Raw genomic sequence first — 56881 nt, forward strand, 5'->3', positions numbered from 1 at the left:
CCCCCCCCCCCCCCCCCCCCCCCCCCCCCCCCCCCCCCCCCCCCCCGCGGCGGGCCCCCCCCCCCCCCCCCCCCCCCGCCCCAGCACCCCCCCCCCCCCCCCCCCCCCGCGGCGTGGTGGACACCTGAAGACCGTCGGATCGGTGAGAATTACACCGATGTAACGGCGTGTCGAGTGGAAATTACACTGTTGTAGTTACTCAGAAACTCTTCCGTGACTGGTGTGACTGGTGTGAACTTCTGCCTTGTGTGACCTTCCCCCACACAGGAACAGGGTTTTCTCCATGCGACCTCTCCAGGCCCGTCTCGTCACCCTCTGCCAGCAGGTGCTGGCTCTCGGTGTCGTGCTCGTCGTCCTCACGCCCGCCTCCGGCGTGGTCTCCCTCGACATCGTCGGCGAGCACCCCGCCCAGCCGTCCGGTGTCGCCAACGCGCCCGCCTCGCTGATGTCGGCCACCGTGCCGACGCGCGTGGTGACGCCGACCGTCACGGAGGTCCCGCTCACCAACGAAGGCGGCGGCACGTTCCTTCTCCAGGGCCGTACGGTCGCCGGCGGCGCCACCGACGCGCGCGTCGTGAGCAGGCCGCAGGAGGTGACCGGCTTCGCCGCCATCGGCGTCACCTGGAAGCACGGCGAGGACCTCGAGGAGGACCAGATCGCCCTCCAGGTGCGCACCCGCAGCGGTGACAGCTGGAGCGACTGGGAGGACCTGGAGTACCACGACGAGCACGGTCCGGACCCCGACAGCGCGGAGGCCGCGGCCGCCCGCCCGGGCACCGAGCCGATGTTCGTCGGCGAGGTCGACGACGTGCAGGTCCGCGCCACCACCGAGGGCACCACCCTCCCCGACGACCTGTCGCTGGCCCTGGTCGACCCGGGCTCGGCGAAGACGAGCGAGACCGAGGCCCCGGCCGAGCAGCCCGACGCCGGCACTTCGACGTACGAGCAGGACTACGAGGACATGGGGTCCCTGGGGTCCGGCGCGACGTCTCAGGAGGGCGGCATCACGCTCCAGGCCAACGTGCAGGCGAAGAAGACGGTCGCGCAGCCGACCATCTACTCGCGGGCGCAGTGGGGCGCCGACGAGAGCATCCGCAACGCCAAGTCGCTGAGCTACGGCACCATCAGCGGCGGGTTTGTCCACCACACGGTCAACGCCAACGACTACACCGAGGCCCAGGTGCCGGCGATCATCCGCAGCATCTACGCCTACCACGTGAAGTCCCGCGGCTGGAGCGACATCGGCTACAACTTCCTCGTCGACCGGTTCGGTCGCATCTGGGAGGGCCGCTACGGCGGCATCGACAAGCCGGTCGTCGGTGCCCACACGCTCAACTACAACCAGTACTCCTTCGCCATGTCGGCCATTGGCAACTTCGAGACCGCCCAGCCGACCGACGTGATGCTGCGGGCCTACGGCCAGCTGTTCGCCTGGAAGCTCTCGCTGCACGGCGTGAACCCGGCCTCGACGGCGCAGAAGATCGGCAGCAAGACGTTCGCCGCGATCAACGGCCACCGCGACGCCGGCTCCACCGCGTGCCCGGGCAAGTACCTCTACGCCCAGATCCCGCTCATCCGGCAGTACGCCGGCTCCGCCACGCCGACGACCCCGGTCGTGACGCCGATCGCGGTGTCGGAGCCCAACCCGCAGAACAACCTCGACGCGTCGCCGTACCCCGACCTCGTGGTCCGGCGGGCGGCCGACGGCCGCGGCCTGGTCATCCCGACCGGCGGCCTGACGTCGTTCCAGCAGCGCATCGTGGTCGGCAAGTCCGGCTGGGACAAGCGCGCCGACGTGCTGGTCTCGCCCGACCTCACCCGCGACGGCAAGGCCGACCTGGTCACCGTGGACACGTCCGGCGTCGTCCGGATCCGCGCCGGCAAGGGCAACGGCAAGTTCGGCAGCACCGCGAAGAAGCTCGACCTGCGCGGCTACTCGCTCATCACCGCTGTCGGCGACATCAACGGCGACGGCCGCAACGACCTCGTGGCCCGCTACAAGGGTCGTCTCGTCACCCTCCTGGGAACCGGCAAGGGCGGCTTCGCCCGGAAGGTCACCCGCAAGGGCTACGGCGACTACAAGCAGCTCATCGGGGCCGGTGACGTCAACGGCGACGGCCGCGCCGACCTGCTGGTGCGCACGAAGAACCGCCTCTACCTCCAGACCGGCTACGGCACCGGCAGGTTCGCGCCGCCGGCTCGCGTGGCCGGGTCGTGGAGCAAGTTCAACCGGGTCGTCGCCGGCGACTTCAACCGCGACGGCGTCCCCGACCTGGTGGCGCGTGCCAGCAACGGCAAGGTGCTGATGATGCCGGGTCGTGGCAACGGGACGTGGGGCGCCGCGCTCGGCCCCGCGACCAACCTCAAGACCATGCGCTGGATCACCGGCACGAACCTGGTGGGCGGCTCAGGTGCGGACCTGATCGGCGTCTCGGGCAAGCAGCTCGTCGTCGTCGCCAACCGCGACACCTACGAGCTCGGCGCTCCGGTCGACACGGGTGTGTCGTTCGCCGGCATGGACGTGCTGCTCAACGCCGGCGACGTCAACCGCGACGGCCACGGCGACGTGGTCGCCCGCGACACCTCCGGCGGGCTGTGGCTCTTCACCGGCAACGGCACCGGCGCGCTGGCGCCCGGCAGGCAGATCGGCTCCGGCTGGGGTGGGGTCACGGGTCTCTCGGCTGTCGGCGACGTGACGGGCGACGGGATCCCCGACCTGATCGGCACCTACAACGGCGCCCTCTCGGTCTGGCGGGGTGACGGGTCGGCCTTCTCGGTGCCCGTGCCGGTCAAGGGCGGCGTGCCCGCACGAGCCGGCCTGCCGAGCGACCTCTCTGGCTTCGACTGGGTGCTCGAGGTGCAGCCGATGACCCTCAAGGGCCACGGTGACTTCATCGTGCGGGACCGGACCAACGGCCTGGCCTACGTCTACGGCGGTCGCAAGAAGGGCGTCTCGACGCCGCGGGTGCTGGGCGAGGGAATGGGGGCCTACGACCTGGCGGGGTGACCCGCGCAGAGGGCCGTGATCACGCTCGGGCCGTCGCCCGTTCGGCGTCGTAGACGTCGTCCAGGCGGGCCGGGTCGGGATTGCGGACAAGGACCAGCGAGCCGCCTGGGCCGTGGGGCTGGGGGATGGGGGCCGTTCCGGGGGGGGAAGCCGGGACGGCCCCCGACCGAAGCCGGCCGCCGTCGGTGAGAGAGCTCCCGACGGCGGCCGTCAGGTCGTTCGGGCGGTCCCACAGCTGGGCCTGGGTCAGGTCGTCCGTGGCGGGGTCGTCGTCGGTCGGCGGGTCCCACGCCGCGAAGCCGTCGGGCTGCGACCAGATCTCCACGCCGACGTCGAGCACCCCGGCCGGCAGCGGGTCCGCGAAACGTACGCCGAGGGGACGCAGGCTGCAGGCGAGCACCGGGATCGCGACCGCGCGGGGCGCCCAGGTGTCGAGCCCCTCGGGTCCGCACACCACGGCGTCGGGCTCGTCGGACGTGGTGACCCGCAGCCCCACCGCCCAGGCCGCGCCCAGGAAGACCGGTGAGAGCCAGTGCGGCGGCAGGTCGATCCGCAGCGACATCCCACGCTCGAGGTCGGCGACGTCGGTCAGCAGGCCGGACGCCTTGGCCACCCAGTTGGCGTACGTCGTCACCGAGAGCTCGACGCGCTCGTCGGTGGCGTGGTCGTAGAAGGTGAGGAGCGGTCGGCCGGGGTCCCGCCGCAGCTGGGCGGCGAGGACCTCGGCGAAGGTGCTCATCGGGCGAGAGGCCTGGGGAGGGTCAGACGACCGTGGGCTCCGGGGAGTCCATGTAGGGGTAGTCCTCCATGAACGTGTCCAGCGCGGCGCCGCTCAGGTCCGAGCAGTACTGCCAGACGCCGACCTGCTTGGAGGCGTCGGTCTCGCCGACACCGCCGACCGACCAGTGGGTGAAGGCGACGTGCTGGCCCTTCGGGAAGGCCTTGCCGTCCTCGGAGGTCCACGGCACGGCCTTGAACTTGTCGCGCAGGTTGGTCGTGCCCTGGAGCTTGGAGGCGATGCCCCGCAGCTCGTCCATCGCGGAGGAGCTGTCGGCGATGGTCTCGTCGTACCAGAGGATCGTGTAGCCGTGCTCGAGGTTGTGCACCAGCTCGCCGAGCTCGGGACGGTCGGAGGTGGTGTAGAGCTTGCGGTCCATCGTGTCCCACATGTTCCAGTGGGAGCCGAAGGCCGGCGGGGCGTCGGGGTAGGTCATCGGCGTGCCGACCTCGACGTGCTCCTGGTTGCCCTCGGCCTTCTTGGTGGTGACCTCCTGGCAGACCGAGGCCTTGGCGCCGATGTCGCTGAGCGAGTCGGAGGCGTAGGCGCGCAGGTCCCACCAGTCCTTGAGCGGCTTGAACGCCGCCGCGCCCACGATCAGCACGGCGACGAGGACGCAGACGCCCACGATGGCCATGCCGCGCCGGTTCTCGGCCTTGGACTGCTGGGAGCGGATGGAGTCGATGACCGCCTGACGGTCGGTCTTTGCCTGCTTGGCCACGGTGCTCGGTGTCTCTCGGTCGGTTGCTGGAGGGCGCCCTGCGGGGCTGCGCTGGCAGAGTCTACGTACTGAGGGGTGACAGGTCGCACACGACGCCTGCCACCGACTCCTCCCAGCGGCGGATCCGCCACCCGTGGGCGAAGCACACTGCCGCCACGGCCGTGCGGTCCGAGCCCTCGGGCAGGCGCAGCTCGTTGCGGGCGGGCTCGCCGTCGAAGGTGAGCGACAGGGTGGAGGACATCGCTCGCCCGCGCCCCACCACGCGGCTGACGGCGGACTGCAGCTCCGCCAGGGGGACGGGGTCGCCGAACGGGCGACGGTCGGCGTCGTCGCCGGCCAGGGCGCGTACGACGGCCTCCCGCGCGCCGTAGCCGAACAGGTCGCCGCCCTCGGGGCGCACGAGCGCCGTGGCGCCCGGTCCGTCGTCGCCCGGCGGCAGCACCAGGTCCGCGCGACCTCGTACGACGGCGAGCGGGCGCCCGGCCAGCTTGCCCTGCGCGAGCTCCGCGGCGCCGGCGAGCTCGTCGGCGACCGCGGGCAGGGTGACCGCCAGCGGGTTGCCGTAGCCGTCGGTGCGGCCGGCGAAGTCCTCGGCCACGACGATCCCGGCCGCCCCGATGGCGATGTCGGTCTGGCCTTCGCGCCACGCACGGCCCGCCGTGTCGGTGACGACCACGCCGACGTTGGTGCCGGTGCGCTCGCGGACCTCGTGGCGCAGGTCGCGGGCGCTGCGGTCGGGGTCGAGGGGCAGCAGCGCGATCGAGCCGGCGGCGACGTTGGAGGCGTCCACGCCGGCGGCGGCCATGGTCAGGCCGAGCCGGTGGCGCACGATCCGGGTCGGGCCCCGCCGGGCGACGACCCGCGTGGTCTCCTCCTCGATCGCCGCCTCGCGGCCCCCGGCGCGGGTGCGACCCTCGGCCTTGCTGACGACCTTGCTCGTCAGGCAGAGCACGTCGCCGTCGGCGAGGTCCGCACCCACCGCCGCCAGCACGAGCCCGGCGAGGTCGTCGCCGGCGGCGACCTCGGGCAGCCCGTCGGGCGCCCAGACCTCGAGCCGGCCGCCCGGTCGAGCGTTCACCGCAGGCCGGCCGTGACCAGGCTGACCGCGGCCGCCGCCATCCGCGCCGTGGCGTCGTCGTCGGTCATCATCAGCGGCACCGCCTGCGCCCGGAGGCCGGCCTCCTCGAGGCGGGGGAGCTGGTCGGCGTCCCGCTCGTCGACCAGCCAGCCGTCGAGGACGCCTCCGGTGGAGCGGGAGCCGTAGTGGGCACCGACCGCGGCGGCGCTGACCTCGACGCCGATGCTGGTGAGCACCTGCGCGGCCATGCCCCGCACGTGGGTGCCACCGACGATGGGGGAGAGGCCCACCACGGGTGCGGACGTCGTACGCACCGCGTCGCGGATCCCGGGGACGCCGAGGATCGTGCCGACCGAGACCACGGGGTTGGAGGGTGGCAGCACGACCAGGTCGGTGTCGGTGATCGCCTCGAGCACACCGGGTGCGGGCGTGGCGGACTCCTGCCCGACGACCAGGACCGACTCGGCGGGGACCTCGGCCCGCAGCCGCACCCAGTACTCCTGGAAGTGGACCACCCGCCGCCCGCTCGGGCTCTCGGGGTCGGCGATGGCGATGTGCGTCTCGACCCGGTCGTCGCTCATCGGGAGCAGGCGCACGCCCGGCTGCCACCGGCGGCACAGCGCCTCGGTCACCTGGGAGAGCGGGAAGCCGGCCTCCAGCATCTGGGTGCGGACGAGGTGGGTCGCGATGTCACGGTCGCCCAGGCCGAACCAGGTCGGCTCCACGCCGTAGGCCTCGAGCTCGGTCTTCGCGCTCCACGTCTCCTCACGGCGACCCCATCCGCGCTCGTGGTCGATGCCGTCGCCGAGGGTGTACATGACGGTGTCGAGATCGGGGCACACCTTGAGCCCGTGGATCCACCAGTCGTCGGCCGTGTTGGCGATGACGGTGACCACGGTGTCCGCCGAGCCACCGGGCACCAGCCCGGACCTCAGGCCGTGGAGGAGGCCCTGGAGGAAGCGGGCTCCGCCCACACCGCCGGAGAGGACCGTGATGCGACGCAGGAGCGGGGGGTCGGTTGCCGGAAGGGGCGCGCTGTGGGGGGACATCGCCGCGGATGATGACATAGGAACAGCCTGCCCGAAGCAGAATGGCGATATCGCATCCCATAGCAGATCCGGGCTTGACTTCAGGGTACGACAGGCATGTAATTCCCACAGTGTCGTTCAGTTCTGAAACAGTGGGGTCGCAGCACTGGACCCAGGGTCGAAAAGGGGCGTAGAGCCATGAGAGCAGAACTGTTTCTCCTCGAGCCCGAGGGCGAGGAGTTCGGTTGGCAGGAGCGCGCGCTGTGCGCGCAGACGGACCCCGAGGCGTTCTTCCCCGAGAAGGGTGGATCGACCAGGGAGGCCAAGAAGGTCTGCCTGACGTGCGAGGTCCGCGACGACTGCCTCGAGTACGCGTTGATGAATGACGAGCGCTTCGGCATCTGGGGCGGTCTGTCCGAGCGCGAGCGCCGCAAGCTGAAGAAGCGCGCCGTCTGACAACAGCCCGCCGGACCGCGTTTTTTCGCGGTTTTTGGCGGCATGGAGCGCCTCGCTAAGGTGCTCCGGTGACTGTCACCGCGCTACTCGTCAGCCATGACGGGGCGCGTTGGCTCCCAGCAGTTCTCGCTGGTCTGACCGGGCAGACCCTCCCGGTGGACCGCGTCGTGGCCGTCGACACCACGAGCCGCGACGACAGCGTCGCGCTCGTGCGCGCGGCCCTCGGTGAGCCGTCCGACCGCGTGGTCGTCGACGTGGTCCCGGGCGCGACCAGCTACCCCGCCGCCGTCCGCCACGGCCTCGGCCTGGCGCCCGCCGTCGGCGACGACGAGTGGATCTGGCTGCTCCACGACGACAGCAACCCCGAGCCGACCGCGCTGGCCGAGCTGCTCGCTGCCGCGCGGGAGCATCCCGAGGCCGCGATCCTCGGCCCGAAGCTGCGCGAGTGGCCTTCGCTGCGCCGCCTCCTCGAGGTCGGGCTCACCATCTCCGGCACCGGTCACCGCGAGACCGGTCTGGAGCGGGGCGAGTACGACCAGGGCCAGCACGACACCGTGCGCGAGGTGCTGGCGGTCAACACCGCGGGCATGCTCGTCCGCCGCCGGGTGCTGGAGTCCCTCGGTGGTCTGGACGAGGAGCTGCCGATCTTCGGCAACGACATCGACTTCGGCTGGCGGGCCGCGCTCGCGGGCCACCGGACGCTCGTGGTGCCGCAGGCCGTGGTCTTCCACGCCGAGGCCGCGCACCGCGGGGTGCGTCGGACGCCGATCACGGGCCGGCACACCCACTACCAGGAGCGGCGCGCGGCGATCTTCACCTCGCTGGCCAACGTCTCGTCGCGCGCGCTGCCCTGGCAGTACGTCCGCCTCTTCCTCGGCTCCCTGCTGCGCGTGCTGGGCTACCTCGGCGTGCGCTCCGTGGGCGAGGCCCTCGACGAGCTGGCGGCGGTGCTGTCGGTCCACGGCCGCCCGGGCCAGGTGCGCGCGGCCCGCAGGGAGCGGGCGCGGCGCCGCGACGGCGAGCCCGCCGACGTACGTCACCTGCTGGCGCCGGCGTGGCTGCCCTACCGGCACGGCCTCGACTTCGTCACCGACCTCGCGTCCGCCGCGACCAGCCAGGCGGCCGACGTCGCGGAGCGCCGCCGCCTCGCCCGGACGCCCGACGCCGTTCCCGTGCAGGAGCAGCGGCGCGGAGCCGCGGAGGACGACGAGGAGGCCTACCTCACCGACACCGGCCTCGTCGCCCGCTTCTTCACCAACCCCGTCGCCGTGGTGCTCGTGTTGTTCGGCGTGCTCGCGCTCGTCGCGGCCCGCGAGGCGTTCGGGTCGATCACCGGCGGCGCGCTCTCGCCCGTGCCCGCCGCGGCGGGGGACTGGTGGCGCCTGCACGTGTCGTCGTGGCACCCCCTCGGCACGGGCACCGACGTGCCGGCGCCGGCGTACGTCCTGCCCTTCGCGGTCGCGGCCTCCGCCCTGCTGGGCCAGACCGGCGCCGTGGTGTCGGGCCTGATGCTGCTCGCCGTGCCGATCGCCGCGTGGGGCGCGTGGCGGCTGCTCAAGGTCGTCGGCCACCTCGTCGACCCGCTCGGGCTGCCGCGCTGGCTGGTCGTGTGGGGCGCGCTGACCTACGCCCTGGTCCCGGCGACGTCGGGTGCGTGGGGCGAGGGGCGCTTCGGCACGGTGGCCGTCGCCTCGCTGCTGCCGTGGGCCGCCCACGCCGCGCTCGGCTTCGTCGACCCCGACCGCGACCGGCGGTGGCGGGCCGCCTGGCGCACGGCCGTGCTGGTGGCGCTCGGTGCGGCCTTCGTCCCGGGCTTCTGGCTCTTCGCGCTGCTCGCCACCGCCGTGGTGCTCGGCGGCGCGGCGATCATCTCGCCGCGCCTGCTCAAGGAGCGCGACAGCTGGGGCCCGCCGGTCGTCGCGGTGGCCGCGACCCCGGTGCTGCTGGCGCCGTGGCTGCTGCCCCTGCTGACCACCGGGTCCGCCTCGGGCCTGCTGCTCGAGGCCGGTCGGCTGACCGTCGACCAGGTGACCTTCGGCGGGCTGCTGACCGGACGGCTCAACGAGCTCGGCGCCCCGCAGTGGCTCGGCGTGGTGCTCGGGCTGCTCGCCTTCGCCGCGCTGATCCCGCGCCGCACCCGCGTCGCGGTCGCGATCTGCTGGCTCGTCGCGCTCGCCGCGGCCCTCGTCTCCGGCGTGCTCTCGCACGTCACCCTCGACCTGCCCGCGGTCACGACGCGGCCCAGCCTGGGACTGTTCGTGGTGATCCTGCAGGGCACCTCCATCGTCGCGGTGGTCCTGGGCGCCGACGCCTACCTCCGACGACTCGACGTGCACCACCCGTGGTGGCAGCGCGGGCTCGCGACCGCGCTCGCCGTCGTCGCGGCGGCCGTCCCGGTCGGTGGCCTCGCCTGGTGGCTCGGCACCCCCGACAACGCCATGGCGCGCGACGCCGAGCAGACCGTGCCCGTCTACATGGAGCAGAGCTCGCTGCTCGGCGCGGAGCACGGCGTCCTGGTGCTCGACGGCTCCGTCGACGACGGCATCACCTACCGGATCCGCCGCGACGACGGCACGACCCTCGGCGAGGACGAGATCCTCACCCTCACCGACGAGGACACCGAGCTGACCGCCGAGGTCAAGGCGCTGGTCTCCGCACCGACTCCCCGCGTCGTGGCTGCGCTCGGCGCCCGCGGCATCGAGTACGTCGTGCTCAGCTCGCCCGCGGACGGGCGGGTCTCCTCCCTCCTCGACGCCACGGCCGGGCTCGACCAGGCCAGCGCCGAGGACCGCAGCACACGGGCCTGGCACGTCGACCGCCCGCTCGACGCCTCCGCGCTCGACGGCGACGGCTCGTGGTGGCGGGTGCTGCTGCTCGTCGTCCAGGGCGCCGCGATCATCGTGGCGCTGGTGCTCGCAGCGCCGACCGTCCGGCAGGGGAGGAGGGGCCGCGATGAGTGAGCCCACGCCCGCACCCGGCGGGAGTCGTCGTCGCGTCGCCGAGGTCACCCGGCGCCGGCCGTCGCCGCTGACCCTCCTCGCCGTCGCCATCCCGCTGCTCACCGTCGCGGCGCTCGGCCTGGTGCGCCCGGCCGAGCCGCGCACCACCTCCCACCCGCCCACCACTGCGCCGCTCGACCGGACCACCGCGGTGTGCCCGGCGCGGCTGCCCGGCGCCGACGACCTGCGCCTGGGCACCACCGACCTGGTCTCCGGTGAGCTCGCGCTCCGCGTGGGCCGCGAGGACGACACGCAGGACCTCGACTCCGGGGTCGCCCTGCGCACCGAGCGCGCGCCCGTCGTCGTCAACGGCACTGGCGACCTGGCCCCCGGGCTGGTCGCCACCCGCTCGGGCTCGGGCTCGGCGGTGCGCTGCGACGAGCCCGCGCCCGAGCGCTGGTTCACCGGCGTCGGTGCCTCGGCCGAGCACTCCTCGACGCTGACGCTGACCAACTCCGACAAGGGGCCCGCCGTGGCCGACGTGACGGTGTGGGACGGCAGCGGCGTCGTCGACGTGCCCGCTCTCCGGGGGGTCCGGGTGCCGGGCGGACGGTCGGCGACGTTCGACCTCTCGGAGGTCACCCCCAACCGCGACGCCCTCGCCGTCCGGGTCGCGGTCTCCCGCGGCCGCCTCGCCTCCAGCATGGTCGACCTGGTCGACCCGCTCGGTCGCGCGAAGCCGGTGCGTGAGTGGCTCCCCGCGCAGGCCGCGCCCGCCACGACGTCGTACGTCGTCGGGGTGGGGACGGCGGCCGCCGACCGGACCCTCACCCTCGCCAACCCCGGCGACAGCGAGGTCCGCGTCGGGCTCAAGCTGGTCAGCGGGGAGAGCGAGTTCGCGCCCTCCGGCGTCGAGGAGGTCACCCTCGCTCCGGCGTCGGTCAGCGAGGTCGACCTGAGCGGCATCCTGCGCGGCAAGCGGGCCGCCGGTGTCCAGGCGCTGCGCCTCGAGGCGACCGGCCCGGTCACCGCGAGCCTGCGCAGCCGGACCCCGTCCGACCTCGCCTTCGCGGTGGCCGGGTCCGTGGTCGACTCGGACTCCGGGGTCGCGCTGCCGGCCGGCACCAAGCGCATCCTGCTCGCCGGGGCCAGCGCACCGGGCGTGGTCACGGTCCAGGCCTGGGACGAGGACGGCGAGACCGTGGTGCGCGAACGCCGCGTCGAGGTGGACCCGGCCACCGCCGCGCGTGTCAACCTGCCCGACGACGCCGTGCTCGCCCTCGTGCGGCTCGAGCGGACCGGGGCGGTCGTGTCGGTCGAGGCCAGCGACAGGGGCGTGTCGGTGCTGCCGCTGGAGCAGCTGGAGACGACCAGCGAGGTGCCCGACGTGCGCCCGGCCCAGCGCTAGTCCCAGCGGTGGTCCCATCGCTGGTCCCTCAGTCGGTGTAGCGCTCGTCGACCTCGCCCGGCGTGATGCCGAGGAGCTCGGCCAGCTGCTCGACGACGACGGTGTGCACCATCGCCTCGAGCTCGTCGCGGTTGGTCGCCCGGTGCTCGATCGGTCGGCGGAAGATGACCAGCCGGGTCGGCGACTGGCCCTTGCCGCGCACCAGCGAGGAGAGCGGCACGGTCTCGTCGCCCCAGTCGTCGGGCAGCATCGGCGCATCCTCGACGGCGTACTCGACGAGGCCGAGGTGGCGCTGCCACTTCTCGTCGAGAGGAGTGACCACGTCGAGGACGAGCTGGTCGAACTTCTGCCGGGTGGTGCGCAGGGCCGGTGTGCCCGGCCAGTCGGGCAGGACGCCCGGTCCGCGCATGCCGCGGCCGCGGCGGTCCCGGGTGCGGCGACGCGGCTCCTCGTCCATGGCGTTGTCCACGCCGCGAGCCTAAGCGTCGCGCGTGCGTCCGGCAGGTAGCGTCGGCGCCGTGAGCCTTGCCCGTCGTTGTTCGCGTACGGCGTGTGGCCGTCCGGCGGTCAACACGCTGACCTACGTCTACGCCGACCAGACCGCCGTCCTCGGTCCGCTGGCGACGTACGCCGAGCCGCACGCCTACGACCTCTGCGAGCTGCACAGCGAGCGCCTATCCGCCCCGCGCGGGTGGGAGGTGCTGCGGCTGGCTCCGGACCCGAAGGCGCAGGGGCCGAGCAGCGACGACCTGCTCGCACTCGCCGACGCGGTGCGCGAGGCCGCCCGGCCGGCGCCGGCGCCGGTCCCTTTGCACTCGACCGACGACCCGACCCGCGGCGCCAAGCGCGGCCACCTGCGCGTCCTCACGCCCACCGACTGACCCGGGCCCGTCTGTCCTAGGATTCGGGTCGTGAACATCGACGCGCAGCTCCTGAGCATCATCGTCTGCCCGGCCTGCCACGGCGCTCTCGCCGAGCAGGCCGACGAGCTCGTCTGCCAGGGGTGCGGCAACGCCTACCCGGTGCGCGACGACATCCCGGTGCTGCTGGTCGACGAAGCCCGCAAGCCCGCCTGAGACCGGCAGAGGAGCGCGGCGTGGCGACGTGGTTCGACGAGGCCCGGCTCGACGACGCGGGGGTCCTGCAGACCGTCGACCTGCGGCTGCGCACGCTCGCCGAGAGCGGCGCGCGGGTCCGGCGTGAGGCGCACGAGGCCGCGGCACCGATCGCCGAGCTGATCGCGCGCGGTCGCGACGAGGCCCGTCCTCGGGCGGTGATCGCGGCGGGTCCGGACTCCCGGCTGCTGCGCGCGGTGCTCGAGCCGTGGTGCCCGGTGCCGTTCGTCGCCTGGCCCAACCCCGGCCTGCCCGGCTGGGCGGGATCGCTCGACCTGGTCGTGATGCTGGCCCCCGAGGGCAACGACCACGGGTCCGCCTCGGCCGTCGCCGAGGCCGTACGCCGTGGGGCGCAGGTCGTCGTGGCCTGTCCCGCGCGGTCGCTGGTCGCCGAGCACGCCGCCGGCCGGCACGTCACCGTGCTGCCGACCGTGACGGGTGACCAGCTCGCCACCGCAGTCGTGGTCCTCGACTACCTCGCCCATGTGCACCTCGGGCCGCACGCGGACGCCGAGTCGGTCGCCGCGTCGCTGGACGAGGTCGCGACGAACTGCTCGCCGCACCGCGACCTGGCGGTGAACCCGGCCAAGATGCTGGCGATCGCGATGGCCGACACCAACCCGCTGGTGTGGGGTGGCTCGGTGCTCGCCGCGCGGGCGGCCCGCCGGCTCGCGGAGTCGCTGCGGCGCACGTCCGGCCGCTCCGCCATCGCCGGCGACGCCGAGCACCTGCTGCCGGTCATCGAGGCGGCCAAGCAGCACGACGTCTTCGCCGACCCGTTCGCCGACGAGGGCGGCGACCTCCGGCCGCTGCTGCTGATCCTCGACGACCGCTCCGACGACCCGGTGGTCCGCGAGCAGACCGGCGACCTCAAGGCCGCGGCCGCGCGCCACGGCGTACGCGTCGAGACGGTGGAGACCGACGCCGACGCGGAGGTGGCGCGCTACGCCTCGTTGCTGCTGACCGGCACCTACGCCGCGGAGTACCTCCGCGTCGGGCTCGTCGAGGACTGACCCGCGGTGCCGCGCACCGTGACGCGGGACTGGGTCGTACGCCGTCGGCTCGCGACGCAGCTCCTGTCCTCGGTGCCCGCGGCCAGTGCGGGCGAGGCCGTCAGGCGGCTGGCCGGCGTGCAGGCCCAGGACGCACCTCTCGCCGCCCACTCGCTGGCCATGCGCTCGCGCACCACGACGTACGCAGGGGTGCTCGCGGAGCAGGCGTCCGGCTCGTGGGTGCGCACGCACGCGCTGCGACCCACGTGGCACCTCCTCGCCACCGAGGACCTGCGGTGGATCCAGGCGTTGACCGGCACCAGGGTGGAGAGGTCGGTGGCATCGGTCGCCCGGCGCCTCGGGCTCACCGAGGAGACGAAGGTGCAGGCGATCGACCTCCTCCGTGAGCTGCTGGCCGGCCCGGCCCCGATGACCCGCAAGGAGATCGGTGCGGAGCTCGTCGCGCGGTCGCTGTCGGCCTCGGGTGAGGCGACGGGGCAGCTGATGATGGCGGCCGAGCTGCGGTCCGTCGTCTGCTCCGGGCCGCCGCGAGGCGTCGAGCACACCTACGCCCTCGTCGACGACGTGGTGCCTCCTGCCGAGTCGGACCGGTGGTCGACGGAGCGGTCGGTGGTCGAGCTGGCCCGGAGGTTCTACGCCGGTCACGGCCCTGCCTCCGAGCGTGACCTCCACCGCTGGAGCGGACTGACCCTCACCCAGGTCCGCGCGGCCACCGCGGAGCTCGGCGACCGCCTCGAGCACGTCGAGTGCGACGGGGAGGTGCTCCTGCACGATGCGACCGCGCCGGCGCGGACCTCGCGGCGGGACGTGGCGTACCTGTTGTCGACCTTCGACGAGGTCGCGCTGACCTATCCGCGGACCGGCTTTCCACGGCGCGCCCCCGGCACCGACCGGGCGGGGCTCCTGGGCGAGGCCGGTGGCGGGATCGTCGTGGTCGACGGCCACGACGTCGGCACCTTCGGCAGGACGGTCGGCCCGAAGCGGGTGACCGTCACGGTCCGACCCGAGTCGCGGCTCACGGCGGTCGAGCGCGGGGCGGTGGCCGAGGCGGCCGCCTTCCTGGCCGCCTTCCACGAGCTGCCGCTCGACCTCGTCGTCGGATGAGTCAGTCGGGCCTCGTGCCCGCCGGTGCCTCCTGGTCGACGTCCGTCCAGACCTCCGTCAGCTCCACGAGCAGGTCGTCGCGCACGGTCGCGAAGCTGGCGACGACGAACTCGAGCTCCTCACCGTCCGCGCCCGTGCCGGTGACGCGCGCGCGGAGCACGCCCCGGTCGCCTTCGGCGACGAGATCCTCGGCGTGCATCCGCTGGAAGCCGGGGTAGTCGGCATTGAGTCGCACCCACTGGTCGCGGTCGAACACCTCGCCGGTGTGCACGAACCGGCAGGTGAAGTCCTCGTGCAGCAGCGCCGGAAGCCCGGCCCAGTCGTGCGCGTCGATGACCTGGGCGAGGCGGGTGAGGAGGGAGGCTGCGTCCATGCCGTGCAGTCTGGCGTCGCCCACCGACAGCCGGGGTCAGCCCCGCTCCGCCCCGGAGTGCACGTGGACGTGGAGGTGCTTGGAGTCCTGGTAGCGGCCGAGGTTGGTGAGCACCGCGGCCGCACCGTGGTCGACCTCGACCTGCCTCGCGATGCGCTGCACGACAGCCAGGAGCGCCCGCACGTCGCGCTCGTCCTCCGCGGCGACGGTCGTGAACGAGGCGATGTGCCGCTTCGGCACCACCACGACGTGCACCTCCCAGAACGGCCGGGTGTGGTGGTACGCCAGCACCAGCTCGTCCTCGTGCACGACCTCCAGCTCGATCCGCCGCGGGATCGCGATGTCGCAGTAGAAGTCGTCGCCGCGGTACTTCTCGCTCATGCAGGTCATCCTCGCAGTGGACGCGCCTGCGGCTCGGCAGTCCCGCGCTCGGGACGTCATACGGAAGGAGCCACCCCTTGCCCCATCCGTATGACGTTGCACGAGAGTGGTTTCGAGGCTCGCTCCGCTCGCACCTCAACGACCGGAGAGGGGGGCTAGGTGCCTTCCGTGATCAGCTCGAGGACCTCGGCCGTCGGTCGCACGTCTCCGTACGAGCGGTAGACGACATGGAGCGTGGCGTTGTGGTCCTGGTCGCGCGTGGCGGCGCAGGCGTCGGCGACCAGGATCACCCGGAGGCCCGCGGCGCTGGCGTCGCGGACGGTGTGCTCCACGCACACGTTGGTGACCGTGCCGGTGACGACCAACGTGTCGATCTCCCGCTCCGCGAGGCGGGCGGGCAGGTCCGAGGAGCCGGGGGACCAGGCGCTCCGCGCCGTCTTCTCCACGAACAAGTCGCCGTCGTCGACCGCCAGGTCCTCGGACAGCCGCGCGGAGACCAGGCCGTCGCCGCCGGACCGGGCATAGCGCTCGGCCACCTCCTCGCCGAAGAACTCGCGGTCCTTGGCTGTCGGGGTGGCGTATCCCGGCACCACCCAGGCGACGACGCCGCCCGCGGACCGAACGGCAGCGGCGAGGGTGTTCACGCGCGGCACGATCCCGCGCACGTACGCCGACTCGCGCACGAAGAACGGCACCAGGTCGACGACGACCAGTGCGGTGCGCCGCGGGTCGACCTGCTCGTAGGCATGGCGCCGGCCCCGTCGTGCCTCGTGCCGCTCGTACTCCCGTTCGTCGATGGACCACGCGTGGTCGGCTCGGTCGGTCGGCATGGAGGGCACCTGGCGAGGCTAGTGTCGCGACGTGCTCACCGAAGGCCCGGCGCTCCGCGAGATGCGGACGTCCGACATCGATGGCGTGATGGCGATCCAGGAGCCCACGTCGATCGCCGGCCTGTCCGAGGTCTTCCCGCAGGACACCCACCCGTTCCCCCGGGACGTGCTCGCCCAGCGGTGGCTGGACGAGATCGACGACGACGACGTCGACTGCTTCGTGATCCTGCGGGAGGGCGAGGTCGCCGGGTTCGCAGCCGCGCGGGGTGCCGAGGTGATGCACTTCGGCGTCGCCCTGGAGGAGTGGGGCAGCGGACTGGCCCGGGCGGCGCACGACGCGCTGGTCGACCGGCTGCGAGCTGCCGGCCACGACCGGCTGTGGCTCCGCGTCTATGCCGCCAACCCCCGCGGCCGGGCGTTCTGGGAGAAGCTCGGGTGGACCGACACCGGCGAGCGGGCTCGCGGTCCGATGCCGCCGCACGCCGAGCTGATGACGTACGAGCTCCGGCCCGAAAACGTCCGCAACGCCCCCTAGCGTGAAGGCATGACCTACGAGACCAGGCTGCTCACCCCGGAGACGTGGGACGACTTCGCCGCGCTCGTCGAGGCGAACAACGGGGTCTGGGGCGGGTGCTGGTGCATGGGGTTCCACCCCGAGGGCCTGGGCGGCACCGCGGCGGAGCACCGGGCGGCGAAGGAGAAGCACACGCGCGAGGGCACCGTCCACCAGGTGCTGGTGTACGACGGCGCTGACGCGGTCGGGTGGTGCCAGTTCGGCACCCCGGCGGAGCTGCCCAACATCAAGAACCAGAAGGTCTACGAGACGGACCTGGTCGAGCTGCCCACGTGGCGGATCGGCTGCATCTTCACCGGCAGCAGGCACCGCGGCAAGGGGGTCGCCCGGGCCGCGGTGACGGCCGTCCTCGAGGAGGTCAGGAAGGCCGGCGGGGGAGTGGTCGAGGCCTATCCCGAGCAGGTCGTGGACCGGAAGCCCCAGCGCGGGGCGTACCTCCACACCGGTCCCGAGACGCTCTACGAGGACCTCGGCTTCGTGCGCGACCGGCAGATCGCCAAGTGGCGCTGGGTGATGCGGCTCGAGGTCGCCGGCTAGGGACGGGCGGGCGCCTCGAGGAGGGGCAGCCCGGACTTCCTGAACGTCAGGCCCGTCCGCTCGAGGTAGAGGTCGCTCGCCGCCGCCCCGAAGGGCTGGCCCAGGCCGCAGCCCTCCCTCGCGTCCGCGAAGTCGCGCAGGGCCTCCGGGTCCGCGATGACGGCGTCGTACGCCGCCTGACCGTGCGCCATGGTCCAGCTGCGGTAGTCGGTGCTCAGGTCGTCGCCCAGGCCGAGTCCGGGGGCGCAGAGGTCGTCGGAGACGTCGGTCGAGGTCCGCAGCGCGTGGTTGAGCTCGACGAAGGTCCGGTGGAACTCCGCGACCTCGTCGTCGGTCCGCTCCTCCAGCACCTGCCGGAGGGCCTCGGCCTGCAGCTCGTCGCCGTCCTGCGTGATCTCGCACGTCTCGTGGACGACCGCCCAGAAGTCGTCGTCGCCCGAGTCCGTGGCGGTGCAGAACGCCGGTCCGCCGGCGTCCGCCGGATCCGTGTCGTCCGACCCGCACCCCGTCAACGCCACCGCGCCGAGCACTGCCGCGACGATCACCCGCGCCCGCACCCCCGTCATGGGCAGGGAGTGTGGCATGTCCCGCGCCGATAGGCTGGGAGACCCGACCCACGAACTGAAGGATCAACCCATGGCCGGCGGACTGTTCGCCCTCCTCGACGACGTCGCCGCACTCGCCCGGATCGCCGCCGCGAGCGTGGACGACGTCGGCGCTGCCGCCGGGCGCGCCAGCGCCAAGGCCGCGGGCGTGGTCGTCGACGACACCGCGGTGACCCCGCAGTACCTCCACGGCTCCGCGGCCGAGCGCGAGCTGCCGATCATCAAGCAGATCGCGATCGGGTCGCTGCGCAACAAGCTGCTCTTCATCCTGCCGGCGGCCGTGCTGCTGGGTCAGTTCCTGCCGTGGCTGCTGCCGGTGATCCTGATCTTCGGTGGCGCGTTCCTCGCCTACGAGGGCGCCCACAAGGTCCACGAGCGGCTCACCGGCCACGCGACCGAGGCCGAGGAGGACGTCTCCGCCCAGGGGGAGTTCACCCCCGAGCACGAAAAGCGCACCATCGCCAACGCCGTGCGCACCGACTTCATCCTCAGCGCCGAGATCATGGTCATCGCGCTCAAGGAGGTCGTCAGCTCCGACCCCGACGCCAGCATCTGGATGCGCGCGATCGTGCTGGCGGTCGTCGCCGTCCTGATCACCGTGCTCGTCTACGGCGTGGTCGCCCTGATCGTGAAGATGGACGACGTCGGCCTGCACCTCGCCGAGAAGCCGTCGAAGGGCTCCCAGCGGGTCGGGCTGGCGCTCGTCAGCGCCATGCCGCGGCTGCTGGCGGCCATCTCGTTGATCGGCACGCTCGCCATGCTCTGGGTCGGCGGCCACATCTTCCTCGTCAGCCTGTACGAGATCGGCGGGCACGACGGCCTGCTCGAGGGCACCGCCCTGGGCGACGCCCTGCACGCGCCGTACGACCTGCTCCACCACTGGGAGGAGGACGTGCACCACGCCATCGGCGGAGCCCTCGGCGCCGTGGTGGGGTGGCTGCTCAACACCGTCGTCTCGGCGCTCGTCGGCCTGGTCGTCGGGTTCGTCATCGTCTACGCGCTGCGGGCCTTCGGCATCGGGGCACACCATGGCGGGGACCACGCCGACGAGCACGCCGACGAGCACGGTGGGGACCACGCGGATGACCGCGCGGCGGCGCCCGCCGAGCAGCCGGGAGACGGCGGCGTCGAGGATTCCCCGAATCGCTGAGGACGGTCCTACTCTCTTCTGGTCCGCGCGGGAGATCCCGACGATGCACAGATGTGCGGCGCAGACGGCTTCCACCGATTCCGGGAGACACACTGATGGACTTCAACGTCGCTGACCTCAGCCTCGCCGCCTACGGCCGCAAGGAGATCGAGCTCGCCGAGCACGAGATGCCGGGCCTGATGGCCATGCGCGAGCGCTACGGCAAGGACCAGCCCCTCGCCGGCGCCCGCATCGCCGGCTCGCTGCACATGACGATCCAGACCGCCGTGCTCATCGAGACCCTCGCGGCTCTCGGCGCGGACATCCGCTGGGCCACCTGCAACATCTTCTCCACCCAGGACCACGCGGCCGCTGCGGTCGTCGTCGGCCCGAACGGCACCCCCGAGGACCCGCAGGGCGTCCCGGTCTTCGCCTGGAAGGGCGAGACCCTCGCCGAGTACTGGGACGAGGCGGAGAAGGTCTTCGACTTCGCCGAGGGCGGCCCCAACATGCTGCTCGACGACGGCGGCGACATCACCATGCTGCTGCACCTCGGTGTCGAGTACGAGAAGGCCGGCGCCGTGCCGTCGCAGGACTCCACCGACAACGAGGAGTTCAAGGAGGTGCTGCGCGTCCTGGCCCGCTCGCTCGAGTCCGACCCGCAGCGCTGGACCAAGCGCGCCCCGCTCGTCAAGGGTGTCTCCGAGGAGACCACCACCGGCGTCCTGCGCCTCTACGAGCGCTTCAAGGAGGGCACGCTCCTCTTCCCGGCGATCAACGTCAACGACTCGGTCACCAAGTCGAAGTTCGACAACAAGTACGGCTGCCGCCACTCGCTCGTCGACGGCATCAACCGCGCCACCGACGTCATGATCGGCGGCAAGGTCGCGGTCGTGTGCGGCTACGGCGACGTCGGCAAGGGCTCCGCGGAGTCCCTGCGCGGCCAGGGCGCCCGCGTCATCGTCACCGAGATCGACCCCATCTGCGCGCTGCAGGCCGCGATGGACGGCTACGAGGTCCGACGCCTCGAGTCCGTCGTCGAGACCGCCGACATCTTCATCACCACGACCGGCAACTTCGACATCATCACGGTCGAGCACTTCCACAAGATGAAGCACCAGGCGATCGTCGGCAACATCGGCCACTTCGACAACGAGATCAACATGGCCGGCCTGGCCAAGATCCCGGGCATCGTCAAGGACGAGATCAAGCCGCAGGTCCACCAGTGGATCTTCGAGGACGGCAAGAAGATCATCGTGCTGTCCGAGGGCCGCCTGCTCAACCTGGGCAACGCCACCGGCCACCCGTCGTTCGTGATGTCGAACTCCTTCACCAACCAGGTGCTGGCGCAGGTCGAGCTCTACTCCAAGGCCGACGACTACGAGCTGGGCGTCCACGTGCTGCCCAAGCACCTCGACGAGGAGGTCGCCCGGCTGCACCTCGACGCCCTCGGTGTCGAGCTGACCGAGCTCACCAAGGAGCAGGCCGCCTACCTCGGCGTCCCGGTCGAGGGCCCGTACAAGGCCGACCACTACCGCTACTGATTCACCCGGATCGGTCGGGTGCCGCACCTAGACTGGCGCCATGACTGATCTTGTCGAGCCCGCTCGCGGCAGCGTGCTCGTCGTCGACGACGACGCCTCCCTGGCGGAGATGCTCTCCATCGTCCTCCGCCAGGAGGGGTTCGACAGCCGCATCGTGGGCCGCGGCGACGTGGCCCTCGATGCGTTCCGGGACTACAAGCCCGACCTGGTCCTCCTCGACCTGATGCTGCCCGGCAAGGACGGCATCGACGTGTGCAAGGAGATCCGCGCCGAGTCGGGCGTCCCGATCGTGATGCTCACCGCGAAGGGTGACACCGTCGACGTCGTCGTCGGCCTCGAGTCCGGGGCCGACGACTACATCGTCAAGCCCTTCAAGCCCAAGGAGCTCATCGCCCGCATCCGGGCGCGCGTACGCCGCAACGACGTGGCCCCCGACGAGGGGCTCACCATCGGCGACGTGACCATCGACGTGGCCGGTCACTCGGTGACGCGCAACGGCGCCCCGATCAACCTCACGCCGCTGGAGTTCGACCTGCTGGTCTGCCTGGCTCGCAAGCCCTGGCAGGTCTTCACCCGCGAGGTGCTGCTCGAGCAGGTCTGGGGCTACCGCCACAGCGCCGACACCCGCCTGGTCAACGTGCACGTGCAGCGGCTGCGCTCGAAGGTCGAGCACGACCCGGAGAACCCGGAGGTCGTGGTGACCGTGCGTGGGGTGGGCTACAAGGCCGGCAAGTCCTAGGGCGACCGTTGAGCCTGTTCGAACGGCTGCCCCCGATCCTGCGCCACGGGCCGGCCTTCTGGCGCCGGTCCGTCCAGGCGCGCGTGGTGGTCAGCACCGTGGTGCTCTCCGCCGCGGTCGTGGGCGTCGTCGGCTGGTTCCTCATCCAGCAGACCCGCGACGGGCTGCTCGAGCACCGCGTGCAGGCCGTGGTGCAGGAGGCCGAGGGCGAGACCGCGTCGGCCCGAGGCGTGCTGGCGGCGACGCCGCCCCTCGACGTCAACGAGTCGCGCCAGCAGCAGGACCTCGTCGAGCCGATCATCACCCGCGGGGCCACGCGCGGCTTCGCGGTGATCCTCTCCCCGCCGATCGGTGAGGGCAGCCGGCTGGCCGACGGCGGCGCGAAGTTCACCCAGGGCCTCGACCTCGCCAGCGTCCCGGAGAAGCTCGAGGCGAGGTTCGACGATCCCTCGCCGACCGCCTGGACCTACACCGACATCAAGACCATCCGCGACATCCCGGGCCTGCCCGAAGGGCCGGGCATCGTGGTCGGCAGCCAGGTGCGGCTGCCGGCGGACGGCAACACGTACACCCTCTACTACCTCTACTCGCTCGACGAGGAGGGCGAGACGCTCGCGCTGGTCTCCCGCGCGATGCTCGTCGCCGGCGTGCCGCTGCTGCTCCTCATCGCGAGCCTGACCTGGCTGGTCACCCGCCAGGTGGTGACCCCGATCCGGATGGCCCGCCGGGTGGCGGAGCGGCTGGCGGCCGGCCAGCTCCAGGAGCGGATGCGGGTCACCGGCGAGGACGACCTCGCGCGCCTCGCGACGTCGTTCAACCAGATGGCCTCCAACCTGCAGAAGCAGATCCGCCAGCTCGAGGAGCTCAGCCGGCTCCAGCGCCGCTTCGTCTCCGACGTCTCCCACGAGCTGCGCACCCCGATCACGACGGTCCGGATGGCCAGCGACGTCATCCACGACGCCAAGCCCTTCCTCGACCCCGTCACCGGCCGCGCCGCCGAGCTGCTGCAGAAGGAGCTCGACCGCTTCGAGACCCTGCTCGCCGACCTGCTCGAGATCAGCCGCTTCGACGCCGGCGCCGCGGTCCTGGAGACCGAGGACGTCAACCTCGTCGACGTCGCGCACCGGGTCGCGGACATGACCTCGGCGCTCGCGGTGCAGCGCTCGACCCGGGTGGTGGTGCACGACCCCGGCGTGCCCTGCATCGCCGAGGCCGACGTACGCCGCGTCGAGCGCATCGTGCGCAACCTGGTCACCAACGCCATCGACCACGCCGAGACCCGCGACGTGGAGATCCACGTCGACGCCGACCGCCAGGCCGCGGCGATCGCGGTCCGTGACCACGGCGTCGGCCTCGGCCCGGGGGAGTCGGCGATGGTCTTCAACCGCTTCTGGCGGGCCGACCCGGCGCGTGCCCGGACGAGCGGCGGCACGGGCCTCGGCCTCTCCATCTCCCTCGAGGACACCCACCTCCACGGCGGCTGGCTCCAGGCGTGGGGCCGCCCCGGCGAGGGCGCCCAGTTCCGCCTCACCCTGCCCCGCCACCTCGGCACGCAGCTGCGGCACTCGCCGCTGCCGCTCGTGCCCGACGACGCGAGGGAGACCGCATGACCATCTCCCTGCGCACCGCGCGCGCACTCGTCGCAGCCGCCGCGTGCACCCTGCTGGCGGGCTGCGTCCAGATGCCCAGCGAGGGACCGGTCGTGGAGCCCAAGGCCTCCGCCGAGGTCGACGAGCTGCCCGGCTTCGCCTTCGACCCGCGCCCGCCGCAGTCGGGCGAGTCGGCCGAGGAGATCGTCGCCGGGTTCCTGGAGGCCATGCGCGCCACCCCGATCAGCACCACCGTGGCCCGCCAGTTCCTCTCGAGCCGGGCCGACGACGACTGGGCGCCCGAGCAGCAGATCATCACCTACAACGAGCTCGGCACGGCGTCGGGTGCCCTGGCGGTCCGGATCCCGATGACCGACGTCAACCTGTACGACGACCGCGGCGCGTGGGAGCGCACCCAGGCCTCGCGGACCCTCAGCCTCGGGCTGGTCCAGGAGGACGGCGAGTGGCGCATCGACCAGCTGCCGGACGCGCTGATCGTGCCGGACTCCTGGTTCGGCGACTGGTACGAACGCGTCTCCCTCTACTTCTTCGACCCCACCGCCGAGGTGCTGGTGCCCGAGCCGGTGTTCGTGCCGCGCGGCGAGCAGTTCGCCTCCTCGCTGGTGCGCGGCCTGCTGATGCCGCCCTCGGAGGACGACGCCGACATCCTCCGCAGCTACTTCCCCGCAGGGGTCCGGGGCCTCTCCGTCCCGATCACGAGCGGTGGCATCGCCGAGGTGGCGCTGTCGGGCGACCCCGACGCCATCGACCAGGACACCGCCGACCGGATGCTCGCGCAGCTGGTGTGGACGCTCAAGCAGGACGACCGCATCAACGCCGTGCAGCTGAGCATCGGCGGCGAGGCGATCAGCTTCCAGGACGGGTCGACCCTGGTGAACCTCGCCGTGGGCAGCGGCTACGACCCCAACGGTGCCCGCGCCACCAGCGAGCTGTTCGCCCTCGACCGGCGTCGTGTCGTGACCGGCGCCCTCGGCGCCTTCGAGGAGACGCTTGGCCCCTTCGGCCAGCAGGACCTCGGCATCCGCTCGATCGGGGTCGACCTCGACGGCTCGCGGATCGCCGCCGTGTCGGGCACCGGGTCCGAGCTGTCCGTCGCACCGACCGAGGCCCCCGACGGCGAGGTCACCGGTGTGGTCTCGGGGGCCGTCGACCTCGCGCAGCCCCGCTGGGACCACCGCGGCCGGATCTGGGTGCTCGACCGGGGCGCCCGCAGCGCCCGTGTGATCCTGGCGGTCGACGGGGTGGCGCGCGTCGTCGACGTACCCGGCCTGAGCGGGCGCCACGTCACCGAGCTCCTCGTCTCCCGCGACGGCAGCCGGCTGGTTGCCGCGGTCCGCGGCCGGAAGGTCGACCGGGTCGTGTCCACCCGTGTGCGCTACGACAGTGCGGGCGGCGTCCTCGGCTTCACCCCGTTGCAGTCGCTGCCGCTGCCGTCCGAGGGCAGCCCGCGCGTCCGCGACATCGGCTGGCACTCGCCGACGTCGGTCTCGGTGCTCAGCAACCTGGCCGACGAGTCCTCGGAGGTGCGCGAGGTGTCGGTCGACGGAGCCCCGGGCGAGATCTCGACCGGCGGCACGATCCGGCTGCGGGGACGCATCCGGGTCCTCGTCTCCTCGCCCGTCGACCTCAGCGAGGTCTACGGCCTCGACGGCCGCACCGTCGTCGACCTCACGCGGCTCGAGCGGTCCGTGCCGCCGCTGCCGCGCGGCCTGACCTCGGTGACCTACCCCGGCTGATGGCGGGGCCGTCCACAGCCTGCGGTGTCCCGGTTGTGGCCGCACCCTGCGGACTGCTGCGATGGCGGCGTGCTCGACGAGGCCCTCGACCTGTTCCTCGGCAGCCGGTGCGTCGGGTGCGACCGACCCGGCCGGATGCTGTGTCCCGCGTGCCGGTCCGGCCTGTCCGACCGGGCGACGGTCGCCTGGCCCACGCCGACACCCGCCGGCCTCGTGCCACCCTGGGCAGCGGAGTCCTACGAGGGCGCGGTGCGTGCGCTGGTGGTCGGTCACAAGGACCGCGGCCAGTGGGGCCACCGGCGCGTCCTGGGCGACCTGCTCGCGACGTCCGTGCACGCGGCCGTCGCGGGGCTCGACCCGACGGTGCCGGTGCTGCTGGTGCCGGTGCCGTCCCGGCCCGGGGCCGGGCGCCAGCGCGGCTACGAGGCCACCACGGCGCTCGTCCGGGCGGCCGCGGCACGCGTACGACGTACGCGCGAGGTGGTCGTCGCGCCGCTGGTGGTGTCCCGCGGCGCGGCCGACCAGGCGGGCCTCGACGCGCGGGGGAGGGCCGCCAACGTGCACCTCTCCATGCACTGCCCGGCGGCCCGCCTGGGCCGGCTCGCGCGGCGCCACCGGCGCGCCCACGTGGTCGTCTGCGACGACGTGGTGACCACGGGCGCGACCGCCCGCGAGGCCCAGCGGGCCCTCGCGTCGGTCGGCATCACGCCCGTCGCCATCGCCGTCGTGGCGGCCACGCGCAGGAGGCCGACCGACAGGTGACCCCGCTGTTGGCCCTGAGCCGATCAGGGGCTAGCGTCTTGTCATGGAGTCCGCCCGGGTCCGTGGTTGCGTCACGGAGAGGGTTGCGCGCGGCACCGTCAGGTGCGGCGCCCGGTCCGCCCCGTGGCAAGCCGATGCCAGTCGCAGGCGAAACGGTCCACGTAAGTCCACGGGTCTCGCACCCGTCGGACGATCACGGTGCGGCTTAGAAGTAAGTCCTGCCTCGGCCCCGACACCAGATGTGTCGGACGTCGGGAGAAGGCCAGTAGTGACGGAGAAGTTGCGAACGCTTCAGCAGGCGGTTGTGGGGTCGAAGACCAGGTCGGCCGGGCGGACTCCATCCCACCCTGCCCCGGCGCGCAGGCGCCGCGGCCCATGGAAGGGTGTGGCCGCTCGCTAGTTGAGGAGGTTCACATGGAGGTTGTGGTCACGGGACGGCACTGCGAGGTGTCCGATCGCTTCCGCGAACATGTCTCGGAGAAGCTCACCCGTCTGGAGAAGCACGATCACAGGATCATGCGTGTCGCAGTGGAGGTGGAGCTCGAGAAGAACCCCCGTCAGCACGACCGGTCGGTCAAGGTCGAGCTCACCGCGTTCTCCAAGGGACCGGTCATCCGGGCCGAGGCGGCCGCCGAGGACAAGATGGGCGCGCTCGACCTCGCCCTGGACAAGATGCAGGCGCAGATGCGCCGTGCCGCCGACCGCCGCCGCGTCCACAAGGGACGCAACGCCCACGTCGGCGTGGGGGAGGCCCTCGCCGGGATGCCCGAGATCGACGACTCCGCCGAGGACGACGACGTCATCGAGCGCAAGGTCGGTCCGATCACCGTGACCGGCGACGGTCCGCTGGTGGTGCGCGAGAAGTCCCACCCCGCAGCCCCGATGACCCTCGACACGGCCCTCTACGAGATGGAGCTCGTCGGCCACGACTTCTACCTCTTCGTGGACAAGGAGAGCGAGCGCCCGTCGGTGGTCTACCGCCGGCGCGGCTACGACTACGGCGTGATCTCGCTCGACGTGGACTGAGCGCCTCACCCCGTCGGACGGTTTGCTGCGACGAAGGTCACGCGCGCATGACATGATGCGCGCGTGACCGAGGCACACAGCAGCGAACCCGTACGCGTCCTGGTGGTCGACGACCAGGAGCTCTTCCGGCGTGGGCTGATCATGCTGCTCGGCGGCGACACCGACATCGAGGTGGTCGGCGAGGCCGCTGACGGCGTGACCGCCACCGAGCTCGCGGTGAAGACCGCCCCCGACGTGATCCTGCTCGACGTGCGGATGCCGCGGCGCACGGGCGTCGAGGCGTGCCGTGCGATCAAGGAGGTCGTGCCGGCCGCCAAGATCATCATGCTCACCGTCTCCGACGAGGAGGCCGACCTCTACGAGTCGGTCAAGAACGGCGCGTCCGGCTACCTCCTCAAGGACTCCTCGATCGAGGAGGTCGCCCAGGCGATCCGCGTCGTCAACGAGGGCCAGTCGCTGATCAGCCCGTCGATGGCGGTCAAGCTCATCGACGAGTTCAAGCAGATGTCCAAGCCCGAGCGCGAGCAGGGTCCGGCGCTGCGCCTCACCGACCGCGAGCTCGAGGTCCTGCGCCTGGTCGCCAAGGGCCTCAACAACCGTGAGGTCGCCAAGGAGCTGTTCATCTCCGAGAACACGGTGAAGAACCACGTCCGCAACATCCTGGAGAAGCTCCAGCTCCACTCCCGCATGGAGGCCGTCATGTACGCCATGCGCGAGAAGCTGCTCGACCTGCCGTAGCCATCGGCTGTCGGTCCCGTCTGGTTGAGTTCCGGCGTGGACCAGCTGACCCAGCTCCAGGCGCGCCGCATCGCGCTCGCCGCCCAGGGCTTCACCGACCGTGCCCACGCGACGCCGTCGATGAAGACCTTCGACCGCACGGTCGAGCGCACCGGCGTCCTCCAGGTCGACTCGGTCAACGTGCTCCAGCGCGCCCACTACATGCCGCTCTACTCCCGGATGGGCCCCTACGACGTCGACCTGCTGCGCCGGGCGTCCGAGCGCCGCCCCCGCAGGGTCGTGGAGTACTGGGCGCACGTCCAGGCGCTGATGCCGGTCGAGCTGTGGCCGCTGATGCGGCACCGGATGGACCACTACCGCTCCGAGCGCGGCAAGTGGGGCTTCACCGCCGACGCGACCCTCGAGCCTCGGGTGCTCGACGCGGTGCGCGACCGCGGCCCGGTCACCGCGCGCCACCTGGAGGAGGAGTTCAGCACCGGCCCCCGCACCAAGGAGCACTGGGGCTGGAACTGGTCGGAGGCCCGCAAGGTCCTCGACTACCTCTTCCTCGTCGGCGACGTCGCCATCGCCGGGCGCACCAGCCAGTTCGAGGTCCTCTACGACCTCACCGAGCGGGTGCTCCCGCCGGCGGTCCTGGCGGCACCGACGCCGACGGCGCAGGAGGCGGTCACCGAGCTCGTACGCCGTGCCGCGCGGTCGCACGGCGTCGCGAGCGCCGGCTGCCTGGCCGACTACTACCGCCTCCGGCTGCAGCCGGCGCCGGGCAAGGCGAGCGCGAAGGTCGCGATCGACCAGCTGGTCGAGGAGGGCGAGCTCGCCCCCGTCGCCGTGCAGGGGTGGAAGCGGCCGACCTGGCTGCACCGCGACGCCCGGCTGCCCCGCAAGGTCGGCGCGCGCACGCTCCTGAGCCCGTTCGACCCGGTGGTGTGGGAGCGGGCACGCCTCGAGGCGCTCTTCGACTTCTTCTACCGCATCGAGATCTACGTCCCGGCCGAGAAGCGGCAGCACGGCTACTACGTCCTCCCGTTCCTGCTCGGGGACCGGATCGTGGCGCGCGTCGACCTCAAGGCCGACCGCTCCGCCGGTGCGCTCCTCGTCCCGGGAGCCTTCGCCGAGCCGCACGCCCCGGCCGGCACGGCCGAGGAGCTGGCCGCGGAGCTGCACCGCCTGGCCGGCTGGCTGGGCCTCGACGACGTCGTGGTGGGGGCCCGGGGCGACCTGTCCGACGGATTGCGGGTCGCGTTGGGACGGTAGGTACAGTTACCACTCGTGCCTGCCATCATCGACAAGCTGCTCCGCATCGGCGAGGGCAAGATCCTCCGAGAGCTCGAAGCCATCGTCAAGGCGGTCAACGCCATCGAGGACGACTTCGTCAAGATGACCGACGACGAGCTCCGCGGCATGACCGACGAGTTCCGCGAGCGCCTGGGCAACGGCGAGTCGCTCGACGACATCATGCCGGAGGCCTTCGCGGTGGTCCGCGAGGCGAGCAAGCGCGTGCTGGGCATGCGCCCCTTCGACGTGCAGGTCATGGGCGCCGCCGCACTCCACCTCGGCAACATCGCCGAGATGAAGACCGGTGAGGGCAAGACCCTCGTCGCGGTCCTGCCGTCGTACCTCAACGCGCTCGCCGGCAAGGGCGTGCACGTGGTCACGGTCAACGACTACCTCGCGAAGTTCCAGTCCGAGCAGATGGGCCGCGTCCACCACTTCCTCGGCCTCACCGTCGGCGTGATCCTGCCGTCGATGCGTCCCGCCGAGCGCCGCGAGGCCTACGCCTGCGACATCACCTACGGCACCAACAACGAGCTCGGCTTCGACTACCTCCGCGACAACATGGCCGACTCCGTCGCGGAGTGCGTCCAGCGCGGCCACAACTTCGCCATCGTCGACGAGGTCGACTCGATCCTCATCGACGAGGCGCGCACCCCGCTGATCATCAGCGGCCCGACCCAGGACGAGGTCAAGTGGTACGCCGAGTTCGCCAAGGTGGCGCGCTCGCTGGTCAAGGACACCGACTACGAGGTCGACGAGAAGAAGCGCACCATCTCCGTCCTCGAGCCCGGTATCACCAAGGTCGAGGACCACCTCGGGATCGACAACCTCTACGACTCGGTCAACACCCCGCTCATCTCGTTCCTGAACAACTCCATCAAGGCCAAGGAGCTGTTCCGCAACGACAAGGAGTACGTCGTCATGGACGGCGAGGTGCTCATCGTCGACGAGCACACCGGCCGCATCCTCGCCGGCCGCCGCTACAACGACGGCCTGCACCAGGCCATCGAGGCCAAGGAGGGTGTGACCGTCCGCGAGGAGTACCAGACCCTCGCCACGATCACCCTGCAGAACTACTTCCGTCTCTACGACAAGCTCTCCGGCATGACCGGCACGGCCATGACCGAGGCCTCGGAGTTCGACAAGATCTACAAGCTCGGTGTGGTCCCGATCCCTACCAACCGCCCGATGCAGCGCGTCGACAACGTCGACCTGGTCTACCGGACCGAGGAGGCCAAGTACATCGCGGTCGCCGAGGACATCGCCGAGCGCCACGAGAAGGGCCAGCCGATCCTGATCGGCACCGTGTCGGTCGAGAAGTCCGAGTACCTCTCCAACCTGCTCAAGAAGCGCGGCATCCCGCACACCGTCCTCAACGCCAAGCAGCACGCCGACGAGGCGAAGGTCGTCGCCCTGGCCGGCCACAAGGGCTCGGTCACCGTCGCCACCAACATGGCAGGTCGCGGCACCGACATCATGCTCGGCGGGTCGGTCGACTTCCTGGCCGACCAGGAGCTGCGCAAGCAGGGCCTCGACCCGGTCGACAACCAGGACGAGTACGACGCCGCCTGGCCGGGCATGGTCGAGCGCATCAAGGCGCAGGTCGCCGCCGAGCACGACGAGGTCCGCGACCTCGGCGGCCTCTACGTCGTCGGCACCGAGCGCCACGAGTCCCGCCGCATCGACAACCAGCTGCGCGGTCGTTCCGGCCGTCAGGGCGACCCGGGCGAGTCCCGGTTCTACCTGTCGCTGCAGGACGAGATGATGCGCCTGTTCAAGTCGGAGTGGGTCGACCGGATCCTCACCGTGCTGAAGGTCCCCGACGACGTGCCGATCGACGCCAAGCGCGTGAGCAACGCGATCGCCGGCGCCCAGGCCAACATCGAGTCGCAGAACTTCGAGTCCCGCAAGAACGTCCTCAAGTACGACGACGTGATGAGCCGCCAGCGCGAGGTCATCTACGCCGAGCGCCGCCGGGTGCTCGAGGGCGCCGACCTCGGCGAGCAGATCCGAGGCTTCATCGACGACGTGGTGACCGGCTACGTCCGTGGCGCCACCGAGGGCTACGCCGAGGACTGGGACCTCGACGGCCTGTTCGCCGCGCTCGGCCAGCTCTACCCGATCGGCCTGACCAAGGACGGCCTCGTCAAGGCCGCCGGCGGGCTGGAGGGCCTGAGCCGCGAGACCCTCATCGAGGAGATCCAGAAGGACGCCCAGGAGGCCTACGACCGTCGCGAGGACGAGATGGGCGAGGAGGTGCAGCGCGAGCTCGAGCGCCGCGTCGTCCTGTCCGTGCTCGACCGCAAGTGGCGCGAGCACCTCTACGAGATGGACTACCTCCGCGAGGGCATCTACCTCCGCGCCTACTCCCAGCGCGACCCGCTCGTGGAGTACCAGCGCGAGGGCTTCGACATGTTCGCCGCGATGATGGACGGCATCAAGGAGGAGTCGGTCGGCTTCCTCTTCAACCTCCAGGTCGAGGTCGAGGACGACACCGACGGCGCCGACGTGGAGGCCGAGCAGGTGCCGGTCGCGGCGCCCCAGGTCTCCGCCGCGACGCCGCAGATCGACTTCGCCCAGGCGCAGGCGCACGCCCCGCAGATCCGGGCCAAGGGCCTCGAGAAGCCGGCGCGCCCACAGAACCTGTCCTACAGCGCCCCGAGCGAGGACGGCGAGGCCGAGGTGCACGCCGAGCACGTGGCCGCCGACGACCCGTTCGCCGGCGTCGGCCGCAACTCGCTGTGCCCCTGCGGCTCCGGCCAGAAGTTCAAGCGCTGCCACGGTGCGCCGGGTGGCGCCACCGGGCGCGCCGTCATCGGCTGACGCACCGCCGCTGGTTGAGCAGCGAGCGAAGCGAGCGTGTCGAAACCAAGGCTCACCCCCAGGTGAGCGCTACGCACTGCCAGCGGTCCCGCACGACCTCGAAGCGTGCGGCGACCGCGCGGGAGCGCCTGCCGTAGCGCACGTGCGCGCTCGCCTCGACCGCGTCGCCGCGGATCAGTGCGGTGCGTACGCCGACCACGACCGGTCGCGCCGGGTTGGGGCCCCCGGCCTGGCCCGGCGCCACCCCGGCTGCCGCACGGACCGTGCGGGCGCGCCCGGCGAGGTCGTCGTACACCTCCGGGACGGTGTGGCGCAGCACCTGGCCGACCGGCCGGTCCCCGGCCGCGATCTCGACGACGGCCTGGAGGTAGCGACCGACGAACGCGTCGACCCGACCCCTGGCGGCGACCTCGACGGCCACCAGGTCGTTGGCCCGAGCGCTGCGGAGCCGGGGCCGCGGGGGAGCGGTGCGCGGCGTCAGGTCGAGGGCCAGTGCCCCCTGGACGCTCGCCATCGGGGCCGGCCGCGTCGCCCTGAGGGCGATGACCTCGGCGTGGGAGGTGTGCTCGTCGGTGCTGCTCATCGTCGGTCTCCGTCCGTGGGTCGGTCGCTCGGTGTGGTCGGGTGGGCGGGCAGGTGCAGGGCCTGGCCGGGGAGGATCAGGTCGGGGTCGTCGCCGATCACGTCGTGGTTGGCGCGCCAGATCGCACGCCAGCGCTCGTCGACGTCACTCGCTGAAGCGGGGTGCGCGCGGGCGATCGACCACAGCGAGTCGCCCGGACGGACGACGTAGGACTCCTGTGCCTGCGGGGCGGGTGCCGGCTCGTGGTGCGAGGGGCGGGCCGGCGCGGTCGCCCGGTCCGGGAGGGCGAGGCCGACGAGGAGCTCCGTGCCCTCGCCGCCCGCCGCGACGGCCGGCAGGGCCGGACCGGCGACCACGGCTGCGCCGCACGCGACCAGCACGAGGCGCCGGGTCGCACCGGTGCCCCACTGGGGCCGCCGACCGGCGAGGAGGCCCACCACGGTGGTCGTGGTGATGAGCCACAGCCAGGCCAGCGACCCGGCCAGGGCGCTGGCGCAGACCGCGACCAGCAGGTCGGCGAAGTCCGCGCGCGGGCCTGCCGCCTGCCAGGCCTCCGGCACGGCAACGACGCTGGCAGTCGCCGCGAAGGTGACCGCCCCCCACACCGCGAGCGGTCGCCACACCCTGACCTGGTTCCCCCGAGACACGATCCAAACCCTTCGTTTGCATACGTTTGCTTCATTCAACGAATGTTCACGGGTGTTGTCAAAGGTTTCTCCACAGCGCGGCCGACGATCTAGGCTCGCGGCCATGTCTTGGGAGCACGAGCTGTTCGCGCTGTTCGACGACCTCGAGGGGCAGGCGGCTGCGGTGTGGGAGGCCGACCGGGAGGCCGAGCTGGCCGATCGGGCGCGGGCGGAGTACGCCTCGGTCACCCTCGCCAGCAGGCTGATGGCCTCGCGCGGGCGGCAGGTGGCCCTCGACCTCCCGCACGTCGGTCGCATCGACGGCAGCCTGGACCGGGTCGGTGACGGGTGGTGCCTGCTCAGCGGCACGGGGCAGGACTGGATCGTCCCGCTCCGGTCCGTCGCAGCCGTGCACGGCGCCAGCGGCCGCTCGGTGCCGGAGGTGGCGTGGTCGCCGGTCGACCGGCTGGGCCTGCGCTCAGCGCTGCGCAGGCTGGCCGATGCCGACGCGCGGTGCCATGTCCACCTGGTCGACGGCACCCGGCACGAGGCGCACGTCCACCGGGTCGGCGCCGACTTCCTCGAGGCTCGTGGTGCCCGGGGCGAGCGTCTCCTGGTGCCCTACGCCGCGATCGTGGCGGTGCAGCGGCGGGACGAGTAGGCCGGCGGGAGGCTCAGGTCGCCTCGACGTCGTAGGGCGGGACCTGTCCCTCGGGGAGCGTGTTGGCGCGGCTCGCCGCCTGCTCGCGGTCGAAGTCGGCCATCGCCTCGCTGATGTGCTTGCGCACGATGGTGCGGGGGTCGAGGTCGCGGAGCTGGAGGTCGGCGTACTCCGGGCCGAGCTCGGTGCGCAGCTCGTCGCGCGCGTTGTGCGCGAGGGCGCGAGCGCGGTGCAGCAGCTGGGCGGCCTGCCGGGCCAGGTCGGGGAGCTTGTCGGGCCCGAGCACGACGACCGCCACCAGGGCGATCACGGCCAGCTCCAGCAGCCCGACGTCGAACATGCCCCGAACCTACCGGTCAGAACCTGTTGGAGGGGGTGAGTCCCAGCTGCATGCCGGCCAGGCCGCGGCCGCGGCCGGACAGCGTGCCGGCCACCTGCGCCAGCTCGCGGGCCGCGGGGGCGGTGGGGTCGGCCTCCACGATGGGCTTGCCGACGTCGCCGCCCTCGCGCAGCGAGACGTCGAGCGGGATGCGGGCCAGGACCGGCACGTCGTAGCCGAAGCGCTCGGACAGGGTGCGTGCGACCCGTTCGCCGCCGCCGCTGCCGAAGACCTCCAGGCGGTGGTCGTCCTCCGGCGGGCAGTGCGGGCAGGGGAGGTAGCTCATGTTCTCCACGACGCCGACGACGCGCTGGTGCATCATCGAGGCCATCGTGCCGGCGCGTTCGGCGACCTCGGCCGCCGCCTCCTGCGGGGTCGTCACCACGACGACCTCGGCGCTGGGGAGGTGCTGGCCGAGGGAGATGGCCACGTCGCCGGTGCCGGGGGGCAGGTCGAGCAGCAGCGCGTCGAGGTCGCCCCAGTAGACGTCGGCGAGCATCTGCACGAGCGCCCGGTCGAGCATCGGGCCGCGCCAGGCCACGACCTGGTCACGGCGCGGCTTGAGCATGCCGATCGAGATGACCGAGACACCGCTCGGGGTCGGCACCGGCATGATCAGGTCGTCGACCTGGGTGGGACGGGTGTCGGCGACGCCGAGCATGGCCGGCACCGAGTGGCCGTAGATGTCGGCGTCCACGATGCCGACCTTGAGGCCCTGGGCGGCCATCGCCAGCGCGAGGTTGACCGTGACCGAGGACTTGCCGACGCCGCCCTTGCCGCTGGCGATCGCGTAGACCTTGGTCAGCGAGCCGGGCTGGGCGAAGGGGATCTCGCGCTGGGCGCGGCCGTCGGAGAGGATCTCCTTGAGACCGGCGCGCTGCTCGGCGGTCATCACGCCGAGGGTGAGGTCGACCGACGCCACGCCGGGCACCGCGGTGACCGCGGCGGTGACGTCGCGGTTGATCGTGTCCTTGAGCGGGCAGCCGGCCACGGTGAGCAGCACGTGGACCGCGACGGAGCCGTCCTCGGCCACGGTGACCGAGTCCACCATCCCCAGGTCCGTGATCGGGCGCTTGATCTCCGGGTCGTTGACGGTCGCCAGGGCGTCCATCACCTGCTGCTGCGTGGGGGTGCTCATGATGCGCCAGTCTACGAGCCGCCCCGAGGGGTCAGTGCCCGGACCGGGGCTCCTGGTCACCCGGTGTGGCCGAGGTCTCGCCCTCGGGCTCGTGGCGGGAGAGCTCCTCGATGTCGCCGAGCAGCCCGCGCAGCTCGGAGCGGAGGAAGTCGCGGGTGGCGACCTCGCCGACCGCCATCCGCAGCGAGGCGACCTCGCGGGCGAGGAACTCCATGTCTGCGTGGGCCCGGGCGTTGGCCTGACGGTCCTGCTCGGCGACCACCTTGTCGCGCTGCTCCTGGCGGTTCTGGGCGAGCAGGATCAGCGGAGCGGCGTACGACGCCTGCAGGCTGAGCATCAGCGTCAGGAAGATGAAGGGAAACTCGTCGAAGCGCAGGTCGGTCGGCGCCAGCACGTTCCACGCGATCCACGCCGCGACGAACAGCGTCATCCACAGCAGGAACTTCGCGGTGCCCATGTAGCGGGCGAACGACTCGGCGAACACGCCGAACGCGTCGGCGTCCACCGCAGGGCGCCGGACGAGCTGGCGGCGGGTCTCGCGCGGGGTGTCGAGGCGGGTGCGACGGTCGGTGCTCATCCGGCCCTCCCCGCAGTGGGTCCGCCGTTGATGCTGCCGGGCCGCGGCGCCCGGTCACGCCAGCCCTCGGGGAGCATGTGGTCGAGCAGGTCGTCGACGGTGACCGCGCCCAGCAGCCGGCCCTCGTCGTCGACGACCGGTGCCGCGACCAGGTTGTAGGTCGCGAGGTGGGCGGCCACCTCGTCCATCGAGGCGTCCGGGCGCAGCGGGTCCATCGAGTCGTCCAGCGCCGCCGCGACCAGGGTGGACGGCGGCTCGCGCAGCAGGCGCTGGATGTGCGCGGCGCCGAGCAGCTTGCCCGTCGGCGTCTCCAGCGGCTGGCGGCAGACGTAGACCAACGCGGCGAGCGCGGGCGTCAGCTCGGGGTTGCGCACGTGCGCCAGCGCGTCGGCGATCGTGGCGTCGGGGGAGAGGATGACCGGCTCGGGCGTCATCATCGCGCCGGCGGTGTTGTCGTCGTACGACATCAGGCGCCGGACGTCCTCGGCCTCGTCCGGCTCCATCAGCCCGAGCAGCGTGGCCGCGGTCTCGGGGTTGAGGTCGGCGATCAGGTCGGCGGCGTCGTCGGCCGACATCTCCTCGAGGACGTCGGCGGCGCGCTCGGAGTCGAGGTGCTCGAGGATCTCGACCTGGTCCTCCTCCGGCAGCTCCTCGAGGACGTCGGCGAGCCGCTCGTCGTCGAGGGCCGCGACGACCGCCGTACGCCGCTCGGGCGGGAGGTCGTGGATCATGTTGGCCGCGTCGGCGGGCCGCATGTCGTTGAGCGCGGCGATGAGGTGCGTGGCGCCCTGGGTCGGCTCGTGCTTGGTCAGGCCGGTGACGTCGCGCCACTCCACGACGTGCGTCTGGCCGCGGCGGCGGAAGCCCTTGCTGGGCTCCTGCACCGCGACGCGGGAGAGGACCCAGTCGCGGTTGCGGGCCTGCTCCATCGCCACGTCGTAGACGGCGCCGGTGACGCCGCCCTCCTTGGCGGTGTCCTTGATGGTGACGGTGCGATCGAGCATCTGGCCCATGACGAGCGTCTCGGTCGAGCGCTGCTCGAACCGGCGCATGTTGAGCAGTCCGGTGGTGTGCACCTGGCCGCTGTCGATGGCGGTGATGCGGGTCATCGGCACGAAGATCCGGCGGCGTCCGAAGACCTCCGCGACCATGCCGAGCACCCGCGGCTGGCTCGTCTCCGTGCGGAGCGCGACCACGAGGTCGCGCACCTTGGCCACCTGGTCGCCCTGGGGGTCGAAGATCGGCAGCCCGACGAGCCGGGCCACGAAGACGCGGGTCGGGGTGGTGCTCACGGCCGCAACGTTAGCGTGCGCGGGCCCCGCCGGCGGGCAGCGACAACCACGGCGGGACGGCCGCGGGATGTTACCCTTCCTGCGCAGGAGTCACTCCTGTCACATCGATCGGGGGCCGGGCGCGTGCGCCGGGTGGTTCGGTCGGCCACCTCGAGCGGCGCCACTTCCCCGACGACACTGTGAGGCCAGCAACCCCATGTTCGCCAAGTCTTTCCCCCTCCGAGCCCTCGGCGTGGTCGTGCCCGCCGTGATCGCGGTCGCGGTCGCCGGCACCCTCGCCGACCCGACGAGCGGGTCCCACGCCCCTGTCCAGGCGGTCGCCGACGAGGTCACCGCGCAGGCCGCGGCGGAGAAGTCGGAGAAGTCCGCCTCGACGGCCGTGCAGACCACGCCCGCGACGTTCTTCCGCGCGGCGACCTTCAACGTCCTCGGCGCCGACCACACCGCGCCGGGCGGCAACCGCAAGGGCTGGGACTCCGGCGTGGTCCGGATGGACCGTGTGGTGACGCTGCTCGGCCAGCACGACCTCGACGTCGTGGGCTTCCAGGAGTTCCAGCCGCCGCAGGCCCAGCGGTTCAACGAGCTGATGGGCACCTCGTGGCAGACCTACCCCGGCCTGGACACCTCGACGGGCGCCCCGTCGGTGAACTCCATCGGGTGGCGCACCGACACGTGGCGGCTGCTCGAGGCCCGCACCCTGCCGATCCCGTACTTCTCCGGCGCGCCGAGCCGGATGCCGGCCGTGCTCCTGGTCAACCTCGACACCGGCCGCCGTGCGTGGTTCTTCAACACCCACAACCCCGCCGACACCCGCGGCAACGCCCAGCAGTGGCGCAACGCGGGATTCGCGATGGAGGTCGCGCTGGCCAACGAGCTGCGCGCCGCCTACCCCGACGCCCCCTTCATCTCCTTCGGTGACAAGAACGAGCGCGACGAGTACTACTGCGCCGTCGCGCCCGGGGCCAACATGTGGTCCGCCAGCGGCGGCTACGTCGACGGCACCACCTGCTCGGCTCCCGGCGGGGGAGCGATCGACTGGATCATGGGCACCAAGGACGTCTTCTTCAACACCTACACCAAGGTCTGGAACGACTACGTCTCCAAGACCAGCGACCACCCGCTCTACACGACGAACGTCGTCGTCCCGGCCTCCGCGCCGGTGACCGCGGAGCACGTCGTGGTGGTCGCGGTGCCCGGCCTGACCTCGACGGTGGTGCGCGGCCTCGGCTCCAAGGCCGCCGAGCTCGACCGGATGGTCACCAACGGTGCGTCCACGATGAACGCCCGCACCGTGAAGGAGAGCACCGACCCCGACGCCAACCTGGTGTCGCTGCTGTCCGGTCGCCGCGTCTTCCCCAAGGCGGGCGGGCACGGCGTCGGCGCGCGCGGTCGGAAGTCGAGCACCGTCCACGCCGCGGCGGGGCAGTACGTCTCGAGCATCTTCGACCTCGCCCACAACAACTCGCTGCGCACCAGCTTCATCGCCAGCCGGCCCGAGGCCCAGCTCGTGCGTCGCAGCTGGAACAAGAAGTCCGGCGGCAAGGACCCCTACGGCGTCGACGACGGCACGGCGAAGTTCGACAAGGCGACCGTGCTGCGCGACGACGCGAAGTCGGTGGCGTGGTGGAAGTCCAAGGTCGCGCGCCGTCCCTTCGACCTGAGCGTCATCGAGCTCTCGGGGGCCTACAAGGAGGGCCAGCGCAGCGGCTACACCGGCGAGGCCTACCAGCGGGCGGTCCGCAAGATCTCCCAGCGCGTCGCCTCGATCCGCCGCGGCATCGCGGCCCAGCCGGAGATGCAGGGCACCACGCTCCTCGTGGTGGTCGGCACCTCGGGCGCCCAGCGGGCGAAGAAGTCGAGCTCGTGGGCCGAGAGCTACCGCGTCCCGATGTGGGTCACCGGCCCCGGCGTCCCGGCCGACGACGACCTCTACGGCCTCAACCCGTCGCTGTCCTCGCCCTCGAGCGACCAGCCGAACTACTCGGGGCTGCAGCCGATCCGCACCGGCGGTGTCGCCAACCTGGTGACGCGGGTGCTGCGGCTCCCGCCGGTCCCGGGCTCGACCATGGACACCGACCAGCGGTTCCAGATCTTCGACCCGGCTGCGCTGCCGGGAGCCTGACCGGCCAGCGGGTGGCGTGCGCGGCGTCACCCGCGGACCTGGTCGTTCGTTGGGCGTGATAAGGCGGTTCCCGTTACCCTGATGCCACGAGCCTCAGGCGGGGATCGCGCCACGCGCCTGCCTCAGCCGGCTCCCGAGCCAGAAGGTGATCGTGAACCACAGGAAGTTCCCCGCGCTCCCGAGCGCGCTCCGGACGCCCCCTGTGTGGCTGGTCCCCGGCCTCGTGGTCGCGATCGTGGCGGGCCTGCTGTGGTTCTCCTTCGGCGTCGGCCCGGGCGGCCCGCAGGGCTCGATCGGGCTCGGCGCCCAGTCGACCGACGAGTCCCGGCAGACCGGCGGGGAGCACGCCGACACCAGTGACCTCGAGAGCGCCAAGTCCGAGGACGACGAGAAGGGCACGAAGAGCGGGACCGAGCCGCCCGCGGCCGAGCCCACCTCCTCCACCACCTCGCCGGCGCTGGAGCGCTCCGTACGCCGCTTCCAGGCCGCCCAGCGCCGCCTCGCCGAGCGGGTCAACCAGCAGCTGGAGCGACGTACGCAGCCGTTCTCCTTCCGGGTCGCCACCTTCAACGTGCTCGGCGACTCCCACACCGGCCCCGGCGGCAACAAGCCGGGCTTCCCGGACGGCAGCCCGCGCATGGACATGGCGATCTCGGCGCTGCGGAGCAGCGGCATCGACGTCGTGGGCTTCCAGGAGTTCGAGGCCTCGCAGTACAACATGTTCACCGCGCGGGCGGGGGAGTACTCCCTCTACCCCGGCCTGGCGATGGGCGACAAGTCGGTCCGCTTCAACATCGCCTGGCGCTCGAGCATGTTCCGCATGGTCGACGCCCACACCCTCTCCATCCCGTACGCCGGCGGCAGCCGCATCGAGATGCCGGTGGTCCTCCTGGAGTCGATCTCCACGGGCCGCCGCGCGTGGTTCGCCAACTTCCACAACCCGGCCGACACGCCCAACCTCGGCAACAACGGCCGCTGGCGCGCCGAGGCCGCCGCCATCGAGGTCTCGCACCTGACCGCGCTGCACCAGGAGCAGGGCATCCCCGTCATCGCCACGGGCGACTACAACGAGCGCGAGGAGATCTTCTGCCGCTTCACTGCCGGCGGCGTCTTCTCCGCGGCCGCCGGGGGCAGCAGCGCCGGCGGGTGCGCGCCGCCCAGCGGCATGCAGGTCGACTGGATCTTCGGCTCCACCGGCGTCCAGTTCGACAGCTACGCCGTCAGCGGCGTCGGCAAGGCCTCCGACCACAACATGGTGCACTCGGGAGCGACGCTGCTCCCGGCCGGGTGACCCGGTCCGCCCGCTGGTCACCCGTCGATATACTCCGCGCTGTGAGACCCCTGACCGCGTTGCGCCTTCGTGGCGCGCCGGAGGTCCGGGGCATCGACGTCGACGGCGTGCACCTCGCCGGTCGACGTGAGCGCCTCGTCGACGTCTCCTTCGGCGGCCGGCGCATCTGGTCCTTCTGGCTCCAACGCGACGGCGAGGAGGAGGACGGTGGCCGGGTCGTGCCCTGGCCGAAGCCGCTGCGACCGCTCCTGGACGGCGTCGCCGACCTCACCCTCACCGACTCCGCGTCGGGGGACGAGATCTTTGCGGGCTCGGTCCGCTTCGGCAGTGGCACCGAGCCCATCGAGGTCGTCAACGCGGCGGGCCGGCCGCTGGCCATCGACAAGTCCCTCAAGCTCGTCGAGACCTTCGACACCCGCGACGCCGCGCACGTCGAGCCCCTGCTCGACGCGATCGAGGAGGTCCTCGGCGCCCTGCGGGCGGCCGGCGTCCAGCCGTTCCTCGCCTACGGCACCGCGCTCGGCGCCATTCGCGACGGCGGGCTGATCGGCCACGACAGCGACGCCGACCTCGGCTATGTCAGCGACCGCGACCACCCGGTCGACGTGATCCGCGAGTCCTTCCGGCTGCAGCGCACCATGACCGACATGGGCTACCGGGTCACGCGCTACTCCGCGATCGCGTTCAAGGTCCACGTCGAGGAGAGCGACGGCCTCGACCGCGGCCTCGACGTCTTCGGCGGCTTCATGCGCGACGGCATCCTCTACCTCATGGGCGAGATCGCCGTGCCGTTCGAGCGCTCCTGGATCTACCCGCTCGGCTCGGCCACACTCGAGGGCCGCACGTTCCCGGTCCCCGCGAACACCGACAAGTTCCTGACGGTCACCTACGGGCCGGGTTGGCGGGTGCCCGACCCGGCCTACAAGTTCACGACACCCGCGAGCACGATCGAGCTCTTCAACGGCTGGTTCCGCGGGATGCGCACCGGGCGCGCCGGGTGGCACGGCTACTTCAAGCGCACCGCCGGGCAGCGCCCGCGCGAGTCCGCGGTCGCGCACGCGGTCGCCGAGCGCCACCCCGACCTGGTGACGTACGTCGACATCGGCTGCGGCCGCGGCGCCGACGTCGGCTGGTTCGCCGACCGCGGCGTGCGTGCGGTGGGCCTGGACTTCCAGCCCTACGCCTACGGGCCCGAGGCGGAGCGCCGCGCCGGCGACGACCGGGTCACCTTCCAGCTCTTCAACCTCCTCGAGCTGCGCCACGTGCTGGCCGTCGCCGCGTGGGTCGCGCGGATGCCCGGCCCGCGGGCCGTCGGCTGCGTGCACGTGGTCGAGCGGCTGGGCCGACGCGGCCGCCTCAACATGCTCCGGGCCGCGCGGATGATGCTCGCCGGCACCTCGGGCGCGCTCCACCTCCAGTTCCTCAGCGAGCGCGGCCGCGACGGCTACGCCCGCCGCACCGGCGTACGCCAGGCCCTCGCCGTCGACGTGGTGCGCGCCGAGGTCGCGGAGTCCGGTGGCCGGGTGCTGGAATGCGTCGAGGAGGACGTCCCGGGCGGCTCGGACAACAGCTCCCGGGTCTGCCGCATGGTCATCGACTGGAGCTCCTGAAGTGGCGCCCGAGAAGTGGGAGATGTGATGTTCGGACGGTTGAAGCCTCGTCGGACCGGCGGCGGTGACCTCGAGTCGCGCGTGGCCGCGCTGGAGGCCGCGGTGCAGGAGAACCGCGCGCTCAACGTGCGCCTGGCCGAGCTGACCGACGTGGTCACCGAGCTCCTGCTCCCCGTCGCCGCCCGCGACGAGGAGCGGCTCGAGGAGATCCTGGCGAAGTACCGCGGGGACTTCTCTTGAGCCCAGCCCGGCATGATCGCCGTCGGGTGTTCCTGCACATCGGCCTGCCGAAGACCGGCACGACCTACCTCCAGCACGTGCTGTGGGGCAACCGCGACCGGCTGCGCAAGGACGGGGTGTTCCTGCCCGGCTTCGGGCACCGCGAGCACCTGTGGGCCGCGCTCGACCTCCAGGAGCGGCCCAGGCTGGCCAAGCGCCACAAGAACGCGCCGGGCAGCTGGCAGCGCCTGGTCGACGAGGCGACGGGCCGCGACGAGGACATGCTGCTGACGCACGAGTTCTTCTGCGGCGCGAGCGCGGAGCAGGCGGCGCGCGCCGTGACCGCCTTCGGTGACGCCGAGGTGCACCTGGTCATCACCGCCCGTCCGTCCGCCGACGTGGTCTCGGCCGGCTGGCAGGAGTCGGTGAAGAACGGCAGCACCGTCGACCTCGACGCCGTCATGGCCGGGAAGTCCGCGGGCGGGCCGGAGTTCAGCATGCGCACCTGGGACCTCGCCGGCGTGCTGGAGCGGTGGACGCCCGAGCTGCCCGCCGAGCGGGTGCACGTGCTCGTGATGCCGGGGCCGGGCGAGCCCCGCGACGCCCACTGGCAGCACTTCGCCGAGGTCATCGGCGTCGACCCGGCCGGCTACGACGCCCCGGCCGAGTCGCTCAACCCCGCCTTGGGCATCGTGCAGATCGAGCTGCTGCGGCAGGTCAACCAGCACCTGACCGGCTACTCCGCGCTGGACCGGGGGGTGTGGATCCGCGGCTACCTCGCCGAGGACCTGCTCGCCGGGCAGGAGCGCGAGCGCGGTCGGCTGCCCGCGCAGTACCTCGACCGGTTCGCCGAGCTCGACCGGGCCGCCGCCGCACTGGTCCTGGAGCGTGGCTTCGACGTGAAGGGCGACCTCGCGCAGCTGACCGCCTCCGCGCACGGCGCGGAGGGGGCCGCCCGGGTCCCGGAGAGCGTCTCGCCGGAGGAGCTTCTCGAATCGGCGGGGCGGCTCGTCGCTGCTATCGTGGCCGACGTTCGCGCGAGCACAGGTGATGTGCCGCCACGGTTCCGCGGGAGCCTCTGACTCGGGCGCTTGCAAGGTCGCCCTGTAGGAGTATTCGACGTGCGTCACAAGATCCTGTCCCTGTTCACCGTCTGGGGCCTGGCCGCCAGCCTGGTCGTCCCAGCCGTCGCCGCCGGTGCGGTGACCGCTGGAGTGAGCGCCGCTGCGCCCTCCGCGAGCGCCGCCCAGCCCGCCGCCCAGACCGCTGCGAGGACGGCCGCCCGCAAGCCGGGCAAGCCGAACAAGAAGTGGAAGGTCCCCGTCGGGCCGAAGTTCAACAACCCGATGATCCCCAAGGACCGCTTCGTCATCGAGCGCCACATCCTGCGAGCCATCCGCAACACGCCCAAGGGCGAGAAGATCATCATCTCGGCTTACTCCCTGGACCGCCAGGTGTTCGCCGACGAGCTGATCCGCGCCTACAAGCGCGGGGTCAAGGTGCAGGTGCTGCTCAACGACCACCTGGTGCCCAACGCGCAGGTCCGGATCCAGCGGGTGCTGGGCCACAAGACCAAGAAGTCGAGCTTCCTCAAGCGCTGCGACTCGGGCTGCCGTGCGGACAAGAACGAGTACAACAACCTGCACAGCAAGTTCTACCTGTTCAGCCGCACCGGCCGGAACCGCAACGTCGTCATGCTCGGCTCGCAGAACATGACCCTCAACGCCGTGCGCTGGCAGTGGAACGACCTCTGGACCACGGTGGGCAAGACGCAGCTCTACGAACAGTTCGAGACCCTGTTCAACGACATGCGTCCCGACTGGGACCGCCGCCGGGCGACGTACTCGTTCTGCGAGAACGGGCTGAACTGCCCGGCCGGTGACCAGCAGAAGTACTACAACACCGTCTTCCCGCGCTACACCACGCCGTCGACCGACATCGTCATCGACATCCTCAACAACGTGCAGTGCGTCTACACCGACGCCGCGGGCGTGCAGAAGCGCACCCTGCTGCGGCTCTCCATGCACTCCATGCGCGGCAAGCGCGGCAACTACATCGCCGACAAGCTCCGCGAGCTGTACGCCAACGGCTGCAACCTCCGCGTCAACTACGGCCTGATGGGCTACTACACCAAGCAGCACATCGGTGCGCCCACGGCGCGTGGTCGCGTCCCGCTGCGCTCGACCGGCTTCAACCTCGTCGACGACCCGGTCTCCACCGACCCGGAGGCCGAGGAGGTGCCGGAGAACATCGAGCGCTACACGCACCAGAAGTACTTCGTGCTGCGCGGCTCCTACCGCGGCAACGTCGACAGCAACATCGTGTGGACCGGGTCGACCAACTGGTCGAGCCTCGGCACCCCGCAGGACGAGATCCTGTTCTCGATGCACGGGCGCCAGATGGTGCGCGACTACCTGAAGAACTTCAACCTGATGTGGCAGAAGCCGTTCAGCCGCGACGCCTACACCACGACGTACTCGGAGTGGAAGATGGTCAACGGCCGCCGCGTGGGCATGAAGCCGGTGACCACCATCGAGCCCGACGGGCTCCGGGGCGCCGGCCCCACGTGGGAGAACGACTGAGCCGAGGAGCTGCCGCGGCTCCGGGGGTCACTCCTGGAGCGCGGCGTCCTCGGCGGGCAGCAGCGACTCGGCGAGCGCCCGGACGTCGTCGGGCGAGCCGCCCTGCAGCAGCACCGTGCTGCCCTTGAGGTCGAGCGCCAGCACGTCGAGGCCGTCCTCGGCCTGCCACGCCGACCAGGTGCCGGTGCCGTAGTCGGACAGGTCGACGTCGGCGGCCGCCACCAGGTCCGTGGCGTCGCCCAGCGCGTCCTGCGCGGTGCCGGGCAGTTGGTCGAGGGTCACCTCGCCCGTCGGGCTGGTGAACTCCATGCGCCACCACTGCGGGTCGGCCTGGTAGCCGCCACCGACGGTGGTCCACCCGTCCGGCAGCACGGTCGGGACCATCGTGATCAGCTCGTCGTCGACCGCCTTCAGCGCGGCCTTGCGGTAGCGCGGCGTGACTGCCGGCTCCTCGCCGAAGTCGACGAACGTGACCTGTGCGGGCTCCTCGGACGGCTCCGCGCTCGAGCTCGTGCTCGGCGACGCGCCCGCTCCCGGGTCCTCGGCGGTGTCGTTCCCGTCGTCACCGCAGGCGCTGGTCACCAGGGCGAGCGAGGCGGCGAGGGCGGCTCCGGAGCTCAGTGTCAGTCGCATACGCTCCATGGTCTCACGGGGTCGAGCGTCCCGTGTGACGTCTCTCTCGGTTCCGGGGCCTGCCCAGGTGAACGGCCCCTAACTAGACTCCCGAGCGTTCCGCCCACGACGCACAGGAGCCACCGCATGCCCCGTCTCTGCCAGACCGACGGCCTCTCCGAGGACCAGAGCGAGATCCTGAAGGCGGTGCGCCAGTTCGTGGACGAGCAGATCATCCCGGCGGCGCAGGAGCTCGAGCACGCCGACGAGTACCCGACCGAGATCATCGAGGGCCTGAAGGAGCTCGGCGTCTTCGGGCTCACGATCCCCGAGGAGTTCGGCGGGCTCGGCGAGTCGCTGCTGACCTACGCGCTGGTGGTCGAGGAGATCGCCCGCGGCTGGATGAGCGTCTCCGGCGTGATCAACACCCACTTCATCGTGGCCTACATGCTGATCCAGCACGGCACCGACGAGCAGAAGCAGAAGTACCTCCCGAGGATGGCCACCGGCGAGGTCCGCGGTGCGTTCAGCATGTCCGAGCCCGGTCTCGGCTCCGACGTGTCCGCGGTCTCCACCAAGGCCACGAAGGCCGACGACGGCAGCTACTCGATCACGGGCCAGAAGATGTGGCTGACCAACGGCGCCACCTCCACCCTGGTCGCGGTCCTGACCAAGACCGACGAAGGCGCCGAGAGCGTCTACAAGAACATGACGACGTTCCTGGTGGAGAAGGAGGCCGGGTTCGGCCAGACCGCCCAGGGCGTCACCGTGCCGGGCAAGATCGACAAGATGGGCTACAAGGGCGTCGAGACCACCGAGCTCATCCTCGAGGGCCACGAGATCGGCGCCGAGCAGATCCTCGGTGGGGAGCCCGGCAAGGGGTTCTTCCAGATGATGGACGGCGTCGAGGTCGGCCGGGTCAACGTCGCCGCCCGCGCCTGCGGGCTGGCCTGGCGGGGCTTCGAGCTGGGCATCGCCTACGCCCAGCAGCGCAAGACCTTCGGCAAGCCGATCGCCGAGCACCAGGCGGTGCTGTTCCGGCTCGCGGAGATGGCCACCAAGGTCGAGGTCGCCCACACCATGATGGTCAAGGCCGCCAGGTTGAAGGACACCGGGCAGCGGATGGACGTCGAGGCCGGGATGGCCAAGATGGTCGCCAGCGAGTACGCCAACGAGGTCGTCGAGGACTCCTTCCGCATCCACGGCGGCTACGGCTACTCCAAGGAGTACGAGATCGAGCGCCTCATGCGCGAGGTCAAGTTCATGCTCATCGGCGAGGGCACCTCCGACATCCAGAAGATGATCATCGGCCGGTCCTTGCTCAAGGACTACCAGCTCCGCTGAGCGCCTCGCTGGCCGCCTCGACCGCCTCGGGGGAGAGGACGTGCTCGATGGCCAGCGCGGAGGCGCCCAGCACCGCTGCCTCGCCGCCGGCGCGTGAGGTGACGATGCGCAGGTGCTCGGTCGCCAGCGGCAGCGACCGCTGGTAGACCGACTCGCGGATGCCTGCCAGGAGGTGCTCGCCGGCGCCGGCGAGCTGGCCGCCGATCACGACGACGGACGGGTTGATCAGGTTCGTCATCGTCGCCACCACCTCGCCGATGTCGCGGCCCGCCTGCCGCACGACGGCCATCGCGACCGGGTTGCCGGCGCGGACGAGGTCGACGACGTCACCGCCGTTCTTCGCGTCCTCGCCCTGCTCGCGGACCGCCGCCGCCAGCGCCGGGCCGGCCGCCAGTGCCTCGAGGCAGCCGGTGTTGCCGCAGCGGCACAGCACATCGGCGGCGCGGGGGACCCGGACGTGCCCGAGGTCGCCGGCGGTGCCGCGGGCACCGCGCTGCAGCACGCCGCCCGAGACGATGCCGGCGCCGATGCCGGTGGCGACCTTGATCAGCACGAGGTCGTCGACGTCGCGCAGGTGGGCGCGTCGTTCGCCGAGGGCCATGATGTTGACGTCGTTGTCGACGAGCACCGGGACGTCGTACACGCGCTGCAGGTGGCCCGGCACGTCGTAGCGGTCCCACCCCGGCATGATCGGCGGGTTGATCGGGCGTCCGGTCGAGTGCTCCACGGGGCCGGGCAGGCCGATGCCGATCGCGGCGAGGTCGGTGAGCGGTCGGTTGCTGGCCGCGACGAGGTCGCGCACGGTCTCGACCACCCAGCCCAGCACGTGCTCGGGGCCGGCCGCGACCTCGAGCCGGGCGTCGGTCTCCCCGAGGATCTGGCCGTCGAGGTCCGTCAGCGCGGCACGCGCGTGGGTCGCGCCGACGTCCACCCCGACCACCAGCTTGGCGCCGGGGTTGAGCGCGAAGAGCGTCGGCGGGCGCCCCCCGGTCGAACGGGCGCCGCCGTAAGGCGCCACCAGCCCCAGGCGCATCAGGGTGTCGATCCGGCTGGCGACCGTGGAACGCGCGAGCCCCGTCGCCTCGGCGAGCTGGGCCCGGGTCCAGGGTCGACCGTCGCGGAGCAGGTCGAAGAGCTCACCGGTGCGCACGGGTGGAGTCAAGCACATCGGATCGCTTTTCACACGCAACGTGAAACTTTTGGAAGGTACTCGACAAAAGTCCGTGACGCATGCCACAGTTCGGGCGTGACGTCCCAGCCGACCACGACCCCGTTGCTCGAGATGCGCGGCATCGTGAAGCGATTCCCCGGTGTGCTGGCGCTCGGCGGTGTCGACCTCGACGTGCGACCCGGCGAGGTCCACTGCCTGCTCGGGCAGAACGGGGCCGGCAAGTCCACGCTGATCAAGGTGCTCTCCGCCAGCTACCAGCCCGACGAGGGCGAGATCCTGTGGGAGGGGCGGCCCGTCGCCCTGCCCACGCCGCAGTCGGCGATGAAGCTGGGCATCTCCACGATCTACCAGGAGCTCGACCTGGTGCCGGGCCTCTCGGTCGCGGAGAACATCTTCCTGGGCCACGAGCTGTCCTCGGGTGGGCTGAGCCAGCGCGGTCGCACCAACCGTGCGACCGCCGAGCTGCTCGCCCGCCTCGGGCACGGCGAGATCTCCCCGACCCGCGAGGTCGGGCGCCTCACCCCGGCGGCGCAGCAGATCGTCAGCATGGCGCGGGCGCTCTCGCAGGACACCCGCCTGCTCGTCCTGGACGAGCCGTCCGCCGTCCTGGACCAGGGCGAGGTCGACAACCTCTTCCGCGTCATCCGCGACCTCACCTCCGAGGGCGTGGCGGTGGTCTACATCTCCCACCGCCTGGAGGAGATCCGTCAGATCGGCGACCGCATCACCGTGCTCAAGGACGGCGCCACCGTCGCCTCGGGGCTGCCGGTGGCCGACACGCCGACCGCCGACCTCATCAAGCTGATGACGGGACGCTCGATCGAGTACGTCTTCCCGCCGCGCGGCGACCAGGTCACCTCGGGCGAGCCCGTCCTCGAGGTCAGGGGACTCGAGCTGCCGGGGGTGTTCTCCGGCGTCGACCTCACCGTCCACGCGGGGGAGATCGTCGGCCTGGCCGGGCTCGTCGGGGCCGGTCGGTCGGAGATCCTCGAGACCGTCTACGGCGCGCGCCGCGCGTCCGCGGGCACCGTCAGCGTCCACGGCCGTGAGCTGCGCCGCGGGTCCGTCCCCGCTGCCGTCAAGGCCGGTCTGGGCCTGGCTCCCGAGGAGCGCAAGAGTCAGGGCCTGCTGCTCGACCAGGCCGTCTACCGCAACATCACCGTCTCCACGCTGGGCCGCTTCGCCCGCCTCGGCTTCCTCGACAGCGGTGAGGAACGCCGTCGCGCCACCGAGGTGACCCAGTCCCTCGACGTACGCCCGGCCGGGGCGGACCGCCTCGTGCGGCTCCTCTCCGGCGGCAACCAGCAAAAGGTCGTCCTGGCGCGCTGGCTGCTCCGTGAGTGCCGCGTGCTCCTGCTCGACGAGCCCACTCGCGGCGTCGACGTCGGCGCCCGGGCGGAGATCTACGCCGTGGTGCGCGCGCTGGCCGACTCCGGGGTCGCCGTCGTCGTCGTGTCGAGCGAGGTGGAGGAGGTGCTCGGTCTCGCCGACCGGGTGCTGGTGGTCCGCGAGGGCCGCGTCGTGCACGAGGGACCCGCGCACGAGATCGACGAGTCCCGGGTCCTCGACCTGGTCATGGAAGGAAGCGCCGCATGAGCGAGCACCGCACCACCCCCGGGACCGGTGAGGGGCCCGACCTGACCGCCGTCGAGAACCCCGTGGCGCCGTCGGACGACACCGTCCGCGTGGAGCACGCGGCCGCGGAGGCCGCGGGACCGTCGCGGGGGGCCGGCCTGATGAGCGGTGCGTTCGGGCGCAACCTCGGCCTGGTGCTCGCCCTGGTCGTGATCTGCGTCGTGGGGGTCGCCACCGCCGGCGACCGCTTCGCGAGCGTCGACAACCTGGTCACCATCCTGCGGCTCGCCTCCATCGTGGGCGTGGTCAGCATCGGCATGACGTTCGTGATCACCGGTGGCGGCATCGACCTGTCCGTGGGCGCGATCGTGGCCCTCTCCTCGGTGTGGGCGAGCACCTTCGCCACGCAGAACATGGCGGAGGACACCCACTGGGCGATCATGGTGTTCGCGGCGCTCGCGGTCGGCGGTGCCTGCGGCCTCGTCAACGGCGTGCTGATCGCCTACGGCAACATCGTGCCATTCATCATGACCCTGGCCATGCTGGCGTCGGCTCGCGGCCTGGCCGAGATCATCTCCGAGCGCCGCACCCAGATCGTGCGCGTGGAGGGCTTCAAGGACTTCTGGTCCGCCGACGTCGTCGGCGTCCCGCTGCTGGTCGTCATCTTCGCCCTGGTCTCCGTGGGCGGCTGGTTCCTCTTCAACCGGACCACCTTCGGCCGCCGCACCCTGGCCGTCGGCGGCAACCCCGAGGCCGCGCGCCTCGCCGGCATCAACGTCAAGCGGCACACGGTCCTGCTCTACGTCCTCGTCGGCCTCTGCTGCGGCCTCGCCGCGCTGATGTACCTCGCCCGCACCTCGACCGGCAGCTCCACCCACGGCACGCTCCTGGAGCTCGACGTGATCGCGGCCGTCGTCATCGGCGGCACGCTGCTCACCGGCGGGCGCGGCACCATCGTCGGCACCGTGATCGGCGTGCTGATCTTCAGCACGCTGAGCAACGTCTTCGTCCTCAACAACCAGGACAGCTCGACCCAGGCCGTCGCCAAGGGCCTGATCATCGTCGTCGCCGTGCTGCTCCAGCAGCGCCTGGCCCGACGCTCGACCACGACCTGACCGCCGCCGGCCCCGGGGGCCGCCACGTACTCGGAAGAACACCGCACCACCGCACCCACACCGCACACAAGGAGCACAACCCATGCGACTGCGCACCACCACCTCACGGCAGCAGAGCCGCCGCTTCCCTGGCCTCGTGGTCGGCGCGGTCGCCGTCCTGGCCCTCACCGCCTGCACCGGCAGCGCCGAGGACGCGGCCAACGACGAGGAGGGCTCGTCGGACTCCAGCGCCGCGGCAGCCGAGGGAGGCAACGACGAGGCCGGCGACACCGTCACCATCGGCTTCTCCGCGCCCGCGGCCGACCACGGCTGGATGGCGGCCATCACGAACAACGTCCGTGACCTCGCCGACCAGTACCCCGACCTCGACCTCCAGATCGCCGAGGGCACCAACGACGTCAACCTGCAGATCAGCCAGGTCGAGACCTTCATCAACGACGAGGTCGACGCCATCGTGCTGCTGCCGTTCGACGGCGCCGCCATGACACCGGTGGCGCTCAAGGCGATGGAGGCCGGCATCCCGGTCATCAACGTCGACCGCGAGTTCGACGACCCCAACGCCGCGCGCGTCACCGTCCTCGGTGACAACTACGGCATGGGCGTCTCGGCCGGTGAGTACGTCTGCCAGCAGGCCGACGGCAACGAGGACGTCGTGGTCGCCGAGATCGCGGGCATCGACTCGCTGCCGCTGACGCAGGACCGCAGCCAGGGCTTCGAGGACGCGCTCTCCGAGTGCGGCCTCGACGTCGACGCCCGCCAGGCCGCCGAGTTCACCGTCGAGAGCGGTGAGGAGGTCGCGTCCAACCTGCTCCAGGCCGAGCCGAAGATCGACTTCCTGTGGAACCACGACGACGACCAGGGCGTCGGCGTCCTGGCCGCCATCGAGAACGCCGGTCGTGACGAGTTCACGATGATCGGCGGCGCCGGCTCCGCGAACGCGATGCGCGCGATCCAGGAGGACTCGGGCGTGCTCAAGGCGACGGTCATCTACCCCTCGACGCAGGGCGCCGACGGCGTGAAGCTCGCCCGTCTGCTGGTGCAGGAGAAGGCGATGGGTGACCTGGTCGAGGTCGAGGTGCCCCGCATGGTGCAGCTCTACGCCCCGGTCGTGACCTCGGAGAACGTCGACCAGTTCATCGACACCGCCTTCGAGTCCTGAGGTAGCGGTCACCGCCCCGCCGCCCACCGCGGCGGCGGGGCCCTCCGCCCCTGACCCACCGACGAGACCCGAGGACCACTGATGACGCACCAGCAGGACACCCTGTCCGTGGGGATGGTGGGCTACGCCTTCATGGGCGCCGCTCACTCACAGGCCTGGCGCAACGCCCCGCGCTTCTTCGACCTGCCGCTCCGGCCCCGCATGGCCGCGGTGGCGGGCCGGGACGAGGCCAAGGTCGCCGAGGCCGCCGCCCGGCTGGGTTGGGAGTCCACGGAGACGTCGTGGCAGGCGCTCGTCGACCGCGACGACATCGACCTCATCGACGTGTGCACCCCCGGGGACACCCACGCCGAGATCGCCATCGCGGCGCTCGAGGCGGGCAAGCACGTGCTCTGCGAGAAGCCGCTGGCCAACACCGTCGAGGAGGCGGAGGCCATGGTGGCCGCCGCCGAGAAGGCCCGGGCCGCCGGGGTCCGGTCGATGGTCGGCTTCACCTACCGACGCGTGCCGGCCATCGGGCTCGCGAGACGGCTGGTCGCCGAGGGTCGACTCGGCGAGATCCACCACGTCCGCGCGCAGTACCTCCAGGACTGGATCGTCGACCCGCAGGCCCCGATGTCGTGGCGCCTGGACAAGACGAAGGCCGGCTCCGGTGCGCTGGGTGACATCGGGGCGCACATCGTGGACCTGACCCAGTTCATCACCGGCGACTCCATCGCGACGGTCTCCGGGCGGCTGGAGACCTTCGTCAAGGAGCGGCCGCTCCCGGCGGAGGCCCACACCGGCCTGTCCGGCACGGCATCGACCGGCTCAGAGGAGCGCGGCCTGGTCACGGTGGACGACGCGGCGGCGTTCCTGGCCCACTTCCGCGGGGGCGCGCTGGGCGTCTTCGAGGCCACCCGGTTCGCCAACGGGCGCAAGAACGCGATCCGCATCGAGATCAACGGGTCGCGGGGCAGCCTCGCCTTCGACTTCGAGGACATGAACGTCCTCCACTTCTTCGACGGCGACGACGACTCGGCGACCGCAGGGTTCCGGCGCATCCTCGCGACCGAGGCGGACCACCCCTACGTCGCCGCCTGGTGGCCCCCGGGCCACCTGCTCGGCTACGAGCACGGCTTCACCCACCAGGTCGTCGACCTGGTCAACGACATCGCGGCGGGCTCGGACCCGGCTCCGTCGTTCGCCGACGGCCTCCAGGTGCAGCGGGTACTCGGCGCCGTCGAGGCCAGCTCGCGCAGCAACGCCTGGCAGGACGTCCCGGCATGACCCGAGGCATGATCCGACGCGGCCGCCGACCCGCAACGCCCGACCCGAGGAGGAACCCACGATGACTCGTCCCGTCACCCTGTTCACCGGCCAGTGGGCCGACCTGCCGTTCGAGGAGGTCTGCCGGCTCGCGTCCGGCTGGGGCTACGACGGCCTCGAGATCGCGTGCTGGGGCGACCACTTCGACCCCTGGGCCGCCGTGGAGGACGACGGCTACGTCGCCGCCAAGCGCGAGGTGCTGGACAAGCACGGGCTGCAGGTCTTCGCGATCAGCAACCACCTCAAGGGCCAGGCCGTGTGCGACGACCCGATCGACGAGCGGCACCGCGGCATCCTCCCGGACCGGATCTGGGGCGACGGTGACGCCGAGGGCGTACGCCAGCGCGCTGCCGAGGAGATGAAGATGACGGCCCGGGCCGCGCGCAGGCTCGGCGTGGACGTGGTCGTCGGGTTCACCGGCTCCTCGATCTGGAAGTACGTCGCGATGTTCCCGCCGGCCACCCAGGCCATGGTGGACGCGGGCTACCAGGACTTCGCGGACCGCTGGAACCCGATCCTCGACGTCTTCGACAGCGAGGGCGTGAGGTTCGCGCACGAGGTGCACCCCTCCGAGATCGCCTACGACTACTGGACCACCGTGCGCGCGCTGGAGGCCGTCGACCACCGGGAGGCCTTCGGCCTGAACTGGGACCCCAGCCACTTCGTGTGGCAGGACCTCGACCCGGTCGGCTTCCTCTGGGACTTCAAGGACCGGATCTACCACGTCGACTGCAAGGACGCGAAGAAGCAGGTCGGCAACGGGCGCAACGGGCGGATGGGCTCCCACCTGCCGTGGGCCGATCCCCGCCGCGGCTGGGACTTCGTGTCGACCGGTCACGGCGACGTCCCCTGGGAGCAGTGCTTCCGGATGCTCAACACCATCGGCTACGACGGGCCCATCTCGGTCGAGTGGGAGGACGCCGGGATGGACCGCCTCGTGGGAGCGCCGGAGGCCCTGGAGCTCGTGCGCCGACTGGCGTTCGACGCACCCGCCGCCGCCTTCGACGCGGCCTTCAGCACCTCGGACTAGGCTCCCGCCCCATGAGGGGATTCCGCGCCAAGGATGCGGACCGGGACCGCTACGTCGAGCTGATCGAGTCGGCGTACGTCGACGGGCAGATCGGCGACGCCGACCGCGAGCTGCGGGTCTCGAGGGCACTGTCCGCGGAGACGCTCGACGAGCTGCAGACCCTGACGCGCGACCTGCAGGTCCCGGCCGGCTTCGTGCCGTCCACGGCTGTGGCCCCCGACCGGTCCACGCAGCGGCACGTCGCCGGGATCATCGCCGGCGTCGGCGCGTTCGTCGTGCTCGTCGGTGCGGGTGTCACCGCGGTCGTCGCCCTGTTCGCGTTCGCGGTCCGCGGCGACGACGAGCGGGTGGTGCCGGACGTCGTCGCGGTCGGGCCCAAGGGGTCGTCGGAGGCGTCCGAGGCGGCCACGCCGTCGTTCGAGATGACCACCCCGCAGGTGCGGGCGTTCCTCAAGGCCTACGAGAGGAAGTTCGGCACGCTCGACGCGTGGGAGGTCGGCTTCTACGCCGACCGGGTCGGCGTCCAGGTGCCGGTCTCCCTGCGTCACAAGCGCTACGAGCGCTGGAGCTGGACCGGCGCGTGGCGCCAGGACAGCGAGGCCTCGGCGGTGCTCGGCCCGCAGAAGTTCGTCAGCCTCGGCTACCTCGACGTACGCCGCATGTTCGACAACATCGACCGCGCGAGGCGGACGCTCGACGTGCCCGACGGGAGGCTGACCCACGTGCTGGTCAACGACTGGGGCCAGGGGCCGGGCGTGAACATCTACATCGGCAACGACTTCAACGAGACGGGCTACCTCCGGACCACGCCCGGTGGTGAGGTCGTCCGCGCCTACCCCTACGGCGGGTGACCTATCCCACGTGACCACGGCGCCACCACGGCCCGCGGCTGCGGCACGATGTCCGGCATGAAGACGAACGCCGGCAACTTCTTCGAGGACTTCACCGTCGGGCAGGTCATCGAGCACGCGACCCCGCGCACGGTGACCGAGGGCGACCGGGCGCTCTACGGCGCGATCTACCCGAGCCGCTTCGCGGTCCCGTCCTCGGCCGAGTTCGCCGCCTCGGTGGGCCTGGCGCCCCACCCGGTCGAGGAGCTCGTCGGCTTCCACATCGCATTCGGCAAGACCGTGCCGGACGTCTCGCTCAACGCCGTGGCCAACCTCGGCTACGCCGAGTGCCGCTTCCACGTCCCCGTCGTGCCCGGCGACACGCTGCGCACCCGCTCCGAGGTCATCGGCCTCAAGGAGAACTCCAACGGGCGGACCGGCGTGGTCTGGGTGCGCTCGACCGCGACCAACCAGCGCGGTGAGGTCGCCATCGACTGGGCGCGCTGGGTGATGGTGCACAAGCGCTCGGCCGACTCGCCCGCGCCGGAGACCGTCGTCCCCACGCTCGCGGACGTCGTCGACCCGGCGGACCTCGTCGTGCCGCCCGGCCTCGACTTCAGCGCGTACGACGTCGGCGCTGCGGGCGAGCCGCACCGGTTCGACGACTACGAGGTGGGGGAGCGCATCGACCACGTCGACGGCGTCACCCTCACCGACGCCGAGCACATGATGGCGACCCGGCTCTGGCAGAACACCGCCAAGGTGCACTTCAACGCCGAGGCCCGCTCCGACGGCAACCGCCTCGTCTACGGCGGCCACGTCATCTCGCTGGCCCGCGCGCTGTCCTTCAACGGCCTCGCCAACGCCCAGCTCGTCGCTGCGATCAACGCCGGCGCGCACGTCGCCCCCGCCTTCGCCGGCGACACCGTCTACGCCTGGTCCGAGGTCCTCGACACGGCGACGCTCGACGCACCCGGCGTCGGCGCGCTGCGGCTGCGGCTGGTGGCCACCAAGGGTCGAGACGAGTCGATGACCCTGCGCGGTGAGGACGGGAAGCACGCCCCCGGCGTCCTGCTCGACCTCGACTACTGGGCCCTCGTCCCGCGCTGAGCTAACGCCGGGCCAGCAGCCCGGCCGCGATGTCGTCCAGTGCCGCGTCGAGCGAGTCGGCCGGCCGACGACCGAGCCGCTCGAGCACGACCCGGGCCGCGGCGCGGAGCTCCTCGCCGGTCACCTCGTCGGGTGTGCGGCCCCCGCGGGGCAGGGCGGGGAGCAGGTCGTCGAGCTCGCCCACGACGTCGTACGAGCTCGCGCGGAGCCCGGCGACGGTCGCCTCGGCCCGCTCGCGGATCCAGGCGTGGTGCCGCTCCGGGACGGCGAACCCCTCCCGCGCCCCGGACCCGACGAGCGCCTCGGGGACGAACGTGCCCTTCACGTGGCGGGTCAGCGCGGGGGAGCGCTGCGCGCGCGGCACCCGCTCGTTGACCCGTCGCAGCAGCTCGGCCTCGACCAGGGACAGCGAGTCGTTGGGTCGCCGGGCCTCGGTGTCGAGACCGGTCGGGTCCAGCCCGAGGACCGCGCTGGTGCGCAGCCAGAGCTCCTCGCGCGGTGCCCCGCTGGGAGGTACGACGACGAGGTGCACGCGCCCGGCCGGGAGGCCGGTCGACCAGAGATCGAGGATCGAGGGCACGTCCTGGTAGCGCCAGAACTTCTGGTCGCCCTCCCCACGGCGCACCGTCGCGAGGAAGCGGCGGTAGGGCTGGCGGGCGCCCATCTTCACCCGCTGCTGCCAGGCCGACGGGAGCACCCGGCCGAGGTCGCGGGCGGTCAGCACGACGTGCACCTCGTCGGCCGCGGAGGCCAGGTCCGCGAGCGCCGCGGCGACCGCCTCGGGCGGGGAGTCGGAGAAGTGCTCGTTGGTGACCAGCACGTCCCCGTGCCACGCACGGGCCTCGTCGACCAGCCGCCGCCAGGCGTCGCGCTCCCGGTCGCCCAGGGTCGCCACGACGTCGGTCATGCCCTTGACGACGGCCGCGGCCGCGAAGTGGTCGCGGCGGCCCGACCCCGGCAGCAGCAGCCCGCGGTCGCGGACCTCGTCGCGCTGCTGCCACCACAGGTCCTGGAGGAACGAGGTGCCCGACTTCGCGGTCCCGACGTGGAGGAACGCACGGCGAGCCATGGCGGTGACCCTACTGCGCGACCGCGGTGCGGCAGACTCGCCCCGTGGCCTGGGACCGTGAGCTCTTCTACGACACCCAGCCGCGCGCCGAGGCGGCCTTCGCGGCGCGGCTCGACGAGAGCCTGGCGCCGCGCGACCCGTCGGTGCTG

At 72.0% G+C, this 56881-nt stretch carries 54 protein-coding genes (1 of these 54 cut by a window edge); 36 read left to right on the forward strand and 18 right to left on the reverse strand.

What is annotated here, in order from left to right; all coding sequences use genetic code 11:
* The first annotated feature begins 283 nt into the window (after nt 1-283).
* The gene (locus tag ACE3QY_RS20200; protein ID WP_374457854.1) at nt 284-3007 is read left to right on the forward strand and encodes an FG-GAP-like repeat-containing protein; all 2724 of its coding nucleotides are present in this window, start codon (nt 284-286) and stop codon (nt 3005-3007) included.
* 19 nt (nt 3008-3026) lie between these two features.
* On the opposite strand, the gene ACE3QY_RS20205 is transcribed toward ACE3QY_RS20200, so the two are convergent.
* The 4 genes from ACE3QY_RS20205 to cofD all read right to left on the reverse strand — a co-directional run bounded on the left by ACE3QY_RS20205 (nt 3027) and on the right by cofD (nt 6633).
* The gene (locus ACE3QY_RS20205; RefSeq protein ID WP_374457855.1) at nt 3027-3746 is read right to left on the reverse strand and encodes a TIGR03089 family protein; all 720 of its coding nucleotides are present in this window, start codon (nt 3744-3746) and stop codon (nt 3027-3029) included.
* Between the two features lie 22 nt (nt 3747-3768).
* On the reverse strand, nt 3769-4506 hold the full coding sequence (locus ACE3QY_RS20210; protein WP_374457856.1) for a DUF3105 domain-containing protein: 738 nt from the start codon (nt 4504-4506) through the stop codon (nt 3769-3771).
* 61 nt (nt 4507-4567) lie between these two features.
* Nucleotides 4568-5584, reverse strand: coding sequence for a coenzyme F420-0:L-glutamate ligase (cofE, locus tag ACE3QY_RS20215; RefSeq protein WP_374457857.1), 1017 nt, complete (start codon nt 5582-5584; stop codon nt 4568-4570).
* Entirely contained in the window at nt 5581-6633 is a 1053-nt protein-coding gene (gene cofD / locus ACE3QY_RS20220) for a 2-phospho-L-lactate transferase (RefSeq protein WP_374457858.1), read from the reverse strand. The genes cofE and cofD overlap by 4 nt, the downstream gene beginning before the upstream one ends.
* Before the next feature lie 177 nt (nt 6634-6810).
* Here cofD and ACE3QY_RS20225 point away from each other — a divergent pair, with 177 nt between their 5' ends.
* The 3 genes from ACE3QY_RS20225 (at nt 6811) to ACE3QY_RS20235 (ending at nt 11415) form a co-directional block, all read left to right on the forward strand.
* Nucleotides 6811-7068 (forward strand): WhiB family transcriptional regulator, encoded by a 258-nt coding sequence (locus tag ACE3QY_RS20225; protein ID WP_374457859.1) that lies wholly within the window; start codon nt 6811-6813, stop codon nt 7066-7068.
* Nucleotides 7069-7136: 68 nt separating this feature from the next.
* Nucleotides 7137-10028 carry a glycosyltransferase family 2 protein gene (locus tag ACE3QY_RS20230; protein ID WP_374457860.1) on the forward strand — a complete coding sequence of 964 codons (2892 nt, stop codon included), beginning with the start codon at nt 7137-7139 and terminating at the stop codon, nt 10026-10028.
* Complete coding sequence (locus ACE3QY_RS20235; protein ID WP_374457861.1) at nt 10021-11415, forward strand: DUF5719 family protein; 1395 nt, start codon at nt 10021-10023, stop codon at nt 11413-11415. Before ACE3QY_RS20230 ends, ACE3QY_RS20235 begins: the two co-directional genes overlap by 8 nt.
* Before the next feature lie 28 nt (nt 11416-11443).
* Here ACE3QY_RS20235 and ACE3QY_RS20240 read toward each other — a convergent pair whose 3' ends face one another.
* Nucleotides 11444-11884 carry a metallopeptidase family protein gene (locus ACE3QY_RS20240; protein ID WP_374457862.1) on the reverse strand — a complete coding sequence of 147 codons (441 nt, stop codon included), beginning with the start codon at nt 11882-11884 and terminating at the stop codon, nt 11444-11446.
* A gap of 49 nt (nt 11885-11933) precedes the next feature.
* On the opposite strand from ACE3QY_RS20240, the gene ACE3QY_RS20245 reads away from it, so the two are divergent.
* The 4 genes from ACE3QY_RS20245 to ACE3QY_RS20260 are packed head-to-tail and all read left to right on the forward strand — an operon-like array spanning nt 11934 to nt 14647.
* Nucleotides 11934-12296 (forward strand): DUF3499 domain-containing protein, encoded by a 363-nt coding sequence (locus tag ACE3QY_RS20245; protein WP_310246348.1) that lies wholly within the window; start codon nt 11934-11936, stop codon nt 12294-12296.
* Nucleotides 12297-12326: 30 nt separating this feature from the next.
* Nucleotides 12327-12491: a Trm112 family protein gene (locus tag ACE3QY_RS20250; RefSeq protein WP_374457863.1), complete on the forward strand. Its 165-nt coding sequence runs from the start codon at nt 12327-12329 to the stop codon at nt 12489-12491.
* 20 nt (nt 12492-12511) lie between these two features.
* Nucleotides 12512-13543, forward strand: coding sequence for an SIS domain-containing protein (locus ACE3QY_RS20255; protein WP_374457864.1), 1032 nt, complete (start codon nt 12512-12514; stop codon nt 13541-13543).
* A gap of 6 nt (nt 13544-13549) precedes the next feature.
* The gene (locus ACE3QY_RS20260) at nt 13550-14647 is read left to right on the forward strand and encodes a winged helix DNA-binding domain-containing protein (RefSeq protein ID WP_374457865.1); all 1098 of its coding nucleotides are present in this window, start codon (nt 13550-13552) and stop codon (nt 14645-14647) included.
* Between the two features lies 1 nt (nt 14648).
* On the opposite strand, the gene ACE3QY_RS20265 is transcribed toward ACE3QY_RS20260, so the two are convergent.
* From ACE3QY_RS20265 to ACE3QY_RS20275, 3 genes are all read right to left on the reverse strand, one after another.
* Nucleotides 14649-15020, reverse strand: coding sequence for a nuclear transport factor 2 family protein (locus tag ACE3QY_RS20265; RefSeq protein WP_374457866.1), 372 nt, complete (start codon nt 15018-15020; stop codon nt 14649-14651).
* 36 nt (nt 15021-15056) lie between these two features.
* Entirely contained in the window at nt 15057-15401 is a 345-nt protein-coding gene (locus ACE3QY_RS20270; protein ID WP_374457867.1) for an HIT domain-containing protein, read from the reverse strand.
* Nucleotides 15402-15556: 155 nt separating this feature from the next.
* Nucleotides 15557-16231 carry a cysteine hydrolase family protein gene (locus ACE3QY_RS20275; protein WP_374457868.1) on the reverse strand — a complete coding sequence of 225 codons (675 nt, stop codon included), beginning with the start codon at nt 16229-16231 and terminating at the stop codon, nt 15557-15559.
* 31 nt (nt 16232-16262) lie between these two features.
* Here ACE3QY_RS20275 and ACE3QY_RS20280 point away from each other — a divergent pair, with 31 nt between their 5' ends.
* Both ACE3QY_RS20280 and ACE3QY_RS20285 read left to right on the forward strand, forming a co-directional pair.
* Nucleotides 16263-16766 (forward strand): N-acetyltransferase family protein, encoded by a 504-nt coding sequence (locus ACE3QY_RS20280; RefSeq protein WP_374457869.1) that lies wholly within the window; start codon nt 16263-16265, stop codon nt 16764-16766.
* Between the two features lie 9 nt (nt 16767-16775).
* Nucleotides 16776-17342, forward strand: a complete 567-nt coding sequence (locus tag ACE3QY_RS20285; protein WP_374457870.1) for a GNAT family N-acetyltransferase — start codon at nt 16776-16778, stop codon at nt 17340-17342.
* Here ACE3QY_RS20285 and ACE3QY_RS20290 read toward each other — a convergent pair.
* Nucleotides 17339-17908, reverse strand: coding sequence for a DUF4240 domain-containing protein (locus ACE3QY_RS20290; RefSeq protein WP_374457871.1), 570 nt, complete (start codon nt 17906-17908; stop codon nt 17339-17341). The genes ACE3QY_RS20285 and ACE3QY_RS20290 overlap by 4 nt on opposite strands.
* A gap of 70 nt (nt 17909-17978) precedes the next feature.
* Between ACE3QY_RS20290 and ACE3QY_RS20295 the strand changes: the two genes are divergently transcribed.
* From ACE3QY_RS20295 to secA, 10 genes are all read left to right on the forward strand, one after another.
* Nucleotides 17979-19097 (forward strand): DUF808 domain-containing protein, encoded by a 1119-nt coding sequence (locus ACE3QY_RS20295; RefSeq protein ID WP_374457872.1) that lies wholly within the window; start codon nt 17979-17981, stop codon nt 19095-19097.
* Between the two features lie 95 nt (nt 19098-19192).
* A complete protein-coding gene (ahcY, locus tag ACE3QY_RS20300) occupies nt 19193-20620 on the forward strand; it encodes an adenosylhomocysteinase (RefSeq protein ID WP_374457873.1) in 1428 nt (475 codons plus the stop codon).
* 40 nt (nt 20621-20660) lie between these two features.
* On the forward strand, nt 20661-21359 hold the full coding sequence (gene mtrA, locus ACE3QY_RS20305; RefSeq protein ID WP_374457874.1) for an MtrAB system response regulator MtrA: 699 nt from the start codon (nt 20661-20663) through the stop codon (nt 21357-21359).
* Between the two features lie 8 nt (nt 21360-21367).
* Nucleotides 21368-22969 (forward strand): MtrAB system histidine kinase MtrB, encoded by a 1602-nt coding sequence (mtrB, locus tag ACE3QY_RS20310; protein WP_374457875.1) that lies wholly within the window; start codon nt 21368-21370, stop codon nt 22967-22969.
* Nucleotides 22966-24705 (forward strand): LpqB family beta-propeller domain-containing protein, encoded by a 1740-nt coding sequence (locus tag ACE3QY_RS20315; RefSeq protein WP_374457876.1) that lies wholly within the window; start codon nt 22966-22968, stop codon nt 24703-24705. The genes mtrB and ACE3QY_RS20315 overlap by 4 nt, the downstream gene beginning before the upstream one ends.
* 69 nt (nt 24706-24774) lie before the next feature.
* A complete protein-coding gene (locus ACE3QY_RS20320; RefSeq protein WP_374457877.1) occupies nt 24775-25467 on the forward strand; it encodes a ComF family protein in 693 nt (230 codons plus the stop codon).
* Nucleotides 25468-25881: 414 nt separating this feature from the next.
* A complete protein-coding gene (gene hpf, locus ACE3QY_RS20325) occupies nt 25882-26493 on the forward strand; it encodes a ribosome hibernation-promoting factor, HPF/YfiA family (RefSeq protein WP_374457878.1) in 612 nt (203 codons plus the stop codon).
* Between the two features lie 63 nt (nt 26494-26556).
* Complete coding sequence (locus tag ACE3QY_RS20330) at nt 26557-27231, forward strand: response regulator (protein ID WP_374457879.1); 675 nt, start codon at nt 26557-26559, stop codon at nt 27229-27231.
* A 36-nt stretch (nt 27232-27267) separates the two neighbouring features.
* On the forward strand, nt 27268-28485 hold the full coding sequence (locus ACE3QY_RS20335) for a winged helix-turn-helix domain-containing protein (RefSeq protein ID WP_374457880.1): 1218 nt from the start codon (nt 27268-27270) through the stop codon (nt 28483-28485).
* Between the two features lie 15 nt (nt 28486-28500).
* Nucleotides 28501-31329: a preprotein translocase subunit SecA gene (secA, locus tag ACE3QY_RS20340; protein ID WP_374457881.1), complete on the forward strand. Its 2829-nt coding sequence runs from the start codon at nt 28501-28503 to the stop codon at nt 31327-31329.
* A 52-nt stretch (nt 31330-31381) separates the two neighbouring features.
* Here secA and ACE3QY_RS20345 read toward each other — a convergent pair whose 3' ends face one another.
* Both ACE3QY_RS20345 and ACE3QY_RS20350 read right to left on the reverse strand, forming a co-directional pair.
* A complete protein-coding gene (locus tag ACE3QY_RS20345; RefSeq protein ID WP_374457882.1) occupies nt 31382-31912 on the reverse strand; it encodes an Rv3235 family protein in 531 nt (176 codons plus the stop codon).
* Nucleotides 31909-32559 carry a LysM peptidoglycan-binding domain-containing protein gene (locus tag ACE3QY_RS20350; RefSeq protein WP_374457883.1) on the reverse strand — a complete coding sequence of 217 codons (651 nt, stop codon included), beginning with the start codon at nt 32557-32559 and terminating at the stop codon, nt 31909-31911. The genes ACE3QY_RS20345 and ACE3QY_RS20350 overlap by 4 nt, the downstream gene beginning before the upstream one ends.
* A 103-nt stretch (nt 32560-32662) precedes the next feature.
* On the opposite strand from ACE3QY_RS20350, the gene ACE3QY_RS20355 reads away from it, so the two are divergent.
* The gene (locus ACE3QY_RS20355) at nt 32663-33199 is read left to right on the forward strand and encodes a hypothetical protein (RefSeq protein ID WP_374457884.1); all 537 of its coding nucleotides are present in this window, start codon (nt 32663-32665) and stop codon (nt 33197-33199) included.
* Nucleotides 33200-33212: 13 nt separating this feature from the next.
* Here the strand turns inward: ACE3QY_RS20355 and ACE3QY_RS20360 are convergent, their stop codons facing one another.
* Genes ACE3QY_RS20360 through ACE3QY_RS20375 form a run of 4 tightly spaced genes read right to left on the reverse strand, consistent with a single transcriptional unit; the run spans nt 33213 to nt 36585 of the window.
* Nucleotides 33213-33539: a sec-independent translocase gene (locus tag ACE3QY_RS20360; RefSeq protein ID WP_374457885.1), complete on the reverse strand. Its 327-nt coding sequence runs from the start codon at nt 33537-33539 to the stop codon at nt 33213-33215.
* Nucleotides 33540-33555: 16 nt separating this feature from the next.
* Complete coding sequence (locus ACE3QY_RS20365; RefSeq protein ID WP_374457886.1) at nt 33556-34716, reverse strand: Mrp/NBP35 family ATP-binding protein; 1161 nt, start codon at nt 34714-34716, stop codon at nt 33556-33558.
* Nucleotides 34717-34747: 31 nt separating this feature from the next.
* On the reverse strand, nt 34748-35293 hold the full coding sequence (locus ACE3QY_RS20370) for a DUF1003 domain-containing protein (protein WP_374457887.1): 546 nt from the start codon (nt 35291-35293) through the stop codon (nt 34748-34750).
* Entirely contained in the window at nt 35290-36585 is a 1296-nt protein-coding gene (locus ACE3QY_RS20375) for a magnesium transporter MgtE N-terminal domain-containing protein (protein ID WP_374457888.1), read from the reverse strand. The genes ACE3QY_RS20370 and ACE3QY_RS20375 overlap by 4 nt, the downstream gene beginning before the upstream one ends.
* A 196-nt stretch (nt 36586-36781) precedes the next feature.
* On the opposite strand from ACE3QY_RS20375, the gene ACE3QY_RS20380 reads away from it, so the two are divergent.
* The 6 genes from ACE3QY_RS20380 (at nt 36782) to ACE3QY_RS20405 (ending at nt 44409) form a co-directional block, all read left to right on the forward strand.
* Nucleotides 36782-38707: an endonuclease/exonuclease/phosphatase family protein gene (locus ACE3QY_RS20380; RefSeq protein ID WP_374457889.1), complete on the forward strand. Its 1926-nt coding sequence runs from the start codon at nt 36782-36784 to the stop codon at nt 38705-38707.
* Between the two features lie 151 nt (nt 38708-38858).
* The gene (locus tag ACE3QY_RS20385; RefSeq protein ID WP_374457890.1) at nt 38859-39998 is read left to right on the forward strand and encodes an endonuclease/exonuclease/phosphatase family protein; all 1140 of its coding nucleotides are present in this window, start codon (nt 38859-38861) and stop codon (nt 39996-39998) included.
* A gap of 41 nt (nt 39999-40039) precedes the next feature.
* On the forward strand, nt 40040-41608 hold the full coding sequence (locus ACE3QY_RS20390; protein WP_374457891.1) for a hypothetical protein: 1569 nt from the start codon (nt 40040-40042) through the stop codon (nt 41606-41608).
* A 39-nt stretch (nt 41609-41647) separates the two neighbouring features.
* On the forward strand, nt 41648-41848 hold the full coding sequence (locus ACE3QY_RS20395) for a DUF6752 domain-containing protein (protein ID WP_374457892.1): 201 nt from the start codon (nt 41648-41650) through the stop codon (nt 41846-41848).
* Between the two features lie 26 nt (nt 41849-41874).
* Complete coding sequence (locus ACE3QY_RS20400; protein WP_374457893.1) at nt 41875-42909, forward strand: hypothetical protein; 1035 nt, start codon at nt 41875-41877, stop codon at nt 42907-42909.
* 39 nt (nt 42910-42948) lie between these two features.
* The gene (locus ACE3QY_RS20405; RefSeq protein ID WP_374457894.1) at nt 42949-44409 is read left to right on the forward strand and encodes a phospholipase D-like domain-containing protein; all 1461 of its coding nucleotides are present in this window, start codon (nt 42949-42951) and stop codon (nt 44407-44409) included.
* Nucleotides 44410-44436: 27 nt separating this feature from the next.
* Here ACE3QY_RS20405 and ACE3QY_RS20410 read toward each other — a convergent pair whose 3' ends face one another.
* Complete coding sequence (locus ACE3QY_RS20410; RefSeq protein ID WP_374457895.1) at nt 44437-45042, reverse strand: hypothetical protein; 606 nt, start codon at nt 45040-45042, stop codon at nt 44437-44439.
* A gap of 126 nt (nt 45043-45168) precedes the next feature.
* Here ACE3QY_RS20410 and ACE3QY_RS20415 point away from each other — a divergent pair, with 126 nt between their 5' ends.
* A complete protein-coding gene (locus ACE3QY_RS20415) occupies nt 45169-46365 on the forward strand; it encodes an acyl-CoA dehydrogenase family protein (protein WP_374457896.1) in 1197 nt (398 codons plus the stop codon).
* Here the strand turns inward: ACE3QY_RS20415 and ACE3QY_RS20420 are convergent.
* On the reverse strand, nt 46343-47515 hold the full coding sequence (locus tag ACE3QY_RS20420) for an ROK family protein (RefSeq protein WP_374457897.1): 1173 nt from the start codon (nt 47513-47515) through the stop codon (nt 46343-46345). The genes ACE3QY_RS20415 and ACE3QY_RS20420 overlap by 23 nt on opposite strands.
* Before the next feature lie 96 nt (nt 47516-47611).
* Between ACE3QY_RS20420 and ACE3QY_RS20425 the strand changes: the two genes are divergently transcribed.
* The 7 genes from ACE3QY_RS20425 to ACE3QY_RS20455 all read left to right on the forward strand — a co-directional run bounded on the left by ACE3QY_RS20425 (nt 47612) and on the right by ACE3QY_RS20455 (nt 55663).
* Nucleotides 47612-49132 carry a sugar ABC transporter ATP-binding protein gene (locus ACE3QY_RS20425; RefSeq protein WP_374457898.1) on the forward strand — a complete coding sequence of 507 codons (1521 nt, stop codon included), beginning with the start codon at nt 47612-47614 and terminating at the stop codon, nt 49130-49132.
* Nucleotides 49129-50226 (forward strand): ABC transporter permease, encoded by a 1098-nt coding sequence (locus tag ACE3QY_RS20430; RefSeq protein ID WP_374457899.1) that lies wholly within the window; start codon nt 49129-49131, stop codon nt 50224-50226. The genes ACE3QY_RS20425 and ACE3QY_RS20430 overlap by 4 nt, the downstream gene beginning before the upstream one ends.
* Before the next feature lie 82 nt (nt 50227-50308).
* On the forward strand, nt 50309-51385 hold the full coding sequence (locus ACE3QY_RS20435; protein ID WP_374457900.1) for a substrate-binding domain-containing protein: 1077 nt from the start codon (nt 50309-50311) through the stop codon (nt 51383-51385).
* 81 nt (nt 51386-51466) lie between these two features.
* The gene (locus ACE3QY_RS20440; RefSeq protein ID WP_374457901.1) at nt 51467-52654 is read left to right on the forward strand and encodes a Gfo/Idh/MocA family protein; all 1188 of its coding nucleotides are present in this window, start codon (nt 51467-51469) and stop codon (nt 52652-52654) included.
* Between the two features lie 61 nt (nt 52655-52715).
* Complete coding sequence (locus ACE3QY_RS20445; protein ID WP_374457902.1) at nt 52716-53723, forward strand: sugar phosphate isomerase/epimerase family protein; 1008 nt, start codon at nt 52716-52718, stop codon at nt 53721-53723.
* Between the two features lie 11 nt (nt 53724-53734).
* The gene (locus tag ACE3QY_RS20450; RefSeq protein WP_374457903.1) at nt 53735-54574 is read left to right on the forward strand and encodes a DUF1707 domain-containing protein; all 840 of its coding nucleotides are present in this window, start codon (nt 53735-53737) and stop codon (nt 54572-54574) included.
* Nucleotides 54575-54631: 57 nt separating this feature from the next.
* Nucleotides 54632-55663, forward strand: a complete 1032-nt coding sequence (locus tag ACE3QY_RS20455; protein ID WP_374457904.1) for a MaoC family dehydratase — start codon at nt 54632-54634, stop codon at nt 55661-55663.
* 1 nt (nt 55664) lies between these two features.
* Here the strand turns inward: ACE3QY_RS20455 and ACE3QY_RS20460 are convergent, their stop codons facing one another.
* On the reverse strand, nt 55665-56732 hold the full coding sequence (locus ACE3QY_RS20460) for a hypothetical protein (protein ID WP_374457905.1): 1068 nt from the start codon (nt 56730-56732) through the stop codon (nt 55665-55667).
* 44 nt (nt 56733-56776) lie between these two features.
* Here ACE3QY_RS20460 and ACE3QY_RS20465 point away from each other — a divergent pair, with 44 nt between their 5' ends.
* Nucleotides 56777-56881 carry the beginning of a class I SAM-dependent methyltransferase gene (locus ACE3QY_RS20465; RefSeq protein WP_374457906.1) on the forward strand. 717 nt of this gene lie beyond the right edge of the window, so the window shows 105 of its 822 coding nt (coding positions 1-105); the start codon lies at nt 56777-56779; its stop codon lies beyond the right edge, outside the window.

This window comes from Nocardioides sp., from assembly GCF_041913365.1.
Lineage (GTDB): Bacteria > Actinomycetota > Actinomycetes > Propionibacteriales > Nocardioidaceae > Nocardioides.

Coding starts and splice junctions, on each gene's coding strand:
- ACE3QY_RS20275 (WP_374457868.1), bottom strand. CDS start 16,231: ATGCCGACCGACCGAGCCGACCACGCGTGGTCCATCGACGAACGGGAG.
- ACE3QY_RS20460 (WP_374457905.1), bottom strand. CDS start 56,732: ATGGCTCGCCGTGCGTTCCTCCACGTCGGGACCGCGAAGTCGGGCACC.
- ACE3QY_RS20345 (WP_374457882.1), bottom strand. CDS start 31,912: ATGAGCAGCACCGACGAGCACACCTCCCACGCCGAGGTCATCGCCCTC.
- ACE3QY_RS20225 (WP_374457859.1), top strand. CDS start 6,811: ATGAGAGCAGAACTGTTTCTCCTCGAGCCCGAGGGCGAGGAGTTCGGT.
- ACE3QY_RS20265 (WP_374457866.1), bottom strand. CDS start 15,020: ATGGACGCAGCCTCCCTCCTCACCCGCCTCGCCCAGGTCATCGACGCG.
- ACE3QY_RS20380 (WP_374457889.1), top strand. CDS start 36,782: ATGTTCGCCAAGTCTTTCCCCCTCCGAGCCCTCGGCGTGGTCGTGCCC.
- ACE3QY_RS20360 (WP_374457885.1), bottom strand. CDS start 33,539: ATGTTCGACGTCGGGCTGCTGGAGCTGGCCGTGATCGCCCTGGTGGCG.
- ACE3QY_RS20200 (WP_374457854.1), top strand. CDS start 284: ATGCGACCTCTCCAGGCCCGTCTCGTCACCCTCTGCCAGCAGGTGCTG.
- ACE3QY_RS20365 (WP_374457886.1), bottom strand. CDS start 34,716: ATGAGCACCCCCACGCAGCAGCAGGTGATGGACGCCCTGGCGACCGTC.
- ACE3QY_RS20270 (WP_374457867.1), bottom strand. CDS start 15,401: ATGAGCGAGAAGTACCGCGGCGACGACTTCTACTGCGACATCGCGATC.
- ACE3QY_RS20285 (WP_374457870.1), top strand. CDS start 16,776: ATGACCTACGAGACCAGGCTGCTCACCCCGGAGACGTGGGACGACTTC.
- ahcY (WP_374457873.1), top strand. CDS start 19,193: ATGGACTTCAACGTCGCTGACCTCAGCCTCGCCGCCTACGGCCGCAAG.
- ACE3QY_RS20315 (WP_374457876.1), top strand. CDS start 22,966: ATGACCATCTCCCTGCGCACCGCGCGCGCACTCGTCGCAGCCGCCGCG.
- mtrA (WP_374457874.1), top strand. CDS start 20,661: ATGACTGATCTTGTCGAGCCCGCTCGCGGCAGCGTGCTCGTCGTCGAC.
- cofD (WP_374457858.1), bottom strand. CDS start 6,633: ATGTCCCCCCACAGCGCGCCCCTTCCGGCAACCGACCCCCCGCTCCTG.
- ACE3QY_RS20455 (WP_374457904.1), top strand. CDS start 54,632: ATGAAGACGAACGCCGGCAACTTCTTCGAGGACTTCACCGTCGGGCAG.
- ACE3QY_RS20435 (WP_374457900.1), top strand. CDS start 50,309: ATGCGACTGCGCACCACCACCTCACGGCAGCAGAGCCGCCGCTTCCCT.
- ACE3QY_RS20440 (WP_374457901.1), top strand. CDS start 51,467: ATGACGCACCAGCAGGACACCCTGTCCGTGGGGATGGTGGGCTACGCC.
- ACE3QY_RS20430 (WP_374457899.1), top strand. CDS start 49,129: ATGAGCGAGCACCGCACCACCCCCGGGACCGGTGAGGGGCCCGACCTG.
- ACE3QY_RS20235 (WP_374457861.1), top strand. CDS start 10,021: ATGAGTGAGCCCACGCCCGCACCCGGCGGGAGTCGTCGTCGCGTCGCC.
- ACE3QY_RS20410 (WP_374457895.1), bottom strand. CDS start 45,042: ATGCGACTGACACTGAGCTCCGGAGCCGCCCTCGCCGCCTCGCTCGCC.
- ACE3QY_RS20445 (WP_374457902.1), top strand. CDS start 52,716: ATGACTCGTCCCGTCACCCTGTTCACCGGCCAGTGGGCCGACCTGCCG.
- ACE3QY_RS20355 (WP_374457884.1), top strand. CDS start 32,663: ATGTCTTGGGAGCACGAGCTGTTCGCGCTGTTCGACGACCTCGAGGGG.
- ACE3QY_RS20290 (WP_374457871.1), bottom strand. CDS start 17,908: ATGACGGGGGTGCGGGCGCGGGTGATCGTCGCGGCAGTGCTCGGCGCG.
- ACE3QY_RS20370 (WP_374457887.1), bottom strand. CDS start 35,293: ATGAGCACCGACCGTCGCACCCGCCTCGACACCCCGCGCGAGACCCGC.
- ACE3QY_RS20415 (WP_374457896.1), top strand. CDS start 45,169: ATGCCCCGTCTCTGCCAGACCGACGGCCTCTCCGAGGACCAGAGCGAG.
- ACE3QY_RS20295 (WP_374457872.1), top strand. CDS start 17,979: ATGGCCGGCGGACTGTTCGCCCTCCTCGACGACGTCGCCGCACTCGCC.
- ACE3QY_RS20205 (WP_374457855.1), bottom strand. CDS start 3,746: ATGAGCACCTTCGCCGAGGTCCTCGCCGCCCAGCTGCGGCGGGACCCC.
- ACE3QY_RS20450 (WP_374457903.1), top strand. CDS start 53,735: ATGAGGGGATTCCGCGCCAAGGATGCGGACCGGGACCGCTACGTCGAG.
- hpf (WP_374457878.1), top strand. CDS start 25,882: ATGGAGGTTGTGGTCACGGGACGGCACTGCGAGGTGTCCGATCGCTTC.